Source organism: Mesorhizobium sp. ORM8.1 (genome assembly GCF_053005525.2).
This window is the reverse complement of sequence record NZ_CM132600.1, coordinates 3,665,773-3,721,999: the sequence shown is the minus strand read 5'-3', so window position 1 is coordinate 3,721,999 and position 56,227 is coordinate 3,665,773. Positions and strand designations below refer to the sequence as shown.

Annotated in this window: 55 protein-coding genes, 1 tRNA gene and 4 pseudogenes (2 of these 60 running past the window's edge); 33 read left to right on the top strand and 27 right to left on the bottom strand. The window is 63.5% G+C overall.

The window, feature by feature from the left end:
* The 3 genes in view from ACVDG8_RS18605 to ACVDG8_RS18595 are tightly spaced (at most 33 nt apart) and all read right to left on the bottom strand, a layout consistent with a single transcriptional unit that may run on beyond the window.
* Window positions 1-476: the start of an NAD(P)/FAD-dependent oxidoreductase gene (locus ACVDG8_RS18605; RefSeq protein WP_447255983.1), read on the bottom strand. The gene continues 760 nt to the left of window position 1, outside the view; 476 of the gene's 1,236 nt are visible here — the first part of the coding sequence; the start codon lies at window positions 474-476; its stop codon lies beyond the left edge, outside the window.
* Window positions 473-787, bottom strand: coding sequence for a MocE family 2Fe-2S type ferredoxin (locus tag ACVDG8_RS18600; protein WP_447255982.1), 315 nt, complete (start codon window positions 785-787; stop codon window positions 473-475). Before ACVDG8_RS18600 ends, ACVDG8_RS18605 begins: the two co-directional genes overlap by 4 nt.
* Before the next feature lie 33 nt (window positions 788-820).
* On the bottom strand, window positions 821-1,927 hold the full coding sequence (locus ACVDG8_RS18595) for a fatty acid desaturase family protein (protein WP_447255981.1): 1,107 nt from the start codon (window positions 1,925-1,927) through the stop codon (window positions 821-823).
* 162 nt (window positions 1,928-2,089) lie between these two features.
* Here ACVDG8_RS18595 and ACVDG8_RS18590 point away from each other — a divergent pair, with 162 nt between their 5' ends.
* The 9 genes from ACVDG8_RS18590 (at window position 2,090) to ACVDG8_RS18550 (ending at window position 10,704) form a co-directional block, all read left to right on the top strand.
* A complete protein-coding gene (locus ACVDG8_RS18590) occupies window positions 2,090-3,121 on the top strand; it encodes a LacI family DNA-binding transcriptional regulator (RefSeq protein ID WP_447255980.1) in 1,032 nt (343 codons plus the stop codon).
* A gap of 361 nt (window positions 3,122-3,482) precedes the next feature.
* A complete protein-coding gene (locus ACVDG8_RS18585) occupies window positions 3,483-4,424 on the top strand; it encodes a sugar ABC transporter substrate-binding protein (protein WP_447255979.1) in 942 nt (313 codons plus the stop codon).
* 172 nt (window positions 4,425-4,596) lie between these two features.
* Window positions 4,597-5,673: an ABC transporter permease gene (locus ACVDG8_RS18580; RefSeq protein ID WP_447255978.1), complete on the top strand. Its 1,077-nt coding sequence runs from the start codon at window positions 4,597-4,599 to the stop codon at window positions 5,671-5,673.
* Between the two features lie 2 nt (window positions 5,674-5,675).
* Entirely contained in the window at window positions 5,676-6,443 is a 768-nt protein-coding gene (locus ACVDG8_RS18575; RefSeq protein ID WP_447255977.1) for an ATP-binding cassette domain-containing protein, read from the top strand.
* Window positions 6,444-6,560: 117 nt separating this feature from the next.
* Window positions 6,561-7,556: an inositol 2-dehydrogenase gene (iolG, locus tag ACVDG8_RS18570; RefSeq protein ID WP_447255976.1), complete on the top strand. Its 996-nt coding sequence runs from the start codon at window positions 6,561-6,563 to the stop codon at window positions 7,554-7,556.
* 31 nt (window positions 7,557-7,587) lie between these two features.
* The gene (locus ACVDG8_RS18565) at window positions 7,588-8,382 is read left to right on the top strand and encodes an SDR family oxidoreductase (protein ID WP_447255975.1); all 795 of its coding nucleotides are present in this window, start codon (window positions 7,588-7,590) and stop codon (window positions 8,380-8,382) included.
* A gap of 34 nt (window positions 8,383-8,416) precedes the next feature.
* A complete protein-coding gene (locus tag ACVDG8_RS18560; protein WP_447257382.1) occupies window positions 8,417-8,719 on the top strand; it encodes a type II toxin-antitoxin system Phd/YefM family antitoxin in 303 nt (100 codons plus the stop codon).
* Complete coding sequence (locus ACVDG8_RS18555; protein ID WP_447255974.1) at window positions 8,716-9,138, top strand: PIN domain-containing protein; 423 nt, start codon at window positions 8,716-8,718, stop codon at window positions 9,136-9,138. Before ACVDG8_RS18560 ends, ACVDG8_RS18555 begins: the two co-directional genes overlap by 4 nt.
* 474 nt (window positions 9,139-9,612) lie before the next feature.
* Complete coding sequence (locus tag ACVDG8_RS18550) at window positions 9,613-10,704, top strand: 3-deoxy-7-phosphoheptulonate synthase (RefSeq protein ID WP_447255973.1); 1,092 nt, start codon at window positions 9,613-9,615, stop codon at window positions 10,702-10,704.
* A gap of 21 nt (window positions 10,705-10,725) precedes the next feature.
* On the opposite strand, the gene ACVDG8_RS18545 is transcribed toward ACVDG8_RS18550, so the two are convergent.
* Window positions 10,726-11,361, bottom strand: coding sequence for a LysE family translocator (locus ACVDG8_RS18545; protein ID WP_447255972.1), 636 nt, complete (start codon window positions 11,359-11,361; stop codon window positions 10,726-10,728).
* A 128-nt stretch (window positions 11,362-11,489) separates the two neighbouring features.
* Between ACVDG8_RS18545 and ACVDG8_RS18540 the strand changes: the two genes are divergently transcribed.
* Window positions 11,490-12,191: a helix-turn-helix transcriptional regulator gene (locus ACVDG8_RS18540; RefSeq protein ID WP_447255971.1), complete on the top strand. Its 702-nt coding sequence runs from the start codon at window positions 11,490-11,492 to the stop codon at window positions 12,189-12,191.
* A 21-nt stretch (window positions 12,192-12,212) separates the two neighbouring features.
* Here the strand turns inward: ACVDG8_RS18540 and ACVDG8_RS18535 are convergent, their stop codons facing one another.
* The gene (locus tag ACVDG8_RS18535) at window positions 12,213-13,322 is read right to left on the bottom strand and encodes a Gfo/Idh/MocA family protein (RefSeq protein ID WP_447255970.1); all 1,110 of its coding nucleotides are present in this window, start codon (window positions 13,320-13,322) and stop codon (window positions 12,213-12,215) included.
* A gap of 157 nt (window positions 13,323-13,479) precedes the next feature.
* On the opposite strand from ACVDG8_RS18535, the gene ACVDG8_RS18530 reads away from it, so the two are divergent.
* From ACVDG8_RS18530 to phnN, 9 genes are all read left to right on the top strand, one after another.
* A complete protein-coding gene (locus ACVDG8_RS18530) occupies window positions 13,480-14,325 on the top strand; it encodes a MurR/RpiR family transcriptional regulator (protein WP_447255969.1) in 846 nt (281 codons plus the stop codon).
* Window positions 14,326-14,479: 154 nt separating this feature from the next.
* Window positions 14,480-16,414 carry a bifunctional 5-dehydro-2-deoxygluconokinase/5-dehydro-2-deoxyphosphogluconate aldolase gene (locus tag ACVDG8_RS18525; RefSeq protein ID WP_447255968.1) on the top strand — a complete coding sequence of 645 codons (1,935 nt, stop codon included), beginning with the start codon at window positions 14,480-14,482 and terminating at the stop codon, window positions 16,412-16,414.
* Window positions 16,415-16,447: 33 nt separating this feature from the next.
* Window positions 16,448-18,298: a 3D-(3,5/4)-trihydroxycyclohexane-1,2-dione acylhydrolase (decyclizing) gene (gene iolD / locus ACVDG8_RS18520; RefSeq protein WP_447255967.1), complete on the top strand. Its 1,851-nt coding sequence runs from the start codon at window positions 16,448-16,450 to the stop codon at window positions 18,296-18,298.
* Window positions 18,299-18,578: 280 nt separating this feature from the next.
* Entirely contained in the window at window positions 18,579-19,496 is a 918-nt protein-coding gene (iolE, locus tag ACVDG8_RS18515) for a myo-inosose-2 dehydratase (protein ID WP_447255966.1), read from the top strand.
* 64 nt (window positions 19,497-19,560) lie between these two features.
* Window positions 19,561-19,770 (top strand): DUF3329 domain-containing protein, encoded by a 210-nt coding sequence (locus ACVDG8_RS18510; protein WP_447255965.1) that lies wholly within the window; start codon window positions 19,561-19,563, stop codon window positions 19,768-19,770.
* 60 nt (window positions 19,771-19,830) lie between these two features.
* Complete coding sequence (gene iolB / locus ACVDG8_RS18505; protein ID WP_447255964.1) at window positions 19,831-20,643, top strand: 5-deoxy-glucuronate isomerase; 813 nt, start codon at window positions 19,831-19,833, stop codon at window positions 20,641-20,643.
* A 245-nt stretch (window positions 20,644-20,888) separates the two neighbouring features.
* On the top strand, window positions 20,889-21,596 hold the full coding sequence (locus ACVDG8_RS18500; protein WP_447255963.1) for a DUF1045 domain-containing protein: 708 nt from the start codon (window positions 20,889-20,891) through the stop codon (window positions 21,594-21,596).
* Between the two features lie 54 nt (window positions 21,597-21,650).
* A complete protein-coding gene (locus tag ACVDG8_RS18495; protein WP_447255962.1) occupies window positions 21,651-22,790 on the top strand; it encodes an alpha-D-ribose 1-methylphosphonate 5-triphosphate diphosphatase in 1,140 nt (379 codons plus the stop codon).
* Entirely contained in the window at window positions 22,787-23,413 is a 627-nt protein-coding gene (gene phnN / locus ACVDG8_RS18490) for a phosphonate metabolism protein/1,5-bisphosphokinase (PRPP-forming) PhnN (RefSeq protein ID WP_447255961.1), read from the top strand. Before ACVDG8_RS18495 ends, phnN begins: the two co-directional genes overlap by 4 nt.
* A gap of 19 nt (window positions 23,414-23,432) precedes the next feature.
* On the opposite strand, the gene ACVDG8_RS18485 is transcribed toward phnN, so the two are convergent.
* The 7 genes from ACVDG8_RS18485 to ACVDG8_RS18455 all read right to left on the bottom strand — a co-directional run bounded on the left by ACVDG8_RS18485 (window position 23,433) and on the right by ACVDG8_RS18455 (window position 30,470).
* A complete protein-coding gene (locus ACVDG8_RS18485; RefSeq protein WP_447255960.1) occupies window positions 23,433-24,248 on the bottom strand; it encodes an ABC transporter ATP-binding protein in 816 nt (271 codons plus the stop codon).
* Complete coding sequence (locus ACVDG8_RS18480) at window positions 24,248-24,979, bottom strand: ABC transporter permease (protein WP_447255959.1); 732 nt, start codon at window positions 24,977-24,979, stop codon at window positions 24,248-24,250. The genes ACVDG8_RS18485 and ACVDG8_RS18480 overlap by 1 nt, the downstream gene beginning before the upstream one ends.
* A 9-nt stretch (window positions 24,980-24,988) precedes the next feature.
* Window positions 24,989-25,735 (bottom strand): ABC transporter permease, encoded by a 747-nt coding sequence (locus ACVDG8_RS18475; protein WP_447255958.1) that lies wholly within the window; start codon window positions 25,733-25,735, stop codon window positions 24,989-24,991.
* A gap of 91 nt (window positions 25,736-25,826) precedes the next feature.
* Window positions 25,827-26,669, bottom strand: a complete 843-nt coding sequence (locus tag ACVDG8_RS18470) for a transporter substrate-binding domain-containing protein (RefSeq protein ID WP_447255957.1) — start codon at window positions 26,667-26,669, stop codon at window positions 25,827-25,829.
* Between the two features lie 174 nt (window positions 26,670-26,843).
* On the bottom strand, window positions 26,844-27,839 hold the full coding sequence (locus ACVDG8_RS18465) for an ABC transporter permease (RefSeq protein WP_447255956.1): 996 nt from the start codon (window positions 27,837-27,839) through the stop codon (window positions 26,844-26,846).
* Window positions 27,836-29,401, bottom strand: a complete 1,566-nt coding sequence (locus tag ACVDG8_RS18460; RefSeq protein ID WP_447255955.1) for a sugar ABC transporter ATP-binding protein — start codon at window positions 29,399-29,401, stop codon at window positions 27,836-27,838. The genes ACVDG8_RS18465 and ACVDG8_RS18460 overlap by 4 nt, the downstream gene beginning before the upstream one ends.
* A gap of 106 nt (window positions 29,402-29,507) precedes the next feature.
* Entirely contained in the window at window positions 29,508-30,470 is a 963-nt protein-coding gene (locus ACVDG8_RS18455) for a sugar-binding protein (protein WP_447255954.1), read from the bottom strand.
* 694 nt (window positions 30,471-31,164) lie between these two features.
* Between ACVDG8_RS18455 and ACVDG8_RS18450 the strand changes: the two genes are divergently transcribed.
* Complete coding sequence (locus ACVDG8_RS18450) at window positions 31,165-32,190, top strand: LacI family DNA-binding transcriptional regulator (RefSeq protein WP_447255953.1); 1,026 nt, start codon at window positions 31,165-31,167, stop codon at window positions 32,188-32,190.
* A 16-nt stretch (window positions 32,191-32,206) separates the two neighbouring features.
* Here the strand turns inward: ACVDG8_RS18450 and ACVDG8_RS18445 are convergent.
* Window positions 32,207-33,084: pseudogene (locus ACVDG8_RS18445) on the bottom strand (LysR substrate-binding domain-containing protein).
* A gap of 93 nt (window positions 33,085-33,177) precedes the next feature.
* Here ACVDG8_RS18445 and ACVDG8_RS18440 point away from each other — a divergent pair.
* A complete protein-coding gene (locus ACVDG8_RS18440; RefSeq protein WP_447255951.1) occupies window positions 33,178-33,879 on the top strand; it encodes a haloacid dehalogenase type II in 702 nt (233 codons plus the stop codon).
* An 84-nt stretch (window positions 33,880-33,963) separates the two neighbouring features.
* A pseudogene (locus ACVDG8_RS18435) lies at window positions 33,964-34,760 on the top strand (class I SAM-dependent methyltransferase).
* A 45-nt stretch (window positions 34,761-34,805) separates the two neighbouring features.
* Here the strand turns inward: ACVDG8_RS18435 and ACVDG8_RS18430 are convergent.
* The 9 genes and pseudogenes from ACVDG8_RS18430 to iolE (ACVDG8_RS18390) all read right to left on the bottom strand — a co-directional run bounded on the left by ACVDG8_RS18430 (window position 34,806) and on the right by iolE (ACVDG8_RS18390) (window position 42,233).
* On the bottom strand, window positions 34,806-35,117 hold the full coding sequence (locus tag ACVDG8_RS18430) for a hypothetical protein (protein ID WP_447255949.1): 312 nt from the start codon (window positions 35,115-35,117) through the stop codon (window positions 34,806-34,808).
* 18 nt (window positions 35,118-35,135) lie between these two features.
* Window positions 35,136-35,582, bottom strand: coding sequence for a sugar phosphate isomerase/epimerase family protein (locus ACVDG8_RS18425; RefSeq protein WP_455707811.1), 447 nt, complete (start codon window positions 35,580-35,582; stop codon window positions 35,136-35,138).
* Between the two features lie 200 nt (window positions 35,583-35,782).
* Window positions 35,783-36,022: pseudogene (locus ACVDG8_RS18420) on the bottom strand (sugar phosphate isomerase/epimerase); the annotation flags it as partial.
* An 85-nt stretch (window positions 36,023-36,107) separates the two neighbouring features.
* Window positions 36,108-37,100, bottom strand: a complete 993-nt coding sequence (iolG, locus tag ACVDG8_RS18415; protein ID WP_447255947.1) for an inositol 2-dehydrogenase — start codon at window positions 37,098-37,100, stop codon at window positions 36,108-36,110.
* Window positions 37,101-37,166: 66 nt separating this feature from the next.
* Window positions 37,167-37,985, bottom strand: coding sequence for a carbohydrate ABC transporter permease (locus tag ACVDG8_RS18410; protein ID WP_447255946.1), 819 nt, complete (start codon window positions 37,983-37,985; stop codon window positions 37,167-37,169).
* On the bottom strand, window positions 37,982-38,875 hold the full coding sequence (locus ACVDG8_RS18405; protein WP_447255945.1) for a carbohydrate ABC transporter permease: 894 nt from the start codon (window positions 38,873-38,875) through the stop codon (window positions 37,982-37,984). Before ACVDG8_RS18405 ends, ACVDG8_RS18410 begins: the two co-directional genes overlap by 4 nt.
* Window positions 38,876-38,886: 11 nt before the next feature.
* Window positions 38,887-40,200: an extracellular solute-binding protein gene (locus ACVDG8_RS18400; protein WP_447255944.1), complete on the bottom strand. Its 1,314-nt coding sequence runs from the start codon at window positions 40,198-40,200 to the stop codon at window positions 38,887-38,889.
* Window positions 40,197-41,294, bottom strand: coding sequence for an ABC transporter ATP-binding protein (locus tag ACVDG8_RS18395; RefSeq protein ID WP_447255943.1), 1,098 nt, complete (start codon window positions 41,292-41,294; stop codon window positions 40,197-40,199). Before ACVDG8_RS18395 ends, ACVDG8_RS18400 begins: the two co-directional genes overlap by 4 nt.
* 27 nt (window positions 41,295-41,321) lie before the next feature.
* Window positions 41,322-42,233, bottom strand: coding sequence for a myo-inosose-2 dehydratase (iolE, locus tag ACVDG8_RS18390; protein WP_447255942.1), 912 nt, complete (start codon window positions 42,231-42,233; stop codon window positions 41,322-41,324).
* Between the two features lie 522 nt (window positions 42,234-42,755).
* On the opposite strand from iolE (ACVDG8_RS18390), the gene mocR reads away from it, so the two are divergent.
* From mocR to ACVDG8_RS18365, 5 genes and pseudogenes are all read left to right on the top strand, one after another.
* The gene (gene mocR / locus ACVDG8_RS18385) at window positions 42,756-44,228 is read left to right on the top strand and encodes a rhizopine catabolism transcriptional regulator MocR (protein WP_447255941.1); all 1,473 of its coding nucleotides are present in this window, start codon (window positions 42,756-42,758) and stop codon (window positions 44,226-44,228) included.
* A gap of 218 nt (window positions 44,229-44,446) precedes the next feature.
* Window positions 44,447-44,914 (top strand): hypothetical protein, encoded by a 468-nt coding sequence (locus ACVDG8_RS18380; RefSeq protein WP_447255940.1) that lies wholly within the window; start codon window positions 44,447-44,449, stop codon window positions 44,912-44,914.
* Window positions 44,915-45,138: 224 nt separating this feature from the next.
* Window positions 45,139-46,059, top strand: a complete 921-nt coding sequence (locus tag ACVDG8_RS18375; protein WP_447255939.1) for a DUF4238 domain-containing protein — start codon at window positions 45,139-45,141, stop codon at window positions 46,057-46,059.
* A gap of 59 nt (window positions 46,060-46,118) precedes the next feature.
* A pseudogene (locus tag ACVDG8_RS18370) lies at window positions 46,119-46,224 on the top strand (sunset domain-containing protein); the annotation flags it as partial.
* Between the two features lie 22 nt (window positions 46,225-46,246).
* A complete protein-coding gene (locus ACVDG8_RS18365) occupies window positions 46,247-47,764 on the top strand; it encodes an ApeA N-terminal domain 1-containing protein (RefSeq protein WP_447255938.1) in 1,518 nt (505 codons plus the stop codon).
* A 320-nt stretch (window positions 47,765-48,084) separates the two neighbouring features.
* Here the strand turns inward: ACVDG8_RS18365 and ACVDG8_RS18360 are convergent.
* Both ACVDG8_RS18360 and ACVDG8_RS18355 read right to left on the bottom strand, forming a co-directional pair.
* Window positions 48,085-48,161, bottom strand: a tRNA-Arg gene (locus ACVDG8_RS18360).
* 241 nt (window positions 48,162-48,402) lie between these two features.
* The gene (locus tag ACVDG8_RS18355; protein ID WP_447255937.1) at window positions 48,403-49,335 is read right to left on the bottom strand and encodes a DUF1003 domain-containing protein; all 933 of its coding nucleotides are present in this window, start codon (window positions 49,333-49,335) and stop codon (window positions 48,403-48,405) included.
* Window positions 49,336-49,891: 556 nt separating this feature from the next.
* Here ACVDG8_RS18355 and ACVDG8_RS18350 point away from each other — a divergent pair.
* Window positions 49,892-50,341, top strand: a complete 450-nt coding sequence (locus ACVDG8_RS18350; protein ID WP_447255936.1) for a universal stress protein — start codon at window positions 49,892-49,894, stop codon at window positions 50,339-50,341.
* 456 nt (window positions 50,342-50,797) lie between these two features.
* Here the strand turns inward: ACVDG8_RS18350 and ACVDG8_RS18345 are convergent, their stop codons facing one another.
* A complete protein-coding gene (locus ACVDG8_RS18345; RefSeq protein WP_455707810.1) occupies window positions 50,798-51,865 on the bottom strand; it encodes a D-alanyl-D-alanine carboxypeptidase family protein in 1,068 nt (355 codons plus the stop codon).
* A 186-nt stretch (window positions 51,866-52,051) separates the two neighbouring features.
* On the opposite strand from ACVDG8_RS18345, the gene ACVDG8_RS18340 reads away from it, so the two are divergent.
* From ACVDG8_RS18340 to ACVDG8_RS18320, 5 genes are all read left to right on the top strand, one after another.
* The gene (locus ACVDG8_RS18340) at window positions 52,052-52,282 is read left to right on the top strand and encodes a hypothetical protein (RefSeq protein ID WP_447255935.1); all 231 of its coding nucleotides are present in this window, start codon (window positions 52,052-52,054) and stop codon (window positions 52,280-52,282) included.
* Window positions 52,283-52,311: 29 nt separating this feature from the next.
* Window positions 52,312-52,461, top strand: a complete 150-nt coding sequence (locus ACVDG8_RS18335; RefSeq protein WP_447255934.1) for a hypothetical protein — start codon at window positions 52,312-52,314, stop codon at window positions 52,459-52,461.
* Window positions 52,462-52,735: 274 nt separating this feature from the next.
* A complete protein-coding gene (locus tag ACVDG8_RS18330; protein WP_447255933.1) occupies window positions 52,736-53,842 on the top strand; it encodes a hypothetical protein in 1,107 nt (368 codons plus the stop codon).
* A gap of 80 nt (window positions 53,843-53,922) precedes the next feature.
* Window positions 53,923-54,534: a nucleoside triphosphate hydrolase gene (locus tag ACVDG8_RS18325; protein ID WP_447255932.1), complete on the top strand. Its 612-nt coding sequence runs from the start codon at window positions 53,923-53,925 to the stop codon at window positions 54,532-54,534.
* 94 nt (window positions 54,535-54,628) lie between these two features.
* Window positions 54,629-54,937 carry a hypothetical protein gene (locus tag ACVDG8_RS18320; RefSeq protein WP_447255931.1) on the top strand — a complete coding sequence of 103 codons (309 nt, stop codon included), beginning with the start codon at window positions 54,629-54,631 and terminating at the stop codon, window positions 54,935-54,937.
* A gap of 18 nt (window positions 54,938-54,955) precedes the next feature.
* Here ACVDG8_RS18320 and ACVDG8_RS18315 read toward each other — a convergent pair whose 3' ends face one another.
* Together ACVDG8_RS18315 and ACVDG8_RS18310 are read right to left on the bottom strand one after the other, a co-directional pair.
* Entirely contained in the window at window positions 54,956-55,660 is a 705-nt protein-coding gene (locus ACVDG8_RS18315) for a glutathione S-transferase family protein (protein ID WP_447255930.1), read from the bottom strand.
* 226 nt (window positions 55,661-55,886) lie between these two features.
* Window positions 55,887-56,227: the 3' end of a beta-ketoacyl-[acyl-carrier-protein] synthase family protein gene (locus ACVDG8_RS18310; RefSeq protein ID WP_447255929.1), read on the bottom strand. 868 nt of this gene lie beyond the right edge of the window; the window shows 341 of its 1,209 coding nt (coding positions 869-1,209); its start codon lies beyond the right edge, outside the window; the stop codon is at window positions 55,887-55,889.

The following is a 56,227-nucleotide window of genomic DNA, read 5'->3' as shown; positions in this document are numbered from 1 at the left end:
AGCTCCAGGCCGATGAAGCCGCCGCCGATGACGGCAACACGGTTTCCCGCGTTGAGATGCGCACGAATGGCCAGCGCGTCGTTGAAGGTTCTGAGATAGACGCAGCGTGACCCGAGCCCCGGCATCGGCAATTTGCGCGGCACCGAGCCGGTGGCGATGAGCAGCTTGTCATAGGCAAGCGTTGAACCGTCCGACAGGTGCGCGAGATGCGCCGCGCGGTCGATCGCGGTGGCGCGCACGGAATGGATATGCCGGATGGAACGCTCCGCGAGCAACTCGTCGCTGGCGATCGCCTTGATGACGGGCGTCTTGTCCGCCATGGCTTCCTTCGACAGCGGCGGACGCTCATAGGGCAGATGCGGCTCGTCGCCGACCAGCGTCACTGGTCCCTCGAAGCCGAGATCGCGCAAGGCGAGGGCGGCCCGCCCGCCGCACTCGCCCGCGCCGATGATCACCATACCCGCCACGGTCATCATCCGATCTGAATGAGGACTTTGCCGGCGTCGACCTTGACCGGATAGGTCTTGAGGTTGACGCAGACCGGCGCACCACGAGCCGCGCCCGTCTTGTAGTTGAAGCGGCCATTGTGCTTCGGGCATTCGATGATGTCGTCCATCACCAGCCCGTCGGCCAAATGCACCTTTTCATGCGTGCACAGGCCGTCGGTCGCGAAATACTCATCGTCCGGACTGCGATAGATGGCGAAGGTGCGGCCGGCATGGTCGAACCGCATCACGTCTTCTTCGTCGATGTCTCCAGCCGCGCAGGCCTCGACCCAGTCGCTCATCTCGTCCTCCCGAAGTCCTGAATGTCTCGAATGTCACTCGGCTGCGGCCGCCATCGGCATGTCGCCGTGCAGTTCCTCGCGGTAAGGCCGCGCCGTCGGCGGCAGCGCGCGCTTGACGAAATAGTCCTCGTTGCGCAGCTGGCGCAGGAAAGCCGGGATCATCTCGCGATAGCCGGCCAGGATCGACGGCGTCGGCGCCGGCAAATCGTGTTTGATGAGTTCGTGCAGCTTCGGCAGCGCGTGATAGGGCACCATCGGGAACATGTGATGTTCGACGTGATAATTCATGTTCCAGTAGATGAAGCGGCTGATCGGATTCATGTAGACGGTGCGGCTGTTCAGCCGATGGTCGGTGACGTTTTCGGCAAGCCCGCCATGCTGCAGAAGGCCGACCATCACATGATGCCAGGCGCCGTAGAGCCGCGGCAGGCCGACCAGCATCAGCGGCAGGAACGAGCCGGAATAGAATGCCAGCGCGATGGTTGCGGCATAGATCGCCGCCCAGATACGGGCAATGCGGATCGCCTTCGGCTGCTCCTGTTGCGGGATGAAGGTCTTTTCCGCCTCGCTGACGATGCCGGCGGCATTGCGCAACATGTCGCTCATCGCATGCCGGGCGTCGACGATGCCAAAGAAGTTCAGCACCACACGCACAAGGTCCGGCGGTCGCATGACTGAGATTTCCGGGTCGCGGCCGACGATGATGGTGTCGGTATGGTGGCGCGTATGGCTCCAGCGCCAGGTCACCGGGTTGCGCATGATCATGAAGCAGGCGATCTGGTAGACGGCGTCGTTCATCCACTGTGTGCGGAACGCCGTGCCATGGCCGCATTCGTGCCAGCGCGAGTCGGTCGCCGAGCCGTAGAGCACGCCATAGACGAAGAAGAACGGCACGCACCACCATGTGCCCCAGAGCAGCGCGCCGGCCGCGCCGCTGAGAACCATGGCGCCGAGCCAGATGGCGGTGTCGCGGATGGCCGGCTGGTCGGAGCGCTGCATCAGCTCCTTCATCTGCTTGCGCGGGATATCGGTGTGGTACCATTCGGCCGCCGCCAGCCCGTTCTCGACCGCGCGTTTTGCGTCGCGCCCGATCAGGCTGTAGTCGCGCGGCGTCGCCGCAGAAGACAGGATCGCCGTCATTGGGGTTCCTCCATCAGCCGCTGGCGAAGGCGCATCGCTCGCGCAGGGCTTGCTTCGACTTCACCATAGCGCCAGCTCATGATAGTCTCAACATCACAAAGATAGTTTCTATCATTTCCTATCAGGATGAGCTATCCTGAATCGGACAAGGGTGGAGCGATCATGGCAAAGCGGCCGACCATTACCGATCTCGCGCGCGTCTCGGGCCTCAGCGTCGCGACGGTCGACAGGGTGCTCAACAACCGCTTGCCGGTGCGCGAGGACACGGCGCGCCGCGTCTACGAGGCCGCCACTGAGATTGGCTATCACGCGGCAGGGCTGATCAAGCAGCGCATGCGACAGGAACTGCCGGAATACCGCCTCGGCTTCCTGCTACTCAGGGGCAACGATGTCTTCTACGGCGATTTCGCCCGGGAACTCGACCTGGCGGTCTCCCAGTCGCAACGCTTCCGTGGTGTTGCGACGATCGACTTTGCCGCCTCGCTGGCGCCTGACGAGATCGCCGCGCAGATGCGCAGGCTGGCGGCCAAATCCAGGGCCATCGCAATTGTCGGTCCGGACCATCCGACACTGACGGCGACCGTCGAGGCGCTGAAGGCGAAGGGCCAGCCGGTCTTCTCGCTGCTGTCGGATTTCGCCGCCGGCATCCGCGAAGGCTATGTCGGGCTGGACAACCGCAAGGTCGGCCGCAGCGCGGCCTGGATGATCGCCAAGGCGGCCAGGAAACCCGGCAAGGTCGCGCTCTTTGTCGGCAGCCACCGCTTCCATGGCCATGAATTGCGCGAGATCGGCTTCCGCTCCTTCTTCCGCGAGCATGCGCCGGATTTCACCGTGATGGAGACGCTGGTCAACCTCGAGGCCAATGACGTGACCCACGATGCCATGCTCGATCTTCTGGCGCGGCATCCCGATCTCGCCGGCTGCTATGTCGCCGGCGGCGGCATGGAAGGCGCGGTCTCGGCGCTGAGGACGGCGAGCCCGGCGCAGATGCCGATCGTCATCTGCAATGAGATCAACGCCGTGTCGCGCGCCGCCCTTGCCGACAACATCCTCACCATGGTGATCTCGACCCCGCTGGCGGCGCTCTGCCGGGAACTCGTGGCGCTGATGGCGCACGCCATCGAGAGCGGCGCGGCCAATGCGCCCGGCCAGACGTTCCTGCCCTTCGACATCTTTCTTCCCGAAAACATCTGACATCTGAGACCGACGAAATGATGTGATCCATCAGATGATGGATTTCTGTCATGCTCGTGCTGTCGGCAAATCTTGGCCCGACGGGGCGCGTTTGCCCGACCGGTGTCGGACGCTGCGCCGGTCGGCCATGAAATTCCGGCATGTTCATTCCGAATCGCCCTTGACGTCTCCAGGCGAAATGGAATAAATATTTCACCAACTAGGCATTTTGGTTCTTTCGTTCCGGAACGTCTGTTTCAAACAGGGGCTTGGCGTTCCATCGCGCCTTCGGAGCGGAATGGCCGCAGGGAGAGATTCTCCGGGCAAACCGGGGATTCCGGTTCAATGGGTGCAGCCGGACACCAAGTGGAGGAGACATAAAATGAAGAAACTGCTTTTGGGCGTCGCGCTTTCGGCGCTGATGTGCTCATCGGCCTTCGCCGCCAAGATCGGCGTCTCGATGGCCAAGTTCGACGACAACTTCCTGACCGTGCTGCGCAACGGCATGATCGCCCAGGCCAAGGGCATGAGCGGCGTGGAGCTGCAGGTTGAGGACGCGCAGAACGACGTCGCCAAGCAGCTTGACCAGATCAAGAACTTCGCCGCTTCGGGCGTCGACGCCATCATCGTCAACCCGGTCGACACCTCGGCCACGCAGGCCATGTCGGACGCCGCCGCCGCCGCCAAGATCCCGCTGGTCTACGTCAACCGCGAGCCGGTCAACGTCAACACGCTGCCCGACAACCAGGCCTTCGTCGCCTCGAACGAAGCCGATTCCGGCACGCTCGAGACCAAGGAAGTCTGCCGCCTGTTCAAGGAAGCCGGCAAGAAGGAAGCCAATGTCTATGTCATCATGGGCGAGCTTTCCAACCAGGCCGCAGTGCAGCGCACCAAGGACATCGACAATGTCATTGCCACGCCGGATTGCAGCTTCATCAAGATCATCGACAAGCAGACCTCGAACTGGAATCGCGACGAAGCGCAGAACCTGATGACCAACTGGCTGTCGACCGGCAAGAAGTTCGACGGTGTCATCGCCAACAATGACGAGAGCGCCATCGGCGCCATCCAGGCGATGAAGGCCGCCAACATCGACATGAAGTCGGTCGTGGTTGGCGGCGTCGACGCCACCCAGGACGCGTTGGCCGCCATGCAGGCGGGCGACCTCGACGCAACGGTCTTCCAGGACGCGGCCGGCCAGGGCGCTGGCGCGCTCGACGCGGCGCTGAAGCTCGCCAAGGGCGAGAAGGTCGAGCACAAGGTCTATGTGCCCTTCCAGCTCGTCACGCCGGCCAACATCGACAAGTTCCTGAAGAAGAACTGAGGCCTGCGCTTCGCCGAGCAATTCCAGGAAAAACTTTGAAGCCGTTTTCCGTCCGGAATTGCGTCGAGATAAAGACCGAGCGGCGCTCAGCCGATAACACCAGCGCCGCTCCCTGCTTTCCCTCACCGCCCGTACGGGCGGCAGGGCAGGTGCGACCGACGGAGGATAAGACATGGCACAGACATCTCACGGCGTCGGCGGTCTCACCTACGATGCGAAGAAGCGTGCATGGCCGGCCGAGTTCAATGTGTTCCTGGCGCTGGTCATTCTCGTCGTCATCTTCGAACTGATCGGCCGCATCTTTCTCGGCGACAGCTTCCTGTTCAACACCCGCAGCGACGTCAGCGGCATCTTCAACGAGGCGCGCCTGCAGATCATCATCCTGCAGGTGTCGATCGTCGGCATCATCGCCATCGGCGTCACGCAGGTGATCATTTCCGGCGGCATCGACCTGTCATCGGGCTCGATCGTCGGCGCCACGGCGATGATCGCCATGAGCTTCGCCCAGGTGGCGACAGTCAACGGCAACCCCAACCCCAAGGCGATGTTCCTGGCGCAAGGCTGGACCGACCTGCCGGTAATCGTGCCGGTGCTGGTCGCGGTCGCCTGCGGCCTATTCGCCGGCCTGGTCAACGGCGCCTTGATCGCCTACACGCGCATTCCGCCCTTCATCGCCACGCTCGGCATGATGGTGACGGCGCGCGGCATTGCCAAATGGTGGTCCAAGGGCCAGCCGATCTCTTTCCCGACCGACAGCTTCGCGGCGATCGGCAAGGGCCTGATGCCGGTCATCATCTTCATCTCGCTGGCCATCCTGTTCCAGCTCATCCTGACCTACACGCGATACGGCAAGCACTGCTACGCCATCGGCTCCAACGAGGATGCCGCGCGCATGTCCGGCATCAAGATCGCCAACCACAAGATCCTCGTCTATGTCATTGCCGGCATTCTTGCCGCGCTTGCCGCCGTCGTGCTCTCCTCCAAGAACCTGACCGCCCAGTCCGGCATGGGCGTGATGTACGAGCTCGACGCCATTGCCATGGCGGTCATCGGCGGCGTCTCGCTGTCGGGCGGCCGCGGCTCGATCATCGGCACGGTGATCGGCTCGCTGATCTTCGGCGTCATCATTTCCGGCTTCACCTTCCTGCGCCTCGACGCCTACTATCAGGAGATGGTGAAGGGCGTGATCATCGTCGGCGCGGTCGTTCTCGACCAATGGCGTCAACGCGTGCGGGCATTGAGGGCTTGACCATGTCAGACATCGTCCTGAAGACCGAAAACCTCACCAAGCGCTATGGCGGCGTGCATGCGCTGGAAGGTGCGAATTTCGAGCTGCGCAAGGGTGAGCATGTCGCCATCATGGGTGACAACGGCGCCGGCAAATCGACCTTCGTGCGTCAGATCACAGCCGTCGAGCAACGCACCAGCGGCCAGGTCTGGTTCGACGGCAAGGAGGTCAACTTCGCCGGCCCGATCGAGGCCCGCACGGCGGGCATCGAGACCGTGTTCCAGAACCTCGCTCTGGCCGACGATCTCGACGTGCCGTCGAACCTCTTCCTCGGCCGCGAAAAGGTGCTGTTCAACCTCGGGCCGTTCTCGATCCTCGACCGCAAATATATGCGCAAGGCGACCGAGGCGGCACTGGTGCGTACGGCGGTGAAGATCCCGAACCTGTCGAGCACCATCCGCCACATGTCCGGCGGCCAGCGCCAATGCGTGGCGATCGCCAGGACCGCGACCTTCGCTTCCAAGCTGATCATCATGGACGAGCCGACGGCGGCCCTTGGCGTTCAGGAAACGGCGCAGGTCGAAAACATCATCCGCACGCTGAAGGCGAACGGCGAGCCGCTGATCCTGATCAGCCACAACATGCGCCAGGTGTTCGACCTTTGCGACCGCATCGTCGTCTTCCGGCGCGGCCGCATCGTCGCCAATCTGCGGAAGCAGGATACCGACGGCAACGACATCGTCTCCTACATCACCGGCGCCAAGACCGGGGAGGCGGAGCTGGCGGCCTAGGCCGGGCAGCACACGGCTGCGGGACGATCCGCCGCGCTCGGAAACAACCCTGCCCTCTCTCCGTCGTCGGACGGTGCAGACACTATTCTCTCGAACCATCCCTTAGAGGAAATTTCCATGACTGTTCGCTTCGCCCTCCTCGGTGCCGGCCGCATCGGCAAGGTCCACGCCCGCGCCGTCGGGTCAAACCCCGATGCAAAACTGGTGGCCGTGGCCGACGCCTTCGAGAAGGCCGCGACTGACCTGGCATCGGCCTATGGCGCTGAAGTGCGCACGATCGACGCCATCGAGAAGGCCGGGGATATCGACGCCGTCATCATCTGCACGCCGACCGACACCCATGCCGATCTCATTGAGCGCTTTGCCAGGGCCGGCAAGGCGATCTTCTGCGAGAAGCCGATCGACCTCAACGTCGAGCGCGTCGAGAAGTGCCTGGCGGTGGTCGACAAGGCCAAGGCCACGCTGATGGTCGGCTTCAACCGTCGCTTCGATCCGCATTTCGCCGCTGTCCGCAAGGCCATCGACGACGGCGTCATCGGCACCGTCGAGATGGTCACCATCACGTCGCGCGATCCCGGCGCCCCGCCGGTCGACTACATCAAGCGCTCGGGCGGCATCTTTCGCGACATGACCATCCATGATTTCGACATGGCGCGCTTCCTGCTCGGCGAGGAGCCGGTTGCGGTGAGCGCCCATGCCTCGGTGCTCGTGGACAAGAAAATCGGCGAAGCCGGCGATTTCGACTCGGTCAGCGTCATCCTCGAGACGGCGTCCGGCAAGCAGGCCATCATCTCCAACTCGCGCCGCGCCACCTATGGCTACGACCAGCGCATCGAGGTGCATGGCTCGAAGGGCATGGTCGCGGCCGAGAACCAGCGTCCAGTGTCGATCGAAGTGGCCAATGAGAAGGGCTATACCCGCCCGCCGCTGCACGACTTCTTCATGACCCGCTATCTCGACGCCTATGCCAACGAGATTGCCGCTTTCATCGCCGCCGCGACAAAGGGCAAGAAGGCGGCGCCAAGCGGCGCCGACGGGCTCGTCGCGCTGAAGCTCGCCGATGCGGCGCTGAAATCGGCGACGACAGGCAAGACCGTTCGCCTCGACAAGTAAGAACCGAAATCCAAGGCACAGGAGCACAGCGATGAGCGCATCAGCCGGTCGCAATTCAGAAACGCGCGCCGTCGTCACCGGCGGCGCGCAAGGCATAGGCTTCGCTGTTGCTGAGGCATTGGCCGACGAGGGCTGCGGCGCGCTGGCGCTCATCGGCCGCTCGCAGGAGAAGGGCGACAAGGCGGTCGCGCACTTCGCGAAAGTCGGCGTCGACGCGATCTTCATCAGCGCCGACGTCTCCAAAGTGGCGGACTGCAAGCGCGCGGTCGCGACCGCGATCTCGCATTTCGGCACCATCAACGCGCTGGTCAACGCCGCCGCCACCTCGGCACGCGGCTCGCTGGTCGAGACATCCGAAGAGGTGTTCGACCAGATTTTCCAGACCAACGTGCGCGGTCCCTTCTTCCTGATGCAGGGCCTTGTGACACATCTGCTGGAGCGCAAGGTGCCGGGCTCGATCGTCAACGTGCTGTCGATGTCGGCGCATTGCGGCCAGTCCTTCCTGGCGCCCTATTCATCGAGCAAGGGCGCGCTGGCGACGCTGACCAAGAACGTCGCCAACGCCTATCGCTTCAACCGCATCCGCTGCAACGCCGTGCTGCCGGGCTGGATGGACACGGAAGGTGAGGACATCGTGCAGAAGAAGTGGCACGGCGCGTCCGACGATTGGCTGGCAAAGGCCGAGGCCGGCCAGCCGATGGGCCAGCTGGTGAAACCGGATCAATTGGCGCGGCTGATCGGCTACATGGTCAGCCCGCAGTCGGGCGTCATGACGGGATCGCTCGTCGACTATGATCAGAATGTTGCGGGGACGTCGCCGGAGTAGTTTCAACCCCTGTTGCAGCAGCATCGCTATTCCCATATATAGTCACAATAGTCAAACTGGTCAGGAGGGATGCGATGCTAACGTCACCGAAAAAACCAGCTGGACGGTCGCCGGGGCAAAAGCCCGGCTCTCGGAGGTTATCGAGCGCGCGCAGGCCTCGCCGCAGACAATCACCAAGAACGGCAAACCAAGCGTGGTTGTCGTCTCGGCCGAGGAGTGGCTGCGCAAGACCGCGCGCAAGGGTACGCTCGCCGAGTTCCTGCTGGAGTCGCCGCTGCGCGGCTCCGATCTAAACCTTGAGCGTCAACGCGACGAACCGCGTGATCTGCCGCTGTGAGGCTGTTGCTCGACACGAATATCCTGTCCGAAGTGACAAGGCCGTCGCCTGACGTACGCGTTCTGCACTGGCTAGACGGGCTTGATGAGGACCGCTCCTTCATCAGCGTCGTATCGATCGCCGAAATCCGGCGCGGCGTCGCTCTCATGGATGAGGGCCGCAAACGCGAGGCGCTGGCCGAATGGCTCGCTCGGGACCTGCCGCAGCGCTTCGAGCAGAGGGTCTTGCCGGTCGACGAACCAGTTGCCTTGGCCTGGGGTGACCTGATGGGCCTCGCCAAGCGCAAAGGTCGTGGCCTGTCGTCGATGGATGGTCTGATTGCGGCCACGGCGATTGCCCAGGAACTCACCTTGGCAACGCGCAATACGAAGGATTTCGAAGGCTTTGGAATTGAACTCTTCGATCCCTGGACCGCATGAGCTGCTCGACGCTGGATGCTTTGGCGATTAGCCGAAACGCCCGTCACTTCGTCATCCACGGGCGGAGCAAGGAGCGTAGCGACGGGGCGCAGACCCGAGGATCCATGCCGCGACCTCGAAGCGTTGCAGCGGTGCAGAATTCTGCTCCGCTACGCCCTACGATTAGGGTCACGGAATGGATCCCAGGGTCTCCACGACGGAGCTTCGCTCCTGCTTCGCCCTGGGATGACGAAATCGCGAGGGTTCGGCCCATCCGAATTGTCTCCGACCACCCACGTGACAAACGCCACCGCATCGACTATATGACCGCTCATGATCAACCTGTCCGCCACGTATTGGTACTTTAGGAACTCGCTGGCGGCGGGAGGATTGCGCTCGATCTGAAGATTGCAGCAACAACATCCGACAAGCCGCCAGACCTGGCGGCTTTTTTGTTTCAGCCGGCAGGTCTCCTAAAATCAGGAGCAGAAAGCCGTGTTGACCACCACAGACGACCTTCGGGTCAGAGAACTCAAGATACTGAGCACGCCCGACGACGTGATGCGCGAGATACCGCGCTCGCTGACGGCGACGCGCACCGTTGCCGCCTCGCGCAACGCCATCCATTCGATCCTGACGGGGGCCGACGATCGACTGATTGTCATCGTCGGCCCTTGTTCCATCCATGATCCGGTCGCCGCCGTGGACTACGCCAGCCGTCTGGCGGCGCTGCGTGAAGCCCTGGCCGACCGGCTCGAGATCGTCATGCGGGTCTATTTTGAGAAGCCGCGCACCACGGTCGGCTGGAAGGGCCTCATCAACGATCCCGATCTCGACGGCAGCTTCAACATCGACAAGGGCTTGCGCATGGCGCGCAACGTGCTGTCGGCCGTCAACAATCTCGGCCTGCCGGCGGCGACCGAATTCCTCGACATGACCACGCCGCAATACATCGCCGACCTCGTCGCCTGGGGCGCCATCGGCGCGCGCACCACCGAAAGCCAGATCCATCGCGAGCTGGCGTCGGGCCTGTCCTGCCCGGTCGGCTTCAAGAACGGCACCGACGGCAATCTCAGGATCGCCGCCGAAGCGGTGAAGTCGGCCGCCCAGCCGCATCATTTCATGGCGGTGACCAAGGACGGCCGCAGCGCCATTGCCGCGACCACCGGCAATGAGGACTGCCACGTCATCCTGCGCGGCGGCGTTCAGCCCAACTATGACGCCGCAAGCGTCGATGCCGCTGCCGCCGAACTCGGCCGTATCGGTATCGCGCCACGGCTGATGATCGACGTCAGCCACGCCAACTCGGCCAAGAAGCCGGAGAACCAGCCTAAGGTCGCGCATGACGTGGCGGGCCAGGTAGCGGCGGGCGACGAGCGCATCATCGGCGTCATGATCGAGAGCAATCTTGTCGCCGGCCGCCAGGATGTCGTGCCCGGCAAGCCGCTGACCTATGGCCAGAGCATCACCGATGGCTGCATCGACTGGGCGACCACCGAGACGGTGCTGCATGGCCTTGCCGGCGCCGTCGAATGGCGCCGTTCCGTGAAGCGCGAAATGGATGCCAGCCGGCAGGGCGCGGCCTGAGCTAAGCGGAGAGGGCGGCGGTCACGCCGCCCTCAATCCTTCCCACGCGGTGAACACCGAGACCGCAAACAGCAGCAGCCCGGCCGCGCGCCCGGCGAGAACGGTCGCGCGCGGATTGGCGACCAGCATCCGCCGGCTGCGGCCGGCGGTGATGGCGAGCCCGCCATAGATCGCCGCTTGCGTGACCACCGTCAGCAATCCCATGATCGTCGCCTGCATCCAGATCGGACCGTAAGCCGGCTTCAGGAATTGCGGATAGACGGCGAGGATGAAGAGATAGGCCTTGGGATTGATCAGGCAGGTGACCATTCCTTGGCGAAAGGCTTTCCACGACGAGCGGCTGCCGGTAGGCCCGTCGTCGCCGACAGTGATGGAGCTGCGCATCAGCGCAATGCCGATATAGGCCATATAGGCAGCGCCGGCGATCAGCAGCGGCGTGAACAGGATCGGCACGAAATGCATGAGCAGGCCGACACCGACCGCGCCGTTCAGCGTATGCACCACGCCGCCCAGCATGATGCCGGCGGTGGCGGCGAGACCCCTGTCGCGCCCGCCAGTCAGCGCGTTGGCCAGCACGAACAGCATATCCATGCCCGGCACGGCGATGATGCCGAACAAAAGCACGAAGAAAAGCCAGAGGTTTTCGGTATAACTCATGTCAGTTGCCTGTCGCGGCGCCGGCGGTGGCGCAAAGGAATCGGTTGATTTTCAAGCGGCTGGGCGGCCCTATAGGCGATGCCAACTGACGGGGATGTGTCAGTAGCGTTTCAGTTCGGGTGAGCAAAATGCGCAAGGCCTCACGCCTGTTCGAGATCATCCAGATCCTGCGGCTGGCCAGGCAGCCGGTGACGGCTGCAATGATCGCCGAGCAGTTGGAGGTGACTGTCCGCTCGATCTACCGCGATATCGCGGCCTTGCAGGCGATGCGCGTGCCTATCGAGGGCGGGCGCGGCATCGGCTACATCCTGCGCCCGGGCTTCGACCTGCCGCCGCTGATGTTTTCGATCGAGGAGATGGAGGCGATCGTGTTGTCGCTGGCGCTCCTCGAAAGGACAGGTGACGATGAGCTGAAGCAGGCGGCAAAACGCGTCGGCGCCAAGATCGCCGGCGCCGTGCCGGCGCCCTTGCGGCAGACGCTCGACGCCAACGCGCTGCACGCCTGGGGGTTTGCCGCACCGTCAGCCTCGGCGGTTGACCTGTCGCTGGTGCGCCGCGCCATTCGCGACGAGGAGAAGCTTGATCTGTCCTATCGCGACGAAGCAGGCCGGGCCACGCAACGCATCATCCGGCCGATCGCGTTGATCTACTACGCCGAGACGGTGAACACCGTCGCCTGGTGCGAGCTGCGCCAGGCCATCCGCAATTTCCGCAGCGATCGCATCGCGGACTGCCAGCCGACCGGCCTTTGGTTCAAGGGCGAGGGCGACCGGCTGCGCCAGCTCTGGGTCGATGGTTGGGAAACCAACGCGCCGGACGCCAGCGTTTGAAGGCCGGCCGCCTGCCGCGAATTATCTCACATCGACCCAGCGCTGTTCCCGGAACGAGCGCGCCATCGCATGTACCGTGCGTTCGATCTCAAGCCCTTCGTCGAAATCGATGATGCGGGCCGGCTTGCCGGCGATCCGCATCAAAAGCTCGCGGCATTCGATCATCTTGAGGTCGTTGAAGCCGAGGCCATGGCCAGGCGCCGGCAGGAAGGAATCGTAGGGCTTGTGATGCGGCGCCACCAGCACGGTGCGATAACCCTGCTCGGTCGGCCGGTCGGCGGTGAGGTAGAGCTGGAATTCGTTCATCCGCTCCTGGTCGTAGAGGATCGAGCCTTTCGAACCGAATATCTGGATGGCGATGCGGCCCTTGCGGCCCCAGGCCGAACGGTTGACCAGCAACGTGCCGGCAACGCCGTTTTCGAGATGCATCAGGACGCTGGCAATGTCGTAGGTTTCGACCGCGCGGCGGCCGCCGGAAGCGACTTTCCGGTCGGCATAGGGTTTGACCATGTCGCACATGACGCGGGAAACGCGGCCGAACAGCGCCTTGATCAGCGACAAAGGATGCACCGCGAAATCATCGAGCGCGCCATAGCCGGAGGCCGCCTCGTGCTTCCAGAAAAACAACGCTTCCGGATCGGCCATGAAATCCTCGTCCATCTCGATGCGCACGAGATTGACGTCGCCGATGATCTTTTCGTCGAGCAGCGCGCCGATGTGACGGATGGCGGGGTTCTGGATATAGTTGTAGCCGAGCACCGCCACCTTGCCGGATTTCGTCGCCGCCTTTGCCATCGCCTCGGCCTCGGCGAAGCTCGGCGCCATCGGCTTCTCGCACCATAGATGCTTGCCGGCTTCGAGGATGGCGATCGCCATTTCCGGATGGAACTGGTTCGGCGTGGTCAGCGAGACGACATCGACATCCGGGTCGTTGACCACGGCGCGCCAGTCGCCGGAGCCTTTTGCGAAGCCGAACTCGCCGGCCTTGCGTTTGGCCAGATCGTCATTCACCTCGCCTAGATGCACCAGCCTTGGCTTTTCGACATCGGGAAAGACGGTGCCGACCGCATTCCAGGCAATGGCGTGGCACTTGCCCATGAAGCCCGTGCCGATGAGGCCTACTCCGACCATGTCGATGTCTCCGCGATAAGGGTACTGAAGGTATGGATGGGTTAATCCATTTTACTCAGGAATGGAACGTCCAAATCATTTTTTATGGTGTTCTTGCATGAACCGGTTATGATGAGGCAGGAGAGGGTCAATCAACATGGCCGCGGGCGGAGCGACGATGGACGAACTTGTGCCTCGCGATTTCGAGACGCTGCGCGCGACGATCCTCGACCGGCGTGCGAGCCTGCCCAAGCGCATCGCCCAGATCGCCGCCTATGCGCTCGACAATCCCGACGACATCGCTTTCGGCACGGCGGCCAGCATCGCCGCTTCGGCCGGTGTCCAGCCCTCGACGCTGATCCGTTTCGCCCAGCAACTGGGCTTCGACGGCTTCACCAGCCTGCAGCAGGTGTTTCGCGAGCGGTTGCGCGAGCGCAATTCCTCTTATGACGAGCGCCTCGCCGCGTTGCGCGCCAAGGCCGAGGAGGGCGGCGGCCACCGGGCGATCTTCGACGGCTTCGTCGCCGCCGCCAGCACCTCGCTGGGCGATATTTCGCGGGCGCTCAACGATGTGCATTTCGACGAGGCGGTCGCACTTTTGGCGAAGGCCGAGACCATCTATGTGCTGGCCAAGCGCCGCTCCTATCCGGTCGCGTCCTACATTGCCTATGCGCTGGGCAAGCTCAAGATCCGCAACCAGCTTGTGGAATCGGCCGCCGGCTTGAACGCCGAGATCATCGGCTTCGCCACACCGCGCGACGCCGTCATCGCCATCAGCTTTTCGCCCTACGCGCCCGCGACCATCGAGGAGACGCGCGCGATCTCGGAACAGGGTGTGCCGATCGTCGCCATCACCGACTCATCGTTCTCACCCTTGGCTCAGTTCGCCAAGGTCTGGTTCGAGGTCGCCGAGGCCGATTTCGGCGGCTTCCGCTCGATCTCGGCAACGATGGCGCTGGCCATGGCGCTGACCGTCGCCGTCGGCGAAAAGCGCCGCGAAGCCGGCCGCAAGCGCAAGGGCTGAAGCCTCACCGGCGAGCGCTTTTCAGTCCGGGAATGCTCATTCCATATTGACTGCGGATTGGAATTAATATTTCATATTGACGGCGCCATGCCGCCGTTTGCGCATGCCGCCCAAACGACGCTGCTCTGCACAACAAGGCCGATGGGAGGTTCGAATGGGCGAAGCCGTGGAAGGAAAATATCCGCCGCTCGACGTCATCACGATCGGCCGCGCCTCGGTCGATCTCTACGGCCAGCAGATCGGTTCGCGGCTGGAGGACATCACCTCTTTCGCCAAGTCGGTCGGTGGCTGCCCGGCCAACATTTCCGTCGGCACCGCCAGGCTTGGCCTGCGCTCGGCGCTGCTTACCCGCGTCGGCGATGAGCAGATGGGCCGCTTCATCCGCGAGCAGTTGCGACGCGAAGGCGTCTCGGTCGATGGCTTGAAGACCGATAAAGAACGGCTGACCGCCCTGGTGCTGCTTTCGGTGGAGAGCGAAGGCGTCTCGCCGATGATCTTCTATCGCACCGACTGCGCCGACATGGCGTTGGCCGAGGAAGATATCGACCAGGCCTTCATCGCCTCGGCGCGTTCGGTGGTCGTCACCGGCACGCATTTCTCCCGCCCAAATTCCGATGCCGCGCAGCGCAAGGCGATCCGCCTGATGAAAGCCCGGGGCGGCAAGGTGGTCTTCGACATCGACTACCGTCCGAACCTCTGGGGCCTTGCAGGCCATGCCGAGGGTTTCGAGCGCTACGTCAAGTCGGACCGCGTCTCGGCGCAGCTCAAGACCGTGCTGCCCGATTGCGATCTCATCGTCGGCACCGAGGAAGAGATCATGATCGCTTCCGGCGCCGACGATTGCCTGAGCGCGCTGAAGACGATCCGCTCGCTGTCGTCGGCCACCATCGTTCTGAAGCGTGGCGCCATGGGCTGCATCGTCTATGACGGAGCGATCAGCGACGACCTCGAGGACGGCATCGTCGGCAAGGGCTTTGCGATCGAGGTCTACAATGTGCTTGGCGCCGGCGATGCCTTCATGTCGGGATTCCTGCGCGGCTGGCTCGGCGGCGAAAGCTTCGCCACGGCCGCGACCTGGGCCAATGCCTGCGGCGCTTTCGCCGTGTCGCGCCTGCTCTGCGCGCCGGAATACCCGACCTTCGAGGAGCTGCAGTTCTTTTTGAAGCACGGCAGCAAGCATCTGGCGCTGCGCAAGGACGAAGCGATCAATCATATCCACTGGGCGACGACGCGCCGGCGCGACATCCCTTCGCTGATGGCGCTGGCCTGCGATCATCGCGTGCAACTGGAGGACATCGCGGCCAAGCTCGGCGTCGATGCCGCGCGCATTCCCGACTTCAAGGTGCTCACCGTTAAGGCAGCAGCCAAGGTCGCGGCCGGCCGCGACGGCTACGGCATGCTGATCGACGAGAAATACGGCCGCGACGCGATGTTTGAATTCGCCCGCCATCGTTTTGCCTGGCTCGGCCGTCCGGTCGAATTGCCTGGGTCGCGGCCGCTGCGCTTCGAATTCTCGCAGGATATCGGCTCGCAGCTTACCGAATGGCCGGTCGACCATTGCATCAAATGCCTGTGCTTCTACCATCCGGACGATCCCGAGGCGCTCAAGACCGAGCAGCAGCAGAAGCTGCGCGCGCTGTTCGAGGCCGCGCGGAAGGTCGGCAGGGAGCTTCTCATTGAGATCATCGCCGGCAAGCACGGCAAGCTCGACGACACCACCATTCCGCGTGCGCTGGAAGAGCTGTACGCGCTGGGCATCAAGCCCGACTGGTGGAAGCTCGAGCCGCAGGCCTCGGCGGCCGCGTGGGCCAGGATCGAACAGGTCATCGTCAAGAACGACCCATGGTGCCGTGGCGTCGTGCTGCTTGGGCTGGAGGCGCCGCAGGACGAACTCGTCGCGGCCTTCGCCGCCACGGCCAACGCGCCCATCGTCAAGGGCTTTGCTGTCGGTCGCACCATCTTCATCAACGCTGCCGAACAATGGCTGGCCGGCAAGATGTCGGACGACGAGGCCATCGCCGACATGGCGTCGCGCTTCGAGCAATTGACCGAGGCCTGGCTTGCCGCGCGCGGCCGCAAGGCAGCATAACGAGACGTCATCGAGACGCCGGAGGAAACGACAATGAGCAAGACCGTTCGCCTGACGATGGCGCAGGCGCTGACCCGCTTTCTGTCCCGCCAGATGACCGTGATCGATGGCAAGACCGTGCCGATCTTCGGCGGCGTCTGGGCGATCTTCGGCCACGGCAATGTCGCCGGCGTCGGTGAGGCGCTCTACCAGGTGCGCGACGAATTGCCGACCTTCCGCGCCCACAACGAGCAGGCGATGGCGCATGCGGCGATCGCCTATGCCAAGGCGAATTTCCGCCGCCGCTTCATGGCCGCGACGTCTTCAATCGGTCCCGGCGCGCTGAACATGGTGACGGCGGCTGCCCTTGCCCATGTCAACCGGCTGCCGGTGTTGCTGCTGCCCGGCGATGTCTTCGCCAACCGTTTGCCCGACCCGGTGCTGCAGCAGGCCGAAGACTTTTCCGACGGCACGGCGACGGTCAATGACTGCTTCCGTCCGGTGTCGCGCTATTTCGACCGCATCACGCGGCCCGAGCAGATCATCCCGGCGCTCAACCGCGCCATGCAGGTGCTGACCGATCCAGCCGAATGCGGCCCGGTCACGCTGTCGCTCTGCCAGGACGTGCAGGCCGAGGCCTATGATTATCCGGAGAGCTTCTTTGCCGAGCGCGTTTGGGCGCCGCGCCGGATTCGCCCCGATCGCAACGAACTGGCTGCCGCCGTCGCCGCGCTGAAGGGCGCCAAGAAACCGCTGGTCATCGCCGGCGGCGGCGTCCTCTATTCGCAGGCTTCCGGAGAGCTGGCGAAGCTGGTGCAAGGTGCCGGCATCCCCGTCTGCGAAACCCAGGGTGGAAAATCCTCGCTGCCCGACGATCATCCGCTCAACATGGCGGCGGTCGGCGTCACCGGCACCTCCGCCGCCAACCGCCTGGCGGAAGAGGCCGACGTGGTGCTTGCCGTCGGCACCAGGCTGCAGGACTTCACCACCGGCTCCTGGTCGCTGTTCAAGAATGCAGGCCGCACCATTATCGGCCTGAACACGCAGGCTTTCGATGCCGGCAAGCATTGGGCGCTGCCGCTGGTCGCCGATGCCGCCGAAGGCCTGGCGGAACTGTCCGCCGCGCTGAAGGACTGGAAGGCGCCGTCCACCTGGACCGACAATGCGCTGAAGGGCAAGACCGACTGGCAGGCGGCAGCCGCCAAGGTCACGGCCGCGACCAACGTCGCTTACCCGTCCGACGCGCAGGTCATCGGCGCCGTGCAGCGCGCCATGGGTTCGGGTGTCACCTTGCTGCATGCCGCAGGCGGGCTGCCCGGCGAATTGCACAAGCTCTGGCAGGCGGGGGAGCCCGGCTCTTACCACGCCGAATACGGTTTCTCGACCATGGGCTACGAGATCGCCGGCGGCCTCGGCGCCAAGATGGCCAAGCCCGACCAGGAGGTCGTCGTCATGATTGGCGACGGCTCCTACCTGATGCTCAATTCCGAGATCGCCACTTCGGTCATGCTCGGCCTCAAGCTCACCATCGTGCTGCTCGACAATCGCGGCTATGGCTGCATCAACCGGCTGCAGATGGCGACCGGCGGCGCCAACTTCAACAATCTCCTGAAGGACTCGCGCCACGAGGTGCTGCCCGATGTCGACTTCGCCGCGCATGCGGCAAGCCTCGGCGCGATAGCCGAAAAGGTGGCGTCGATCGCCGAGCTGGAGACGGCTTTGGCCAAGGCAAAGAACAACGACAAGACCACGGTGCTGGTCATCGACACCGACCCGCTTGTGTCGACAGAGGCCGGCGGCCATTGGTGGGACGTCGCCGTGCCGGAAGTCTCGGCGCGGCGCGAGGTCAACGCAGCGCGGAAGGCCTATGAGGAAAAGCGGCAGATGCAGAACATCGGAAATTGATGCCGGCACTGCCAAAACCCCACCTCCCCCTTGGGCAATCGCATATGAGTTTTTACGAAGAGGACCCCCACCCTAACCCTCCCCACAAAGGGGAGGGAACGCTGCCGCATGCCCTCCTTTTGGTGTCGAAACGTTGGCGGTTTGCGGAGATCAGCGCCTACCGGGTCTCCCTCCCCCTTGTGGGGGGGGTTAGGGGTGGGGGTCCTCTTCGTAAAAACTCATATGCGATTGCCCTCCCTCGTAGGGAGGGTGGAAACGAACCGACATTGGAGTTGACGACTTGAAAGCCAAACTGGGCATGTCCCCCATCGCGTGGTGGAACGACGATCTGGTGGAATTAAGCGATGATGTGTCGCTGGAGGAGTGCCTGCGGCAGTCGCGCTCGGCCGGCTTCACCGGCATGGAGAAGGGCCGCCGCTTCCCCGATGATCCCGACGTGATGCTGCCGATCCTGCGCCAGGTCGACGTGACGCTTTGCGGCGGCTGGTTCTCCGGCACGCTGGTCAACGAGGATATGGCGGCGAACAAGGATCGCATCCAGCCGATGATCAACCTGTTCAAGGCGGTCGCCGCGCCCTGCATCGTCTATGGCGAGGTCGGCCGCTCGATCCAGGGCGACCGCTCCAAGCCCTTGGTCACCAAGCCGAAACTCACCGGCGACGAGATGAAGGCCTATGGCCGGCGACTGACCGAATTCGGCGAATGGTGCGCCGAACAGGGCATGCCGCTCTCCTATCACCATCACATGGCGGCGGTGGTCGAGACCGAACCGGAGCTCGACGCCTTCATGCGCCATTCCGGCGAAGGCATTCCGCTTTTGCTCGACGCCGGTCATCTCGCTTTCGCCGGCGGCGACGTGCTGCGCGCCATCGACAACCATCACAAGCGCATCAACCACGTCCACGTGAAGGATGTGCGCATGGGCGTGATTGACGGTCTCGACCGCACCAAGCAGTCGTTCCTCGACGCCGTGGCGCTTGGCGCCTTCACCGTGCCGGGCGACGGCTCGCTCGATTTCGGCGCCATCGTGCAGCGCTTCGCCGATCACGGCTATGAGGGCTGGTTCGTCGTCGAGGCCGAGCAGGACCCGAAGAAGAACCCGCCGCTCAAGATGGCGCAAGTCGGCCACAAGGAGCTGATGCGGGTGATGACGGCCGCGGGTTACACGGTCGAGACGCAAGGGTTCCTCACCACGTGAGCGCTGGATTGGCTATGACGGGTGGCTTATCTGAGGACCGGTCAGGCAACTTCCGGATGGCGCGATGAAAGATTACGAGCACCCCTTCTTCAAGCCGTTATGGCGGCGCGTCGTCATCGTCGCCGTCTGCCTGATCTGGTCGGTGATCGAGTTCGCCACCGGCACGCCGTTCTGGGGCGTCATCGCGCTCGGTTTCACCGGCTATGCGGTGTGGCAGTTTTTCTATCTCTACAAGCCGTTCGATGAGAAGCCTCCGGTCGAGCCGAAGGAATAAGGTGGTCAATGGGTCGGAAGTTGGCGGCCGACCTCGAAGATTTGCGATAGGAGACGAAAAATGCCGAAACTGCTCGTCAAGGCCGACAAGGGCCACGGTCACGTCGCGCATGTCACGCCGCAAAGCGCCGGCTGGACCTATGTCGGTTTCGACCTGCATCGGCTGAAGCCGGGCGAGACGGCATCTGGCAAGACGGACGACCGCGAGGTCTGCCTGGTCTTCGTCACCGGCAAGGGCAAGACATCGGCCGGCGGCAAGGATCTCGGCCTGCTTGGCGGGCGGATGTCGCCTTTCGAAGGCAAGCCATGGTCGGTCTATGTGCCGCAAGGCTCCGACTGGTCGGTGACAGCCGATACGGAACTGGAGCTCGCCGTCTGTTCCGCGCCGGGTCTTGGCGGCGGCCTGCCGGTACGGGTAATCGGCCCGGACGATCTCGGCCAGGAAGTGCGCGGCAAGGGCACCAACACGCGCTACGTCACCAACATCCTGCCCGAGGGCAAGCCGGCGGATTCGCTGCTTGTAGTTGAGGTCATCACACCCGGCGGGCACACCTCCAGCTACCCGCCGCACAAGCACGACCAGGACAATCTCCCCGTGGAATCCTATCTCGAGGAAACCTACTACCACCGCCTCAACCCGCCGCAGGGCTTTGCCTTCCAGCGCGTCTACACCGATGCCGACCGCAATGGCGTGCGCGATCTCGACGAAGCGATGGCGATCGAGGATGGCGACGTCGTGCTGGTGCCCAAGGGCTATCACCCCTGCGCGGCCTGCCACGGCTACGATCTCTATTATTTGAACGTCATGGCCGGCCCGAAGCGGACGTGGAAATTCCACAACGCCGCCGAGCACGAATGGCTGATGAAGGCTTGAGCAGGCTTATCGCGTAACCATTGGTCCAGCGCGGAAAAATCGTCGGCTAAGCACCTCGAGGGTGGACTTGCCTTCGAAAACCCATGAAAGCTTCGTCAATCCGTCATGGAAATCACCTATGGCAGCGGGTCTGATGCACGTCGCCAAAGCGCCTCGGCGTTTTGGGACAACGGCTTGCCAAAAAACCAGGACTTGAAGCGCGTCGCATGATCCTTCGGGCGCAGCGCGCTTGACGAGGAACATTCATGCGCTACGCCATCTACTACACCCCGAGGCAGGATGAGCCGCTGGCGCGCATCGCCGCCAACTGGCTGGGCCGCGATCCGTTCGGCGCGGCGACGCGCCCGGTCGAAGCTGTCGGCGATCTGTCGGCGGCCGAAGTTGCCTTCCATACGGCCTCGGCCCGGCGATACGGGTTCCATGCGACGCTGAAAGCGCCGTTCCGGCTGGCGCCGAACGGGACGGAGGCTTCGCTGCGCGCCGCGCTCGACGCGTTCGCGCAGGCGACGCCACCCGTCGTCGTTCCGCGCCTCGTCATCGGCCAGATCGACGGCTTCTTCGCCCTGGTGCCTGAAGCTCCGTTTGCTCCGTTGAACAGTTTTGCCGGCGAGGTGGTGCGCAGCTTCGATCCTTTCCGCGCGCCGTTGACGGAGGTCGAGATCGAGCGCCGCAGTCCGGATGCGCTGAAGCCGGACGAGTTCCGCAACCTCTGCCAGTGGGGTTACCCCTATGTCTTCGACACGTTCCGCTTCCACATGACGCTTTCGGGGCGCGTCGGGCCACAGGAAAGCCCACGTCTTCGTGCAGCGATAGACGGCTTGTTCGCCGACGTGCTGCGGCAGCCGGTGCCGGTGAATGCGCTGACCTTGTTCGTCGAAAGCGAGCCCGGTGCTCCGTTCATGGTGCTTTCCCACCATGCGCTGGGACATCGCCCGGCCCGCAAGACCGCCTGAGATGACCGCCGATTTTTGCTGCCAATTCCGCTGCTTGAGACAGGACCGACCGAGATGACCGCCGAAACAATTCTCACCAATGCCCGCATCGTGCTGCCCGACGAAATCGTCGAGGGCTCGTTGCTGCTGCGCGATGGCCTGATTGCCGCTGTCGAGCCTGGCGCCACCCGCGCCGGCGAGGACATGGGCGGCGATTACATCATCCCCGGTCTCGTCGAGCTGCACACGGACCACCTCGAAGGCCACTACGCGCCGCGCCCCAAAGTGCGCTGGAACCCGATCGCCGCCGTGCTTGCCCATGACGCGCAGGTTGCGACAGCCGGCATCACCACCGTGCTCGACGCCTTGCGCGTCGGCATGGACGAGGACGCCGACTTGACCTCCGCCGATATCCGCAAGCTTGCCGACGCCATCGAGGACAGCGTGCGCGAAGACCGGCTCAGGGCCGACCACTTCATCCATCTGCGCTGCGAGGTCTCGGCGCCGGATTGCCTGAAGGCCTTCGCCAATTTCGAGACCGACGACAGGGTCAAGCTCGCCTCGCTGATGGATCACGCGCCTGGACAGCGCCAGTTCGTCAACCTTGAGACCTATGCCTATTACTACCAGCGCAAGCTCAAGTTGACCGATCGCGACTTCAAGAAATTCTGCGAGAAGCGCATGGCGGAATCGGACCGCAATTCAGCCCCGAACCGCGTCTTCATCTCAGCCGCCTGCCACGAACGCGGCATTGTGCTGGCCAGCCATGACGACGCGACCATCGGTCATGTCGACGAGGCGATCGAGCAAGGCGTGCGCGTCGCCGAGTTCCCGACGACAGAAGAGGCGGCCAAGGCCTCCAGGGCGGCGGGCCTCGGCGTGCTGATGGGGGCGCCCAATGTCATGCGCGGCGCCTCGCATTCCGGCAATGTCTCGGCGCGCACCTTGGCCGCCGACGGCCTGCTCGACATCCTGTCCTCCGACTACATCCCCTTCAGCCTCATCCAGTCGGCCTTTTTCCTTGGCGACGTCGTCGAAGGCATCTCGCTGCCGCAGGCTGTCGCCATGGTCTCGAAGAACCCGGCCGAAGCGGTTGGCCTGGCCGATCGCGGCGTCATCGAGCCCGGCCGCCGCGCCGACCTGGTGCGCGTGCGCGTCGACGACCATGTCCCGGTCGTGCGCACGGTGTGGCGCGAAGGGCGTCGGGTCGCATGATGGTCTCGGCCCTGATCGAACGCGAGCTTGCCGAAACCCTGCCGATCCGCAACGGCGTCTTCGTTGCGGTCGTCGGCCCGAGCGGCGCCGGCAAGGACACGGTGATCGGTTACGCCAGGGCATGCTTTGCCGGCGAGACGCGGCTGGAATTCGTGCGCCGCGTCATCACCAGGCCGAGCGATGCGACGAGCGAGGACCACGATACGCTGGCCGACGCCGCCTTCGCAGAAGCGGAAGCCGACGGCGCCTTCGCGCTCTGCTGGGACGCGCACGGCCTGCGCTACGGCCTGCCGGCCGATGTCGACTGGGCTGTCGCCAACGGCCATGTTGCCGTGGCCAATGTCTCGCGCGCCGTCATCCCGGCGCTGCGCGAGCGCTATGCCAACCTGGCCGTGGTCGAGATCACCGCGAGGCCCGAAATCCTTGCCGAACGGCTGGCGGCGCGCGGCCGCGAATCGCGCGGCGAAGTGCTCGCCCGCCTGGCGCGCAGCACCAGTGTGCAATTGTCGGGACCGGACGTCACTTCGATCGACAACAGCGGCGACAAGCAAATCGCCGGCGAGCGCTTTACCGAAATCCTGCGCAAGGCGATGGCCTTCTCGGACCTGTCGGACATGATCTGACGCTCGTGAAAGCGACCGTTCACTTGTTGAAGTTCGTGATGAACTGCTTGAACTGCTGCGTCGGCGGTCTGGCGAACATTTCCTTCGGGTCGCCCAGGCAATCCACTTCGCCCTTGTGCAGGAACATCACGTTGCTCGACACGTCGCGGGCAAAGCCCATTTCGTGCGTCACGACCAGCATGGTGCGGCCTTCTTCGGCGAGCGAACGCATGACACGCAGCACCTCGCCGACCAGTTCCGGATCGAGCGCCGATGTCGGCTCGTCGAACAGCATCACCTTGGGGTTCATCGCCAGCGCCCGGGCTATTGCCGCGCGCTGCTGCTGGCCGCCTGACATGTGCGGCGGGTAATAGTTGCGCCGTTCCCAGATACCTACGCGTTTCAGCAACGCCTCGGCCTGCTCCAGGCACTCCGCCCGCGGCCGCTTCAGCACATGCGTCGGCGCCGCGACCAGATTCTCAAGCACGGTCATGTGCGACCAGAGATTGAAGCTCTGGAAAACCATCGCAAGATTGGCGCGGATTCGCTCCACCTGACGGATATCGGCCGGCGCCTGATTGCCGTCCCGTCCCGGCTTCATCCGGATGAGTTCGCCGTCGACGCGCACTTCGCCGGAGTCCGGGGTTTCCAAGAGGTTGATGCAGCGCAGCAGCGTGCTTTTGCCCGAGCCCGACGAGCCAAGGATGGAAATAACGTCGCCCTTATGGGCCTCGAGCGAAATGCCCTTCAGCACCTCGTGATCGCCAAAGCACTTGCGCATATCCCTGACGCTGATGGCCGGCGTCTCGTCGGGGGACGATACCGCATTCGCGGCAGCGGCAAGACTTGCCGACATCACAACACCTCCGGGACGGGTTTGATCTGCTGGGACTGCTCAGGCGCGGGGCGCAGATGCGGGGAAAGCAGGTATTCGACCCAGGCAAACAGCCGGGCGATCGACAGGTTGAGCAGCAGATAGATCACACCGGCGCAGGTCAGCACCTCGATCGGCCGGAACGTGTCGTGCTGGATCTTCTGCGCCGTTCCCATCATCTCCATGATCGTGACCACGGAAGCGAGCGCGGTCGCCTTCGTCATCAGGATGATCTCGGTCGAATAGGCCGGCAAGGCCAGCCGCAAAGCAATGGGCAAGGTCACGATGCGAAACCGTGTAAATGGAGACATGCCGAACGCCTTGGCCGCTTCGATCTGTCCGACCGGCACGGCGCGCAGCGCGCCGCGGAAAATCTCGCTCTCATAGGCCGCGGTGTTCAAGGCCATGGCGACGATCGTGCAATACATCGGGTCGCGCAGGATCGGCCACAGGATCGGGCTGTGCCGCACGAAATCGAATTGCGAGAGCCCGAAATAGATCAGATAGAGCTGCACCAGCAGCGGCGATCCACGGAAGATGAAGACATAGGCCCGGGTAAAATACTCGCCCGACTTGTAGCCCGACGCCCGCAGCCAGGTCAGGCCGGTGGCGATGACCAGGCCGATGGCGACACCGAAGAACCAGATCTCAAGCGTCAGCGGCAGCGCTTTCAGCACGCTCCACATGGTCGAAAGGTAGAAGTTGTAATCCACCGCGACCTCTTATTTCGGACGCAGAAAGCTGCGTGAGGTGTAACGCTCGGCCTTGTCGAAGATCGGCGTCGAGACCGACGTCATCACGAGGTAAAGAATGCCGGCGACCGTATAGAAAAGCAGCGAATGGTGTGTTGACCGCGCGGCCTTGTTCGCCGTCAGCATCAGCTCGGCGACGCCGGTAACCGAGATCAAAGCCGAATCCTTGATGGTCAGCTGCCAGACATTGCCTAGCCCCGGCACCGCCAGGCGCAGGACCTGCGGCATGATCACGAGGCGAAACCGCAGCCAAGCCGACATGCCATAGGCGCGCGCCGCCTCCAGCTCGCCGCGATGGATCGCCAGAAACGATCCGCGGAAGACCTCGGCCTGATAGGCGCCCGAAATGATGCCGACCGCGAGCACGCCGCCGAGAAAGCTCGGCATGTTCAGGATGTCGGTCGAACCGATCGATCCGGAGGACCTTGCCACGCCGGTCAGGATCTGTGTGCCGCCATAGTAGAAAAGGTAGATGACCAGAAGCTCCGGTTCGCCGCGGAACACGGTCGTGTAGCTCTCGCCGATGAATCTCAGTCCGCCACGCTGCGAAAGCTTGGCAGCAGCCACGAGCGAGCCCAGCGCGGCGCCGATCAACATCGAGACAATTGTGACGGCGAGCGTCCAGCCAATGCCCCACAGCAGCTGCAAACCCCAGCCGGCGGCCAACAGCTCATAGGCCGTCGACAGCTGATCCTTCAGACCGTTGAGAAACTCCACCTACGCCTCCACAGGGCGCCGACATATGCATCGACTGGTTGGGTCACCTCAATGCAAAACGGGAGCAGCCTTGGCTGCTCCCGTTGCGACATTACTTGGTAATGTCGATTTTGAACCACTGCATCGAGTATTTCGACACCGAGCCGTCATCGAGAGCGGCCTTGAGAGCCTTGTTGTAGATATCCTGCAGGTCCTTGTCGGACTTGCGGAAGGCGGCACCGATGCCCGGTCCGAGGATCGGACCGCCCTTGAATTGCGGCCCGACGAACTCCAGGTCCTTGGCGTCGGGCTTGGCCAGCGTGCCGAGGAAGTAGGTGGTGTCGGCGAAGGCCACATCGAGGCGGCCGGCCATCAGGTCGAGGTCATGCTCGTCGGTGGTCTTGTACTCATGGACGTTGGCGACATCCTTGAGATATTTGTCGGCAAACGTCGCCTCGGTGGTCGAAACCTGCAGGCCGACATTCTTGCCGGTGAGTTCTTTGCGCAACGTATCGAGCGCCGCCTTGGATTCGGCGTCGTCCTTCGAAAGATCGATCATCTTGCCGCTGTTGGACAGCTGCGCCAGCGGTCCGTTCTTGTCGGCCAGGAACGCCACCGGCGACGTGGCATAGGGGATCGAGAAATCGATGGTCTTCATGCGCTCTTCGGTGATCGACATGCCGTCCATGACGATGTCGAACTTGCCTGCGGTGAGGCCAGGGATAACACCATCCCAATCCTGCGCCTGGATCTTGCATTCGAGCTTCGCGCGGGCGCAGACGTCGTTGAGGATGTCCACCTCGAAACCGACGATCTTGCCGCTGGCGTCGGTCTGGTTCCACGGGGCATAGGAGCCCTCCATGGCAACCGTCACCGTCTTCCAGTCCTTGGCCAGAGCCGGGGTCGAACAGGTCAGCGCCAGCGCGGCAAGCGCAATCCAACGTGATGATGTCACGGTACTTTCTCCCATATTTTGTTCTTTGGAACCCTCAGATACCAATTGCTTAGCCCAGCCCCTATTCTGCGACAAGGGCTGTTTCTGGTCTACACGCTTCGTTGAAGCCCGCTGATCGAGGCGGACTTTCTTCGGGCCGTCCTGAAATGAGGGGCCGCAGCCGGGAGACCGACGTTACTCCGCCGGTGCTCCCGCCACATTCTGGCGCGTCGCCTCGATCATCCGGCGCCGGGCGCGGAACACGCCCCATTGCTGGTCGACCAGCACGCCGATCAGGATCACGCCGCCCATCACCGCGAAGTTGAGCGAGGAGGGGATGCCGAGCAGATTGACGAGGTTCTGCAGCTCCTGCAGCAGCACCGTGCCGAGGATGACGCCGACCAGCGAGCCTTCGCCGCCACGCAGCGAGAAGCCGCCGAGCACCGCCGCCGCGATCGCGTAGAGCTCATAGAACTGACCGTGGCTCGCCGGCGAGATCGAGCGCGTGTACATGGCGAAATAGATCGCCGACAGCGCCGTCAGCACGCCGCAGATGACATAGGCCGACGTCACCACCCGTCCGGTGCGGATGCCCGAATATTTGGCGGCTTCCTCGTTCTTGCCGATGGCGTAGAGGTAGCGGCCGAACACCGAGCGATGCAGCACCACCCACATGACGATGGAAATGACGATCAACGCGATGAAGCTGTTCGGCACGCCATAGCTGCGGCCGGCGGTGAGGAATTCGAGCGTCGGGAAATTCTGGCCGAAGGCAAAGCCCGCGGTGCCGTCGGCGGTGTAGAAACGCGCCACGCCGCGGTAGATCAACAGGCCGCAGAGCGTGACCACGAAGGGTTGCAGCTTGAGCCGCGTGATCAGCCAGCCATGCGCCAAGCCGATGATGGCGCCGAGCAGGAGGATCAGCACGAAGGCGACAGGCCATTCCATGCCGCGCACGGCGATGAAGTCGATGAACAGCGTGCCGAGCAGCGCGATCAGCGAGCCGACCGACAGTTCGATGCCGCCGGTGATGATGACGAAAGCCTGGCCGATCGAAAGGATGCCGAACAGGCCGATCAGGTTCGACGTATTGGCGAGGTTGATCGGCAAAAGGAAGCGCGGGTTGATGGCCGTCACCACCGCGCCGACCACCAGGATCAGGATCAGCAGGCCGAGATCTTTCTTGCTCATAGCGTTTCTCCCGCGATCTCTGCCAGTTTCGGCATCTTGCCGACCGCCAGCAGCAGCACGTTTTCCTGGCTGAAATCCTGCTTGTCGAGAATGCCCGAGATCTGCCCCTCATGCATGACCGCGATGCGGTCGGAGACGCCGATCACCTCTTCCATGTCGCTGGAGATCATCAGCACCGCGACGCCGGCGTCGGCCAGCCCCCGCATCAGCTGGTAGATCTCGGCCTTGGCGCCGATGTCGATGCCACGCGTCGGCTCGTCGAGGATCATCACCTTCGGGTTCATCGCCAGCCATTTGGCCAGCACCACCTTCTGCTGGTTGCCGCCCGACAAGGTGCCGGTGCGGGTCAGCACCGACGGCGCCTTGATGCCGAGGTTCTTCTTCTGCTTTTCGGCAGTGGCGAGTTCGGCGCTGGTCGAGACCAGCGAGCGCCTGGCATGCGCCGGCAGATTGGGCAGCGAGATGTTCTCGGCGATCGACAGGTCGAGCAGGATGCCGTTGAGCTTGCGGTCTTCCGGCACCAGGAAGATGCCGTTGGCCACCGCGTCGGCGGCGGATGCTACGTTCAGCGGCTTGCCGTCCTGCGTGATGCTGCCGGCGAGCCGCTCGTCGATGCCGAACAGCACGCGTGCGAGTTCGGTACGGCCGGAGCCGACCAGGCCGGCAAGACCAAGGATTTCGCCGCGCCGAAGGTCCAGGCTGACCGGGCGGTCGGGATAGGTGCCGGTGCGGATCGCGTTTGCCGACAACGCGACCGCGCCTGGCGCCCGCGTGGCCTCTCCGGCCTTCTCGCGCGCCTTCAGCATGCGGCCGATCATCAGCCGGACCATCTCGTCGTGGTTGATCCGTTCCCTAGGCAGCGTTCCGGCCAGTGTGCCGTCGCGCAGCACCACGACGCGGTCGGCGACGCGCTCGACCTCGTGCAGGCGGTGCGAGATGAAGATGACGCTGATGCCTTCCGCCTTCAGGCCCTTGATGACGTCGAGCAGCTTTTCGGTCTCGGCGATCGGCAGGCTGGAGGTAGGTTCGTCGAGGATCACCAGTCGCGCCCTGATCGACAGCGCCTTGGCGATCTCAACCATCTGCTGTTGCGCCAGCGACAGCGACGCGACCGGCGTGTCGGCCGAGAAATTGGCGCCGACACGCTTCAACAGCGGCGCCACCATGTCGCGCAGTTTGGCGCGGTCGACCAGCCTCAGCGGCCCGGCGCGCAGCGGCTCGCGGCCGAAGAAGATGTTGGCGGCGACGTCGAGATTGTCGAACAGGTTGAGTTCCTGATGCACGAAGGCGATGCCGGAGCCGATGCTTTGTTCGACGGTCAGCCCGTCATGCGCGACGCCGTCGACGCTGACGGCGCCGCTGTCTGGACGCGTCACGCCGCCGAGGATCTTCATCAGAGTCGATTTGCCGGCGCCGTTCTCGCCGACCAGGCCGATGACCTCGCCGGGGCGGACTTCCATGGAAAACCTGTCCAGCGCGACAACGCCCGGATAAGTCTTGCGCACGGCGTCCAGGCTCAGAAATGGAGCGGTCATCGATTGAGTGGTGTCGGTAGAGGTCATTGCGCCTGATAGCAGCCGGTGGGCCACAGACTGACGGGCCACGGCGGGTCCGTCAATACGAACGCCGGCTCAAGGCGAACCTTGAGCCGGCGCGGTGCTTGGGAGGTCAATTGCCGGCCATCGCCTTGAGGTTGGCGGCATAGGCATCGACATCGTCCTTGCCGATGATTTTGGTCGGGATGATGATCAGGCCATTGGCCGGAAGGCCCGACTTGTCGCCTTTGGTATAGGCGGCCATCAGCTTCATGCCCTGGTAGGCCCATTCGAACGGCTGCTGCACGACCGTGGCTGCAATGGTGCCTTCCTTGACGCCGCCCAGCGTGATCGGATCGTCATCGAAGCCGACGACGGTGATCGAGCCAAGCTTGCCGGCATCGCGCAGCGCCTCATAGATGCGCGGCGTGTTGTAGGAATAGAAGCCGACCATGCAGGTGATGTCGGGGCTGGCGACCAGCGCGTCCTCGACATTCTTCTTGGCGCGCGCCTGATCGATATCGTCGCCACGCACGTCGACCAGCTCGATCTTGCTGCCGGCGAGCCCGTCCTTCATGCCCTGGATCCGCTCCTTGGCGTTGTCGGCGCCGAGCAGGCCAACGAAGCCCAGGCACTTGCCGCCGTTCGGCATCGCCTTCTTGGCGATCTCGGCCGCCTGCTTGCCGGCGTCGACATTCGACGAGCCGATATAGGCGACGCGCTTGGTCTGCGGGGCATCGCTGTCGGTGGTGAACAGCGCCGTTTCCGAGGCGATCTTGTTCAGGCCGTCGGTCGAGGTCTTGGGGTCGACGGCCGAGACCATGATGCCCTTGACGCCTGCCGTCACCAGATCATCCATCAGCCGCTGCTGGATGGCGACCGAGGACTGCTCCGGATATTTGAGCTCGAGAGTGTAGCCGGGCAGCTCGCCCTGCGCCTTCTTCACGCCGGCTTCCGCCGCCTTCCAGAAGTCTGACGCGCCATTGACGACGAAGGCCAGCGTCGGCTTGTCGTCCGCGCGGGCAATTGCTGTGGCCGCCAGCCCGACAACTAAGGCCGCCGCGGCGACCGATGCGTTACGAATTATGGATTTCATGGTTCAACCTCCCTTTGAAATTATCGCTGATGCTCGTCCGCGGCCTGGATACCCTCCTCCTCAAGGGTGTGGCCCAGGGGTCCGCCAACTCGAAGAACGGTGCCGATCCAGCCGCAGTCGAGACACTAGACACTGATCCGACGTTCGTAAATAGTCAGATTTGTCTGACATTTTCGTGAAAGGCACGACCTCTATCCGGTAGCTTCTCCGGCCAGCTGACAGTGCCCTTCACGCTTTTGCCGCGACTGCGCCAAAGCCCTGGCTAAGGTCGCGACGAGTTGACAGTAGAACGCTTACGGCTATTAGTAAAGAGTATTAGTTATGAGCTCTAATCGCGCATTGGCGGCGGAGGAGACGCTGAAGGCCAGGCGTGTCTGGGAGGAATGCCGCAGGTAGGTTTCGAGGCTGGTGTTGCGCGGAAATCTCCGACAACTGCTGGGGCCTTCTGTCTCTTCGATCGCTTTTTGTCGACAGGCGAGGCGATTGGCGAAGGCGTGCGGCTCGCGATTATAATTATAAGCAAGGTGCGTTTTCCGCTAATGCATCGGGCTGACCATCTTGCCGTTGATGCGGCCTTTGCTTAAGAGCCGGGCCGGGTTTGGGAAACGACGATGAGCGAACCGACGAAACTGCGCGACCCCCGGAGACCTCCAGGCGCCGCAAGCCATCTGCTAAACCCAAGGGTCGCGTCACCATGACCGACATCGCCAGAGCCGCGGGCTGTTCGCAGGCAACGGTCTCCTTCGTGCTCAACGATTCGCCAGGCATCCGGCTGTCGCAGCAGACCCGCGACCGCGTCATCGAGGCGGCCAGGGCGCTCGGCTATTCCGCGCCGGCCTTCTCGGCGCTTAGGCCGCCGGTGACGGCTTTCGAGGGGTTGGACGGCGTCATCGGCTTTGCCGTCGACCAGCTCGCCACCAGCCCGGAGGCGGTGGTCGCCATCGAGGGCGCGCGCCAGGCGTCATGGAACGCCGGCAACGTGCTGTTGGTGGCGCAGACCATGGGCGACGCGGTGATGGAGCCGCGCGCCCTGCAGGCGCTGACCAAGCGCGGCATCTCGGCGCTGATCTACATGACGATATTCACACGCGAGATCACCGCGCCCGATTTCCTCTACAGCCTCGACATCCCGGTGATCCTGCTCAACTGCTACACCGCCGACTATGCCTTCCCGGCGGTTGTCCCCTCGGAGATCGCCGGCGGCCAGAGCGCGACACGGCATTTGATCAGCCACGGTCATCGCCGCATCGCCACGATCACCGGCGAGCCATGGATGCAGGCCGCGCAGGACCGGCTGAAAGGCTATCGTCGCGCGCTTGCCACCGCCGACATTCCGTTCGACCCGGAGCTCGTCGTCGAGGGCGACTGGTCGGCCAGCGCCGGCTACGCCGCCACGGTCAAGCTGCTTGCGCTGAAGGACAAGCCCACTGCCATCTTCTGCCAGAACGACCGCACCGCCATCGGCTGCTACGAAGCGTTGAAGGAAGCGGGCCTGCATATCCCTCAGGACATCTCCGTCGTCGGCTATGACGACGAGGAGATCGCCCGCCACCTTTTCCCACCATTGACGACATCCATCCTGCCGCATCTGGCGATGGGCCAGTGGGCGATCGAGCAATTGGAAACCCCACCGACCCCAGGCCATGGCCGCTACCCGATCACCAAGCTGGAATGCCCGCTTGTTGAAAGGGAGAGCGTGGCCCAGCTCAAGGGCGCATAGGCCGCGCGGCGCTCACCTAAGGGACGGGCGAAGCGCGTTGCTGGATGCTGCCGATGTTGCGAATCAGAAAATCGGCGAGCACGCGGGCCGGCGCATCCAGCCGGGGCGACGGGGCGATCAGGGCGAGCTCTGACGGAGGCTGCTCGGGGAAGCCGTCGGCCGGTGCCAGCCGGCGATGCTCGGGCAGCACCGCGTCCATGGGCAGAAGGCTTATGCCCACGCCCGATGCGACGGCGGCTTGCACGCCGATCAGCCCCTGGCTGGTGTAGGCGATGCGCCACATCCGGCCCGTCGCCTCGATCGCGCGCGTGGCCCTTGCCGATAGATGCAGCCTTGCGGAAACATGGCGAGCGGCACAGGATCTGCGTCGAGTTCGCCTGATTTGCCGGCAACCCAGACCAGGGTTTCCTGCCAGCGCCCCAGGCAATGCGCATCGCTGGGCTCCCGCTTGATCAGCGCCAGATCGATGTCGCCATTGTCCAGCAGCCGTCGCAGCTCGAAGCTCCAACCGCTCACCGTGTCGAGGCGAAGCTGCGGCGAGGCCCTCGAGAAGCCCGACAGCAAATCGATCAGTCGCCGGCCGGCGAAATCTTCCGGCACGCCGAGACGCACCGTCTTCGGCGCCGAGGGATACCGCAGCGCCTGCTCGGCCTCCGCCGAGATCGCCAGCAGGCGCCGGGCGTAGCCGAGCAGCAATTCGCCCTCTTCGGTGACCTGCGCGCCGCCCAGGGAGCGGTCCCTGAGAAGCAGGCTGTGACCGACATTTTCTTCAAGCCGTTTGATCTGCTGGCTGATCGTCGACTGCGTCAGGTGGATGCGCTCCGCCGCCCGAGTGAAGCCGCCGGTGTCGACGACCGCCACGAAGGTGCGCAGAAGATCGAGCTCGAGGTCCATTCGAAATCCCAATCGTTCTCATCGGAACATTTAATTTTCCAATGATGGATTCCGCTGCCAGAGTCCAGCCGGGTTCCCCGAGGTCTTCCTGGAATGGCATTGAACGGACCGCGCCCGACCTGGCTGACATTCGATTGCTATGGAACGCTCATCCAGTGGGATGAGGGCCTGATGGCGGCGATGGAAGCGATCCTCGCGCGTAAGGGCCGCAGGATCGACGCCGAAAAGTTCATTCCCGTCTATGACCGGCATGAGCATGAGCTCGAGCATGCCAGGCCGCATCTCTCCTTCGCCGAGGTTACGGCAAAATCTTTGCAGTTGGCGATGCGTGACTTTTCACTCGAAGCAGCCGTGGACGACGCCACGCTGCTGACCTCCTCGATCGGCCGCATGCCGCCCTTCCCGGAGGTTGTTGGTACGCTACGCCGGCTGAAGCAAGCCGGCTTCCGCCTGGCGATCATCTCCAACACCGATGACGCCATCATCGCCGGCAATCTCGCGCAACTGGGCGGCTCCATCGACCGCGTCATCACCGCCGAACAGGCGCAGGCCTACAAGCCATCCCGGCAGATCTTCGAACATGCCTGGCAAACCCTGGATGTGGCGAAGGACGAACTGGTGCACATCTGCGCCAGCCCGCATCTGGACCTGGCCGCTGCCCGCGATCTGAAATTCCGCGCCGTATGGGTCGATCGCGGCACCGGCCGTCGCCCGCCGCCCGACTATCAACCGGATGCGATCGCCCATGGACTGGATGCCGTGCCCGGCTTCTTTGAAGCGGCTGGCTGGCTTTAGCGTTCGACGCAATTTCAGACGGAAAACCGCCTCACACTTTTCCTCGAATTGCTTTAGCCTGCAGTTCAAGCGGAGGAGAATGGGATGGCGTCGATTTTCACGGTGCGTGCCGCGTCGGGCTATGAGCAGCTCATGGGCCGCTGGAGCCGCAGGCTCGCTACAGGTTTTATCGACTTCGCGGGCTTGGCCCCGGGGAGCGCATTCTCGACGTTGGCTGTGGCACTGGAAGCCTGACCTTCGAATTGGCAAAATCAGCCGACCTGACCGAGATCCAGGCCATCGACTTCTCGCCGGTTTTTGTCGAGGCGGCGCGAGCGCGCAACACCGATCCGCGCATAAATTTCCAGCAGGCGGACGCAACCGCGCTGCCATTTGCTGACGAAACATTCGATCGCGCCCTTGCCTTGCTTGTGCTGCACTTCGTGCCGGATGCCGGCAAGGCGGTGGCCGAGATGCGCCGGGTGGTGCGGCCGGGCGGCGTGGTCGCGGCCGTGGTGTGGGACCACTACGGTGGCATGCCCGGCTTTCGCATGATGGTCGATACCGTGGCGGCGCTGAGTGAAAGCGGCCGTCAGATGCGCAGTCGCTTTTGCTTTCAGCCGATGATGCAACCGGGTGAGATGAAGCAGAGCTTCATCGACCAGGGCCTGGCCGATGTTACCGAGACCCAACTGACGATCCGCATGGATTACGAGAATTTCGACGACTATTGGGCGCCGATCGCCGCCGGGGAGGGCCCGCTCGGCAGATACATGACGCTCGACGCAGCCGAGCGGACACGCGTCGAAGCAGCCGTCCGTGACGCTTATCAGGCCGGTCACCCTGATGGTCCGCGATCATTCGCCAGTGTCGCCTGGGCCTGTCGAGGCATCGTAGCCTAGGCAACTCCGGGCTTCGGCCGGCAATCGCGGAAAATAACATCTCATCTACTGCGATCGGAGCTGATCACGCACCGCATCGCGAAAACTGCGGAAGCTGGGGTAGCCGAGCAGCGCCAGAAGCCTCACCAGCGTCGTGGTGGGCAGGCCGGTGGCCCCGGCCATGCCGGCCGCCGTCATGAAAGCTGCGTCGGCCCATCGCGTGCGCAGGAAATCGCCGAGCGCCGGATGCTTGGCGACAAGTTTTGGTTCGCTGGCAAGCGCTGCAACCAGTGTCGGTGGCGGCGCCGGCCTTGCGGGCCGCGCGGGCGACGGTCTGCGAGGAGCAGGCCTGGATGCGAGCAATTCGGCGTTTGCCATGGGCCGCCTCTGCCTGCGTCAAGCCAGATTGATGGCGACGTTGCGCAGCAGTGCCACGGATTTGCGCATGCCCTCCATAGGCGACAGCATCATGTCTTCGTGCTCGATGGACAGCACGTCGTCGTAGCCGGCCTGCTTCAGCGCCGTGCAAAACTGCCGCCACCATGTCTCGCCGTGGCCGTAGCCCAGCGTGATGTAATTCCAGGCTCTCTCCGCAAACAGCGTCGGCGGACGCGCATCGAGCGTGCCGTCGATGCCGGCCGGTACCGGTTCGACGCGGGTATCCTTGGCGTGGACATAATAGATCGCGGAGCCGAGCCTGCGCACGGCGGCGATCGGGTCGGCGCCCATCCACATCGGGTGGCTCGGGTCGTAATTCGCGCCGATCGTCTCGCCGACGGCCTCGCGCAGACGGAACAGTGTCTGGACGTTGTAGACGGCCTGATGGCCGTGCAACTCAAGCAAAGCTTCCTGATGCCGAGATTGTTCGAAAACGTCACCAGATCGCGCCAATAGGGAATGATGCAGTCGTCCCACTGGTAGCGCTGGATGTCGGCGCATTCGGGCGGCCAGTCGGTGACGATCCAGTTGGGGTTGGCGTCGCCCGGGCCGCCGGGCAGCCCGGACATCATCACCACGCGGTCGATGCCCATCAGGTTCGCCAGCCGGATCGTGTCCTCGGTCACCTGGCGGTGCTTCTTGCCCTGCGGCCCCGGGTGCAGCGGGTTGCCCGAGCAGTTGAGCGCCGCGATCGTCAGTCCATGGTCGCGAACCCTGGCGACGAATTCGGCGCGCGCGGCGGCGCTCTCCAGCATCGCCGGCAGATTGATATGCGGTGCCGACGACCAGTTGCCGCAGGCGAACTCCAGCGTTTCCAAGCCGAGTTCGGCGGAGGCGCGCAGCATCTCGTCGAAGGAAAGGTTGCCCAGGCTGTCGGTGATCATGCCAATCTTCATCTGCAGGCTCCTGGTTGACTTCATGCCTCGCGGGTCAGAGCTTCACGGGCTCGAACCTGCCTGACTTGGCTGAGGCGAGCGCCGCCTCGCAAAGGATCATCGCTTTGCGGCCGTCGCTCGCCGTGACGTCGGGTTTCTTTCCCGTCTCCACGCAGGAGATGAAGTGATCGATCTCGGCCGCGTAGGATTCTGCGTAGCGCTCGACGAAGAAATAATAGGGCTTGTCGCGTGATATGCCCTTGCCGCCATGCATCTCCACCGAGGTCGGCAGCCGGTTGCCCGCCTGCAGCATGCCGTCGGCGCCATGCACTTCGATGCGCTGGTCGTAGCCGTAGGCGGCCCTGACGCTGTTGTTGATGTGGCACTGCCGGCCAGACGCGGTGCGCAGGATGAACATCGCGGTGTCGAAATCGCCGAGCTTCCTGTATTGCGGCGCCACTAGGGACGACCCGGTCGCGAACAGTTCCACCGGCTCCTCGTCCAGAAGGTTGCGCGCCATGTCGAAGTCGTGGATGGTCATTTCGCGAAAGACGCCTCCACCCCCGGCCAGCGCCTCCTCGGTTTCCGGTTCGGGATCGCGGCTGGTGATGATGATCTGTTCGACGGTGCCGATCTCGCCGGCGACAAGGCGCTCCTTCAGCGCCCGGAAGCTCGGATCGAAGCGGCGATTGAAGCCGATCTGGAACGGCACGCCGGCTTTGGCGACAGCGGCCAGGCATTCGTCGGTGCGCTTGAGGTCGAGATCAATCGGCTTCTCGCAGAAGATCGCCTTGCCTTTCGCGGCCGCGGCCATGGCGAGTTCGGCGTGCGTGCGCGTCGCCGAGGCGATGAACACCATCTTCACCGAGGGATCGTTCATCACTGTCTCGGTGTCGGCAATCTCGGCGCCGGTGACGGCGGCGACCTTCTCCGCCGCCTCGCGATTGGGATCGACGATGTAGCGCAGCCTCACCTTTGGGTGACGCGCCAGATTACCCGCGTGCACGCGGCCGATCAGCCCCACTCCGAACAGACATCCATCCATCATGCGTTCGACTTCCCTATGGGGCCGTTCCCGTCGCGGAACGGCCGGTTTATGTTGCCAGGGCGGCGTTCACTTCACCGCGCCCATGGTGAGCCCGCGAACCAGGTGCCGCTGCACCAGGAGCGCGAAGAAGACGATCGGCAGCGCGCCGATGACGCCGGCTGCCGCCATCGAGGCCCAATCGGTGTCGATGCGGCCAATCAGCGTCGCGGTGCCGCGCGGCATGGTCATGGCCCGCGGCGTCGCGGTCAGCGCCAGCGCGAAGAGGAATTCGTTGAAGGTGACCAGCACCGCGAAGATGGCGGTAGCCGCCAGCCCGGGCGCCGCCAGCGGCAGCGTGATGCGGCGGAAGGCGCCGAAACGCGAATCGCCGTCGACCATCGCAGCCTCCTCGAGATCGACGGGGATCTCGCGAAAGAAGCTCTCCATCATCCAGACGCAGAAGGTGACGTTGAAGGCGGTGTAGGTGGCGATCAGGCCGAGCCAGCTGTCGAGCAGGCCGAGGCTGAGCATCAGCAGATAGACGGGGATCAGGATGACGACCGGCGGGATGATGCGCAGCGTCAACAGGAACAGGCCGACCTTTCGCTCCGCGGCGAAAGGCAGGCGGAATCTGGCGATGGCATAAGCGCCCATCGCGCCGACCGCCAGCGCGATGGCGACGGAGAAGAAGGTCACCACCAGCGAGTTCGTCAGGTAGGAACCAAACTGCTTTTCGGTGAAGAGCCTAACGTAATTGTCGAACGTCGGCACATGCGGGTAGAGCGTGCCTTCCTGGGTGATCTCGCGGTTGGACTTGAGCGAGGTCGAGACCAGCCAGTAGATTGGCAGCAGCACGACGGCCAGCACGAAGATGGTTGTGAGGATGCGCGCCAGACGGATACTCATGACGCGTCGATCCTGCGCAGGAGCCTGATGGCGCTGAAGGCGAGCGCGAGCACGACGAGGCCGATCGTCACGAACAGCGCCGCCGCGTATCCGGTCTGCTGGAACTTGAACGCGGTGTCGTAGCCGTAGATCGAGATCAGCCTCGTCGCCTCGCCCGGCCCGCCACGGGTCAAGACGAAAACTTGGTCAAAGGTGCCGAAGGCATCGATAGTGCGTAGAACGATCGCCACTGCCAGCACCGGCCGCATCATCGGGAAGGTGAGATCGGCAAAGACGCGCCAGGCGCCGGCGCCGTCGACACGCGCCGCCTCGAACGGCTCGTGCGGCAGCGATTGCAGCCCGGCGAGCAGGATCAGGAACATCAGCGGCGTCCATTCCCAGACGTCGAGAACGACGAGGCCGATGAAGGCCTTGAACGGACTGCCGAGGATCTGCACCGCGCCGCCGCCCATAGCCTCCGCCAGCGCCGTCAGCATGCCGGCGTCGCTGGCGTAGATCAGGCGGAAGACGATGGCGACGACGACCGGAGTGACCACCATCGGGATGATGAGCACCGTCCTGAGCAGGCGGATGCCGCGAAACTCGCGCAGGCAGAACAGCGCCAGCGCAAAGCCGAGCACCGCCTCGATCGACACCGACAGCGCGACGAACTTGACGGTGACCCAGAGCGAATTCAGGAACTGCGCGTCGCTCCACAGATGCACATAGTTCTGCAGGCCGACATAGGAGATCGGCGAGCCGTAGCGGTAGGCCCTGGTGCTGGCCCTGAGACCATCCCAGAGCGGATAGACAAGCACACCGAGCACGATCATCAGGCCCGGCGCCAGCATGAGATATGGGAGGGCGAGGTCGAGCCCCGCCCCCTGCAGGCGATATTTGCGTGCCTGCATGCCGCTTTGCATCAGTAGTAACCGGCCGTGGTCAAATAGTCCTTGACCTGCTTGGCGGCCGTATCGAGCGCCGCGCCGCCGCCTGAACCGGCCTGCAGCGCCTTGTTGAGCTCGATGCCGAGCAGTTCCTCGACCTTCGCCCAGTCCGGCGTGCGCGGCCTCGGCAACGCGCCGGCGTCGAGCTGCTGCAGGGCGACCGGGATCAGCCGGTTGCCGGGCTTGGCGATGCCGAAGGCGCTGCGCTTGACCGGGATCGAGCCCGCTTCCGACAGCTTGGCCTGGGCTTCAGCGCTGACATACCACTTCAGGAACGCAATCGAGTTCGCTTTGTTGGGCGCCGATTTCGGCACGCCGGCAATGAAGATACCCATCTGCGCGATCGCCTTTTCCTGCTTCGGCACAACGCCGAAATCGAGCTTGCCGGCGACCTTGGTCTGGGCGGGATCGTCGGCCTTGAGCGCATTGCCCGAATACTGGATGATGGCGCCCGCCTCGCCGCCGAGGATCGCGGCGCCTTCCTGGTCGGAGTCGAACTCGACCACGCCGCTCGGCGCGTTCTGCTTCATCGTGCCGACGAAGAACTCGGCCGATGCCTTGCCTTCGGCCGAGTTGAAGATCGGGTTCCACTTGTCGTCGAAGAAGGCGCCGCCGAACGACAGGAAGATCGGATACCAACTGGTGACGATCGGGTTGCCGGAGACGCCGCGGAAGACGACCGGGTATTTGATCTTGCCGGCCGCCACGCCTTCCTTGCCCTTGGCGATCACCTCGTCCCAGGTCTTCGGCGCGCCGCCGGTGAAGACGTCGTTGCGGTAGGTAAGCGTCTGCAAATCGCCGACGAAGGGCACGCAGATCAGCGTCGGCTTGGCGTTCTCGAAGCCCTTGACGCGCGGTCCCTGCTGCGGCGGCCAGTAGCCCATGTCGATCATCGAGCCGATCCAGTCCTTGTCGGAGCCGTCGATGCCGCCGGCGCCGAGATCCTCCAGCACGTTGGCTGCGCCGAACTGCGGCACCCATGGATCGTCGAGCAGATAAAGGTCGTACTGGCCCGCGCCGCTCTGGGCGTCGGCGAACCACTTCTCCAGCGTCACGCCATATTCGTCCTCGAGGAACTCGATGTCGAAGCCCTGCTCCTTCGCCAGCGGGATGATCTTCTGCTTGAACGGCGTCAGTCCGCCATCGGCGAAGGCGCCGATGATGACCTTCTTGCCGGCTGCCCTGGCCGGCATCGGCAGGCCGAGCGCGGTGAGGGCCGTGCTGGCCATAGCCAGGCCGAGCCCGCCCTTGATGACGGAGCGGCGAGTAAGTCTGCTTGAATGCATCATTTCACTCTCCCATTGTTGTTGACCCTGTGGACGGCGGTAAGGCCGGCCGTATTGAAGAAACAGGCGTTCGCCGGGTCGAAGGCGACGCCGATGCTTTCACCCACAGCACCCCGGAAATCACGCCCGGCCCGCACCGAGACGTTGCCGCCGTCGAGACGGACATTGACCAGTGTCTCGTTGCCCATCGGCTCGACGACATAGATCTCGCCGGGCAGCGCTTCCGGCGCATCGGGTTGGGCGACGCTGCAATCTTCCGGCCTGAGCCCGATCTCGACGATTTCGGCCAGGCGGCACGTGGTGAGCCGTGTCCGCTCCAGCGCAACGATCTTTCCGCTCGCCATCACGCCTTGCTCGGTAAGCGCCACCGGCAGGATGTTCATCGGCGGATTGCCGACGAAGGTGGCGACGAAACGGTTAGCCGGGCGGTCGTATATATCGATGGGCGGCGCCATCTGCTGCAGATCGCCGCCATGCATGACGGCGACGAAGTCGGCCATGGTCAGCGCCTCGACCTGGTCATGGGTGACGTAGATGGTGGTGGCGCTGAGCCGCTGGCAGAGCCGCTTGATCTCGCCGCGCATGGTGAGCCGCAGCCGGGCATCGAGATTGGACAGCGGCTCGTCCATCAGGAAGGCCGCGGGGTCGCGCACGATGGCGCGGGCCAGCGCCACGCGCTGGCGCTGGCCGCCGGAGAGCTGGCGCGGCCTGCGGTCGAGCAGGTGGCCGATCTCGAGGATAGCCGCGACCTCGCCGATCTTGGCCTTGCGCCCAGCGTCCGGCGTGCCGCGGATCCACAGCGGATAGCCGATATTTTCGGCGACCGTCATCTGCGGGTAGAGCGCGTAACTCTGGAAGACCATGGCGATGTCGCGGTCGCGCGGCTGCAGGCGAGTGACGTCGCGCTCGCCGATGAACACCTTGCCGGCGCTCGGCATGTCCAGCCCTGCAAGGATGCGCAGCGCCGTCGTCTTGCCGCAGCCCGACGGGCCGAGCAGGGCGAGGAATTTGTGGTCGGGCACGGCGAGGTCGAGAGACCGGAGCACGTTGAGGGCGCCGAAATTCTTGACCACGCTTTTGTACAGGACCGAACTCATCGCCCTCCCCGGAGCCCCATTATGCTCTCACTCCTGCCGTTCGTGCACATAAAAGCCGGCGCCTTCTGCCAACGCCTTCAGATTGCGATACCCCAGCGTGGCATAGGTCAGCGGGTGCGCCTTGGCCGGGTCCTGCTCGGCCTCCACCACCAGCCAGCCTGCATAGCCCTTGTCGGCGAGGATCTTCAGCAGCGTCGGATAATCGATCGCGCCGTCGCCCGGCACGGTGAAAATGCCTTCCATCACCGCGCCCATGAAGCTCATGTCGGTGGCGCGCGCCTTCTTCAGCATCGCCGGGCGCACATCCTTGCAATGGACATGCACGACGCGGCCGACATGCCGGCGCAGAAGCTGCTCCGGGTCGCCGCCGGAAAAGGCGCAATGCCCGGTATCGTAGAGCAGCCCGACCGCATCGCCGGTGGTCGCCATCAACCGGTCGATCTCCGCGTCGGTCTCGACGATGGTGCCCATGTGGTGATGGAAAGCCATGCCGACGCCGAAATCGGCAAACCGTTCGGCAAGCCGCGTGATCTTGGCGCCGTAAGGCTTCCATTCGTCGTCCGCGAGCTTCGGCCGCTGCGAGATCGGGTCATGGATGCCGCCATGGCGGCCGCGCGAGGTGTCGGCATAGACGACGCGCCGGGCGCCGAGGTCGCGCAACAAGGTCAGATGCGGCCGGATCGCCTCGAACTCTTCGTCGACATCCTTCTCGCAGATGCGGCCATCATACCAGCCGGAGACCAGCGCCAGCCCGTAATGGTCGAGGATCGGCCGCAGCGTGCGGCTGTCGCGCGGGAACTTGCCACCGAGCTCCGTGCCGGCATAACCGGCTTGAGCGGTTTCGGAGAGACACGTCTCCAGCGGCGTGTCGCCGCCGAGCTCCGGCACGTCGTCATTGCTCCAGGTGATCGGATTGATGCCAAGTCGTACAGTTGTCATTGCTCGCTTTCCGCCCGCGGCCAAACGGCCGCGGGGTCCGTGGGAGGTTGAAGTGAATCCGGGTTCTTGGCGCAGGATGTGAAGCCCTGCCTTGTTGGTCTGGCCGGACCCCTCCCAGCGCCTAGCCGAACTTCGCGTCGACGTCTTACCCCAACGTCATGAGGCGAAGTCTACCCCGCTCTGTCTCCATCGCGAGGTCCAGTTTTCGGGAAAATGAAGGAACCAGTTCAAGTTGGAGGGTGGGTGTGGCAGGATGGGGTGATGGACCATTTGGAAATCATCAATCGTTGGCGCGAGGCCCCCCTCTCTGCCCTGCCGGGCATCTCCCCCTCAAGGGGGAGATCAGGCGGCGTGACGGCCTCCGCCAATCACCAACATTGCAAAGAAAAGCGAGGCGCCGAAGCTGCCAATCTCCCCCCTTGAGGGGGAGATGCCCGGCAGGGCAGAGAGGGGGCCTCGTGCGGCCGTGCAAGGCAAGCGCGTCTCGGCACGCCATTCCACCTGCGGCGGCGGCTAGCATCCATGCGCCCCCACCCCAAACCCCAAGCCTTCCCCCTCGACATGCTCGCCGTCAACCGCGCCAGCCCCGAGCACCTGTCGCGCCAGCTCTACCATGGCCTCGTCGCCATCATCCGCAACCGCGCGCTGCCGCCGGGCTCGGAGCTGCCCTCCACCCGCGCGCTGGCCGCCGAGCTCGACCTTGGCCGCAACACCATCGTCACCGCCTACGACCAGCTCGTCACCGAAGGCTATCTCGCCAACCGCCAAGGCGCGCGGCCCGTGATCGTCGACCTGCCCGAAGGCCCGCGCGAAACATTGGCGGAAGCCCCGCCCGTGCCGTTGCGCTCGCCATCGCAGCGCGGGCAGCTGCTGCTCAGCCAGCCCTACCATCACGGCACGCCCGGCCATGTCGCCTTCCACCCCGGCATGCCGGATGCGCAGAGCTTTCCCTTCGGCGTCTGGGGCCGGCTGGTGGCGCGCCGCGCCAGCCATGGCGGCGAGACCTTGTTCGGCACTTATGACGTCACTGGACATCCGGCGCTGAAAACAGCGATCGCCGGCTATCTGTTTTCCGCGCGCGGCGTGCGCTGCAGGCCGGAGCAGATCGTCATCACCACCGGTGCGCAGGCCGCCTTCGATCTTCTCGCCCGCCTGCTGCTCGACCCCGGCGACACCGTCTGGATGGAGGAGCCCGGCTATTACGGCGCCAAGGCCGCCTTCACCGTGGCCGGCGCAAAGATCCTGCCCATCCCGGTCGACCAGGAGCGCGGCTGGCGCCTCGACATGCCTGATTTTTCGCCGCGGCTCATCTATGTGACGCCGGCCTGCCAGCATCCGCTCGGCATCACCATGCGCATGGAGGAGCGGCTGCGCCTGCTCGACATCGCCGAGACCGCCAATTCCTGGGTGATCGAGGACGATTTCGACGGCGAATACCGCTTTCAAGGCCGCCCCGTGCCAGCGATCCAGAGCATGGACCGCTCCGGCCGCGTCATCTATGTCGGCACCTTCGCCAAGCTGTTGTTTCCCGCACTTCGCCTCGGCTTCATGGTGCTGCCGCCGGAGCTCGCCGGCCGCATCGTCAACGCGCTCTCCACCACAGGCCAGTTCGCGCCGCTGCTCCTGCAGGCCGCGCTCGCCGATTTCATCACCGAAGGCCATATGAGCCGCCACCTGAAGCGCATGCGCCGCATCTACGCCCAGCGCCGCCAGCTTTTTCGCGACATTGTATCGGAGCGGCTCAGCGACGAAATCACCCTCTCCCCCGCCGAAGCCGGCATCCAGGTGGTGGGCTATCTGAGGGAAGGCATCGACGACATCAAGGTCAGCCAGGCGGCGGCAAAGCGGGCGATCAACGTCTCGCCGCTGTCGAAATATTTCCAGAACACGGCGGCGACCCAAGGGCTGGTGCTGGGGTATGCGGCGTGTGATGCCGCGCAGACAAGGGATGGGGTCGAGCGGTTGGCGGCAGCGATACGCGAGACGCTGGGGTGAGGGGCTAAATTTCTAGAAGATTTATCGAGCAGTTGATATCGACCTAAGATTTCAGATTGCCCGTCGCACCTCAATTGACGCGTCGAATTGCAGTAGCTCAGTGGATGGCTACCACCGGTTTCGCATTCGCGGTCTATATAACTGGAAGTAGCTTCTACCGCCTTCATTTTTATCAGCGACCGGGATATTACTTGGTCGGGGAAGAATGGGGGAATTTCATGAAGATCGTACTGGCACTTTGTATTGCGCTGGCCGTTTCGGGATGTGCAGGAACTAGTGTTGTTCAGACATCAGGCGACACTGCCATCGTGACGGCCAGAGCGGCCCCTGTTTGCGGTGGTGTCGGCGCCGAGAGAGTCGCGGTAAGAGAAGCCGCCATCGAGACAATCAAAGCTGGGTTCGACAAATACATTATTTACGACGCCGCAGCCCAGAATACCGTCACCGCGACCCAGATGCCGGGGACATATAACACTGTTGGCACCGTCAACGGCGGGCTGCTGAACGCGACAACGACTTACCAACCTGGACCCACGGTCTATTCCGGTCACCATTCGCAGGCCTTCGCGATTAAGATGTTCAAGGACAGTGATCCGGCAGGAGCCAATGCGGTTGATGCTAAAACCACGCTCGGTCCGGAGTGGGCGAAGATGATCAAGCAGGGCTCGCTCACTACTTGTACCTGACCGTTTTTGATATTGCGACGGAGAGCAGGTTAACAGCATTAAGGCGGCCGGCGGACATAACCTGCTGATGGTGTGGCTAATTAAACGTCGAGCCCTTGGGACCACGAGACTTCCCTGAGTACCAGAGTTGACTGTGGCAAAAAGTCGGGCGCTAATCGGGACTTCGGATCTCAATCGGAGGCCAAGCGATCTCTGCGAACTCGGAATGCGTAGGAAAATCTCCCGTGAAACATCATTTCAATCCTGCGTTCTCTCTCAAACCTTGGGCCGGAACGGACGATCTTGTTTGCCAGATGCGATTGATCAACGGCCGCGTTGTTCTCGGCCGGTTCCACCCCAACGCTACCGGCTACGAACGAGACCTCTACAAGACCGACGGTTTGACACCAGCGGAGGAGCATCACCTCGAGGAGAACTTCTTCAAGCCAGTAGATACCGCCGCCAACCTAGCGCTGCAGAAGATGCTGGCCTGGGACAGGGCACCGTGGACGTCGGAGATGCGTGGCGCATGGACGCGTTATCTACTTTCACTCCGCTTCCGGAATCCGGACACTGTCAAGGATCTTAAGACGCACATGCTCGAGATATGGTCGACAGCGCAGGAGAGCATTAAGAAGGACTTTGCCAAGTGGCGTCGGCCGGACGATCCGCTGACCTGGGAAGAGTTCGAAAAACTGCTCAATCCGGCCGCACCACATATCGGAGCGACAAACATGTTGATCCAAATTGTCGACAACGACAGGGTTGGGCCAACGATCTTCAATATGACATGGTCGGTCCACAAGCTCGTCGGATCGAAGGTGCCGCTGCTTACATCGGACCGCCCTCTCGATTGGCCCGTTGGCCTCGCGAACCCAAAGGCATACATCGCTCTGCCGATCTCGCCAGACACTGTGTTCGTAGCTTCGAACGACCCCAAAATGCAGCACTGGGCGAAGTCACAGCCGCACACGCAACTCGCCAAAGGCATGAACAAGGCCGTCGTCACGCAGGCGCGCGAATACGTCTGGGGTACAGATGATCGCCAGATCGAGTTCGTGCGAAAGCATTTTGGAACGGCGGCGATCTCTTCGGCGATCACCCCAGCCCAAAAGGCAGTATCCCTCCGTGCGGCCGCCGGAGAAAAGGTCGAACCGACGGTTTGAGCGAATGCGCTGTTCGGAAGAACCGATTACAGGGCTGGCCGAGAACTGTCGGCGGCGGCGGCCAGCGCATCTATCATGTGCCCGGCCAAGAATATTATAGCGTGACTCTGGTTCTGCAGTGAGGCCGAGGCCCGCGCGGCCGGTTGGCGCCGAGCACGACGATGATTAACTGGCGGGAGGAACTCAATTGGCCAACAAGTGGACCGACGGCTCCAGGGCGCTAGGGAAGTTCGATTTCCCTGCCCAGAAAGGGATTTACGGCGAGCTTTCACTCCAGGGCCACGATACCGAACTCGTGCTGCATGACGTCGACTATGAGCTTTATCCAGGAGAGCATGAACTAACGATCCACGGCGTTGTCGACCACACTATAAAAGTATCTCTGATCGACTGCATCCAAATGGCTAGTAGTCGAAAGACAGATGCTGAAGGAAACGCTTCCAAACACCGCCATACGATTTTCCCTCACCACATAGTCTTTGGCGACACGCACGTCACTGACGATCTGATGTTCACCTCGATCATGCTTCGCCTCACGGATTCTTGGCGAATCTTCTACGACTTCGATGCCTTTGGGATGATTCTCGATCCATCTGTCGTGAAGCCGGTTTTGGCAGAGAAAGCCAAGAGCCTTAATCGAGACATTCCGGTAGGAGTTCACCCGGCACTGGCCTATTTTTCAGGCAAACATTCGATCGTCAGTGTACCGACCGAAATAGGCACAATCTCAGCCAACAATTTGCCGGCCATGACGTGGGGCGGACCAACGGGTAGCGGCTTCACCAACTCAATCTGGGTTGAGATCGAATTTGCGTCCGTCCAGAGCTTCAACGGCGCCATTGAGGCGGCTTTCCTGCTTGAGCCATTCTTTTCGATGGTAGCGGGGCGACCTCAGCAATTCGAGGAGATCAGGTTGCTTTCTCACCCGATAATCAAGTCGGGTTCCGAGGTGCCTGCGATTTTCGAGGTTTATAGCAGCATGAAACAGCGCCTCGACTTTCCGGCCAGCAGCCGACCGCAACCTCCGGACTTGCCGACCAGTGCGGTCAGGCGGCCAGAAGAATTTGCACAGGTTTTGAAGGACTGGGTCAAGCGCGGTCCCGATTGGCGGGATGCACGCGCGCGCTACTCTGGATGTCTTCGCAAACTGGATCTGTTCGACATAGATCGGCTGGTCGGCTCGGCAAACATGTTCGACATCCTACCCGGTACCGCGGTCCCGGCAGATTCCAAGCTGTCCGAAGAGTTCAAAACTGCCCGTGACCAGACTCGAAAGCTCTTCCTCGATCTGCCCGATAGCCCTGAACGAGCCTCCATCCTGGTAGAGCTTAAGCGGGCGGGAAAGAGCAGCTTGAAAAACAAAGTCCGCCACCGGGCAGCTCCCATCGTGGCGGCTGTTGGAGATAGATTTCCTGAGTTGATTTGGGTGCTAGACCAGGCCGTCAATTGCAGGAACCATTATGTGCACGGGCCTCTCGGCAAAAACACCGTCGATTACGCGGCCAACTTCCAAGACTTAGGCGGCTTCTTCACAAGGTCGCTGGAGTTCGTTTTTGCAGCGTCTGATCTGCTTGAGGCTGGATGGGATATCAAGGGTTGGGCGTCGCGTAGCTCGACGCTTTCCCATCCCTTCTACAGCTACAAGGACAGCTATTGGCAGCACCTCGCCATTGCCAAAGCCCTGATCGAGAAGCCTCCCGCCTAGACAGGTCTGCCCCTGGCGCTTGCACGTCTGCGACTGTTTCGCGATCCTGCTTGCCCTTCGGGAAACGATATTTGGGGGAGTGAGGGAATGGACCATCCTTGATCCTGTCGGGTGACGTCATGGCCACCGACGTAAAGGGGGGGTCAGCCGAGTCCAAACCTTGGGCTTGCTTCTGTATCCGAAAGGCCGCGATAGAACGACCACAGCGGTCGCCAAGCTAGCCAAACAGCCGGAACCCCGAATGCGGCGCTTGTGTGGGATGAACCTGTGGGAAAATGTCCGCCGGGGCAGCCAAACCTACGCTAAGTAACTGACTTTGTTGGCGCACCCGACAGGATTCGAACCTGTGACCTCTGCCTTCGGAGGGCAGCGCTCTATCCAGCTGAGCTACGGGTGCCTCCCGGTGAACCGGAAAACGAACCGGCCGGTGAGCCGGCCAGTCACGGCTTCTTAGCGGAAGCCGCTTCGGGCTTCAACGGGCAATTGGGTTGGTGACGGCCGTGATGGGTTGATTGTCTGAGGCTGTCGGAGATGGCGCTCCCCTCTCCATCTCGGCTTCGCCGAGCCACCATACCGGGGCGAGCCACGGGTCTCGCCCGTCCTTCGGACCCCACTTCGTGGGGCGAGGAACCCAAGCCTCACCCCTCCGCCCCACCCTTCGCCACCCTGCGCCGCACGCGCCTTGCGGTGTGCTTCTGCTTCTTCGCACCCGCCAACTCGTTCATCGCGTCGAGCTGCATCTGCTGCATTTCGGCAAGCCGCGTCCATTGGCGCGAGATCAGATAGTCCAGCTTTTCGTGCAGATGGCGCACTTCGAGCTCGGCCTTGAGGTTGACGCGGTATTCGTTGAAGGAGCGCAGGCGGTCTTTCACCTCCTGGCGCTTCTGGCTCATCATGATCACCGGCGCCTGGATGGCGGCGATGCAGGAGAGCAGGAGGTTGAGCAGGATGAAGGGGTAGGGGTCGAAGGCGCCATTCAAACCCTCGAACAGGTTGATGCCGATCCAGACCAGGAGCACGGTGGCGAATGAGATCAGGAACCACCAGCTGCCGCCGAAGGCGGCCATGTTGTCGGAGACGCGGTCGGGAAACGTCCGGTGCTCCTCGAACTCTTCTTCCGAGTTTTCCGAAATCGTGTCCTGTTTGGCGATCGATTCCACCACCTGGCGGTCGAGCTCGGAGAATTCGCCGTGCTCCTGCTGCAGCAGCTCTTCCATGTAGCGCATGCGGTAGCGGCCAAGCTCCTCGCGGCTGACGCGGGCGCCGCGCGGCAGGTCGGGATGGTCGGAGCGGATGCGGTCGGCAAGGCTTGGCCTGAGATCGTCGATGCGCACCAGGTCGCGCTTGCGGAATTTGCGCCCCGATATCGCCGACGGCTTTTTCTTCGCCTTGATCCGCCCGGAGCCCGGAACATGCGGTTCGGAATCCGGCACTTCCGGCGCTTCGAGGATTTCGTCGGCGGCGTGCTCGTCGCCCTCCGACACGGTCTCCGCCTCGAGATATTCGCCGGCGATGTCGTCGTTCTCGTTGGCCGCTTTGACCTGTTCGGAAATCTTGGGGGCGGTGCTCATGATGCCGTCTCCTGCTGGCGCGTGTTTCACGATACGCTAAGGCGGTGAGGTATATCCACCGTGACGATGGCAATTGGTTGGTTTTGCAAGCGGTTGTGATGTCGGCTGTCAGCTCTCTGTCGCTAACTTTGCGGGGGCGCGGCTCGGCAAGCTGGCGAGGCTTGGCGAGCAACAGCCAATCTCCGGAGTTCGCGCCGCCCCTCATCCGCCTGCCGGCACCTTCTCCCCGTATAGTGACGGGGAGAAGAAGGCCGGCCGCACCCTCAGCGCTCTTCCTGCACCGCTGGCGATTGGCGAAGCCGGCGATGACAGCGCCCCTCTCCCCGTCACTATACGGGGAGAGGATGCCGGCAGGCAGGTGAGGGGCGGCGCAGTTCTTGAAAGTTAAATCCCTACCCCTGGCGCCATCGTCCCCGCCCTCTGGCCCCATCCAGCCCCTGTGGCCGGGCGGTTCGATAAACTACATCAAGGTTAAACCCAGCCGCGCTCGCACGCCCGGCCAGGCATCCGCCACCGGGGCGCCAGATCGCCCCGCGCAACAACAGGGATCGTCATCATGTACAAACACATCCTGATCGCCACGGACGGCTCGGAACTGGCCGGCAAGGGCGTCGCCCACGGCCTGGAGCTGGCCAGGGGCCTCGGCGCCGCTGTCACCTTCGTCAACGTGTCGGAGGCGTTCCCCGCTCTGGCCTGGGGTGGCGCCATGGCCGGCTATGTCGCGGCCGACGAGCTGGTCAATTACGAGGAAAGCGCGCGCAAATATGCCGCCGAGGTGCTGGAGAAGTGCAAGGCCGAGGCCGAGGCGCTCGGCGTGCGCGCCAAGACCTTGCATATCGAGAACCGGACGCCCGCCGAGGCGATCCTCGACGTCGCCCGCTCTGAAAGCAGCGACCTCATCGTCATGGCCTCGCACGGCCGCCGCGGACTGGGACGGCTGGTGCTCGGCAGCCAGACCGCGGAAGTCGTGTCGCTGACCGAGATCCCGGTGCTGGTGGTGCGGTAGAGGTCTGTTGGCGCAAGGCTAGATAGGCAGCGTTCCTTCGCGCCCCCTCTGTCCTGCCGGACATCTCCCCCACGAGAGACAGGGCGATCGCATATGAGTTTTTACGAAGAGGAACCCCCACCCCTAACCCCTCCGCACAAGGGGGAGGGAGACTTGGTAGGCGCTCATTTCCGCAAACAGCCGACGTTTCGGCACCAAAAGGATGGCATGCGGCAGCGTTCCCTCCCCTTGTGGGGAGGGTTAGGGTGGGGGTCCTCTTCGTAAAAACTCATATGCGATTGCCCTTCCCACGAGGGGGAGATTGGCGGTTTGGGCGCCCTGCTCAATCCTGCGACATTGGTGATTGACGAAAGCCGTGATGACAGCTGATCTCCCCCTCGTGGGGGAGATGTCCGGTAGGACAGAGGGGGGCGCTGTCCCGCCAGCGTCTCAGATCTGCTCCACCGCCGCAACGCTCTACTGCGTCGGCAAACTCAGCAGCTGCGCATTCGGCGACGCCAGATCCGGCGACGGTAAATCGGACGCCGGCGAATCGGAGGCTGGCAGGCCGGGCAGCCCCGATGCCGGCGCCGCCGATCCAGCAGCCACCGAGCCGGGCGGCGACAAACCCGGAAGCGGCGAAGCCGGTTGCTGGCCGGCATACATCAGCCTGGGCTGGGTGGCGTCGGCGGTTGTCGGCGCCACGCTCCTCTGGATCAGCGCCTCGACATGGTCGTTGCGCTGTCGCGCGCTGTCGGCGCCCATCACCACCACGATCAGGTGCCTGCCGTCGGCATTGTAGGAGGTGACGATGTTGTATCCGGAAGCTCTTATGTAGCCGGTCTTGATGCCGTCGACGCCGTGCACCCGTCCCAGCATATCGTTATGGCCGCGCACCAGCTTGCCGCGGAACATGAAGTCGCTTTCGGAGAAATAGTGGAAATGCTGCGGGAAGCGGTGTTCGAGCGCCAGCCCCAGCACCGCCATGTCGCGCGCGCTCGTCGTCTGGCCGTCATCAGGCAGGCCGCAGGCGTTGCGGAAGTTGGTGCGGCTCATGCCGAGCGAGCGCGCCTTGGCGGTCATCATCGCGGCAAACTGGTCCTCCGAGCCCCCGCCGAGATATTCGCCTACCGCGACCGCAACGTCGTTGGCCGACTTCACCACCATGGCGCGGATGGCGGAATCGACGTCGATCGTTTCGCCACGCCTGAAGCGCAGCTTGGTCGGCGGCTGCGAGGCGGCGTGATCGGAAACCGGAATCCGCGTTTCCTTGGTCACCCGGCCGCTCTCCATCGCCTCGAACAGCATGTAGAGCGTCATCATCTTGGTCAGCGACGCCGGATAGCGTGGCGAGGTCGAATTCACCTCGAACAGCGTCTTGCCGGTCGAGGCATCGATCACGATCGCGGCGTATTTCTGCGGCTGCGCCGGCACAGTGAGCACGCTTTCCGGCTGCGCGGCGGTGGTGCAGCCGGCGACCAGCACGAGCAGCGCCAGCGCGGCGATCAGTTTCTGAAGCAGGGGAAAGGGACGTGGATAGGGCAAGATTGTTCTAGGGCTGTTGCTGAGATGCAGGAAAGCTAACGTAACGCATACGCCCCGTCCAACTGGTTAACGGCGCCGTCTGGGCATTTGCCCAGCTTTCGCGCTCTTCGGGGCACGGTTTCTCAGCCCGCTTTGCCTTCAACATCGCCTTGCCGCTATGATGGCGCATCGGTTTGGGGGGTCGGCATGTCGGAAATCAGCTCAGGTGCGACGTCGCTGCTGCGGGCGTCGCTCAGCAGGACAGGCAAATGGGCGGCGAGCTTCGCCTTCGTCGCCGGCGCGGTTGGCGACGTGCTCAACCCGCTGGGACCGTTTGCCGCCTACATCGCGCTGGCCGCCGCCGTCGCGGCTATGATCATCGCCATCGCCATGGCGCTGCGCCTGGTGCTGGCCGCAAAAGCGTGCATTACAGCCTGAACGGCACGGCGCTCGACAAGGAGATAAAAATGCCGCCCTGTGACGCCAAGGATCCCTACGCCATTCCCGACAATTACCAGCCCTATTTCAAGGTCAAGGACGACGTGATGTCGATGGCCGTGCAGGTGACATACACGGATGGCACCAAGTCGCCGGTGCGGGAATATAAAAGGCAGTAGAGGCGCCCACCCTCCCCCTTGTGGGGTCCGAAGGACGGGCGAGACCCGTGGCTCGCCCCGGCACGTCGATCCGCGTAGTGGATCGGGGTGGGGGTCGAAGAGACTCTTTGCTCCGCCCCGTCGAGCGTTCTCCGCTTCGCTCCGACCGCTCGCCGACCCTCCCCCACAAGGGGGAGGGTGAAGTGCGCCTGATGCAAAATGCCGATTGCCGCCCTTGCGTGCTCGCCTCCGGACAGGCTTTGCTTGCGCCCGAAAGAGATTCGGGGAGGCATTCATGGACATGGTCACGCTCGGCGCAAAAGGCATCTCGGTTTCGCTTGACCTCGCGGTCGGCCACATCGCCGCCATGGAGGTCGAGGCCGATGGCCGCACCCTGAAGCCGCTGCATCGCGCACCGTGGGTCGGTTCGCCACGCGAAACGCTGCCGCAGGACATCCCCGAAGGCACGGTGCGCCTGTCCGGCGATTTCCTGTGCGCGCCGTTTTCCGTCAGCGACGTCGAGGCTGCACCCTTGCATGGCTGGCCGGCCAACAGCCAATGGGATGTCGTCGAAAACAATGCGATTCCAGGCGGCCGGCGCGCCGTCTTCCGGCTGCGCCGCAAGGTCATGGGCGCCGCCGTCGACAAGATCTTCACCCTGCGCGACGGCCACCCCTTCCTCTACCAGGAGCATATCTTTTCAGGCGGTTCCGGCGCCATCTCGGTCGCGCACCATCCGATGACGCAGATGCGCGACGGCGGCAGGCTCGCCTTCTCGCCCAAGCGCGTCGCGGTGACGCCGCCGACCCCGCTGGAGCCCGATCCGGCGCGCGGCCGCTTCCGGTTCGCCTATCCGGTCCGCGTCACCGATCTCACCCATCTGCCGCTTGCCGCTGGCGGCGCCACCGACCTCACCGATTATCGCATGGAGGACAAGCGCGAGGATTTCATCACCCTGGTCGAGGCCGACCACGATGGTCCGGGCTGGACGGCCATTGCGCGCCGCGCCGAGCAGGACCTTGTGCTGGTGCTGAAGAATCCCGCCGAATTGCCGGTGACCATGCTGTGGCTCAGCAATGGCGGACGCGACTATGCGCCCTGGAGCGGCCGCCATCTCGGCGTATTGGGCATCGAGGATGGCCGCGCCGCGATGGGCCACGCCGCCTCGCTTGGCGACAACTGGCTGAGGCACGAAGGCGTGGCGACGGCGTTTGCGCTTGCCGAGGGACGGTCGATCTCCTTCCGTCATGTCATCGGCGCGCTTCCGTCTGCGCATGCCGAAGCGCCGGCAGGCATCGAAACCGCGCGCGAAACCATGCGCGTCCTTGCCGCCGACGGCACCGCCAAGGACGTGCCGTTCGATGGCGAGTTCCTGCGCATCGGCCGTTCGGTCCCGGCCTGAGCGTCACAGCCAATCCGGGTTTGAAATTTCAGCCGACTGCCGCCAAGATGCGGTCTGAAATCGCTACCGGAAAGGCGCCGATGTCCGAGATCGCCCATATCACAGCCGCCATCTTCAAACGCGCCGGCAAGGCCAAGCGCTTCGTTGTCGCCATCGCTGGGCCGCCGGGTTCCGGCAAATCGACACTGTCGGCGAACCTGCATGAGCTTTTGCCGGAAGGCAGTTCGGAAGTCGTGCCGATGGACGGCTTCCACTATGACGATATCATCCTCAACCGGCGCGGCATGCGTGCGCGCAAGGGCGCGCCCGAAACCTTCGATTTCGCCGGCTTCGAGACGCTTCTGAAACGCATCCGCTCCGGTGAGCCCGACATCGCCATTCCGGTGTTCGACCGCGATATCGAACTGTCGCGCGCCGCGGCCGAGATCGTTTCCGCCGACACCAAGTTCATCCTGGTCGAAGGCAATTATCTTCTGCTTGACGAGGAGCCGTGGTCGCGGCTGGCGCCACTGTTCGATTTCACCATCTTCATCGATGTGCCGCGGGGCGAGCTCGAGCGTCGCCTGATGGAACGCTGGCGTGGCCATGGCAAGCCCGACGAGGACGCCCGCGCCTGGATTGCGTCCAACGACATGCCCAACATCGAGCGTGTTCTGGGGAGGCGCCGGCCAGCCGATCTGGTCATTGGTTAACCTCTTAAATTTTCAATATTTTCGGGCCGGAACCTTAAGCTTTTCGGGTCGTTATGCCGGTATCCTCAATTATCCGGCGTAAGGGAGCCGTCCAATGGCAACCAAGACCAGAAAACCCGCGCCTGCCAGGAGCAAAGCCAATCAGCCAAGGCGGCCGAAAGCCGCCGACGATGCGGCGCTTGCCAAGGATGGCAAGCCGACTTTCGGCAAGGCAGCCCCAAGGAAAGTCGTGGCCGGCGCCGCGCACAAGGTCGCGACCAAGGCGCACAAGCCACACAAACCGGCGGCGGGCAAGTCGGGCCCGATCCGCACCGCCGCCAGCGTTGCTACCGGCGCGGTGGTCGCCACCGCGCGGCTGGCGGCTTCTATGTTCGGCCGCCGCGCGAAAGCCAAGGCAAAATAGGGCCTTTCATCTCTGTTTTCAGCCTTTTGCCGGGATGGTGAGGCCTCGCTGCACCGCCGGCCGCCCCAGGCCGCGGTCCAGCCATGCCGCTACCGTTGGGAAATCGTCGAACCCTACCAATTCCCGCGCCTCGTAGAAGCCGATCAGGTTGCGCACCCAGCCGAGCATCGAGACGTCGGCGATGGTGTAGTCGTCGTCCATGATCCACTGCCGGCCCTTCAACCGTGTTTCCAGGACGCCGATCAGCCGTCGCGATTCGTCGCGGTAACGCTCCAGCGGTCGCTTGTCGGCGATTTCGCGTCCGGCGAATTTGTGGAAGAAACCGACCTGTCCGAAGATCGGACCGATCGCCGCCATCTGGAAGAACACCCACTGGATCGTCTCGTAGCGGCGCGCCGGATCGGCGGGGATGAGCTTGCCGGTCTTGTCCGCCAGATAGAGCAGGATGGCGCCGGATTCGAAGAGGCCGATCGGCTTGCCGCCGGGGCCGTCCGGATCGATGATGGCCGGTATCTTGCCGTTCGGGTTGAGCGACAGGAATTCCGGCGTCCAACTCTCGTTCTTGCCGATATCGACGTAATGCGGCTCGTAAGGCAGGCCGATCTCCTCCAGCGCGATCGAAGCCTTCACGCCATTCGGTGTCGTGGCCGAATAGAGCTGCAGGCGGTCGGGGTGCTTGGCCGGCCAGCGATTGTTGATCGGGAAGGCGGACAGGTCGGGCATCGAGGAGTCTCCGGAAACGGATTGGCGCCAGGGCGGCTCTAAATCTAGGAAATAGAGCATGATGTCATCCGAAAACCGCTTCGCACTTTTTTCGGCATCTGCTCCGGCGGGTCGCAACAACTACGACCGGGCTTCGCCGCGATCAATATGCCGGCAGGCGGCCTGCCGTGCACGCACAGTCAACCAAAGCTGCGCTTGATCAGCGGATCCGATCAGCCGCGCTTGGTCAGATCGCCTTGAAAGCCAGCACGGCGTTGGTGCCGCCAAAGGCAAAGCTGTTGCTGATTGCCGTGCGCACCTTGCGCTCGCGCGGAACATTCGGCGTCACGTCGAGGTCGCATTCGGGGTCGGGCTCGCGATAGTTGGCCGTCGGCGGCACGACGCTCTCGCGGATCGCCATCACGCAGGCGATCATTTCCAGCCCGCCGGAAGCGCCGAGGCAATGCGCATGCATCGACTTGGTCGAGGAAATCGAAAGCGCGCGCGCGTGCTCGCCGAAGACGCGTTTGATCGCGGCGGTCTCGATCTGGTCGTTGGCCTTGGTGCCGGTGCCGTGCGCGTTGAGAT

Coding starts and splice junctions, on each gene's coding strand:
- ACVDG8_RS18380 (WP_447255940.1), top strand. CDS start 44,447: ATGAAGATCGTACTGGCACTTTGTATTGCGCTGGCCGTTTCGGGATGT.
- ACVDG8_RS18440 (WP_447255951.1), top strand. CDS start 33,178: ATGGCATTGAACGGACCGCGCCCGACCTGGCTGACATTCGATTGCTAT.
- ACVDG8_RS18465 (WP_447255956.1), bottom strand. CDS start 27,839: ATGAGCAAGAAAGATCTCGGCCTGCTGATCCTGATCCTGGTGGTCGGC.
- ACVDG8_RS18320 (WP_447255931.1), top strand. CDS start 54,629: ATGGCAACCAAGACCAGAAAACCCGCGCCTGCCAGGAGCAAAGCCAAT.
- ACVDG8_RS18565 (WP_447255975.1), top strand. CDS start 7,588: ATGAGCGCATCAGCCGGTCGCAATTCAGAAACGCGCGCCGTCGTCACC.
- ACVDG8_RS18325 (WP_447255932.1), top strand. CDS start 53,923: ATGTCCGAGATCGCCCATATCACAGCCGCCATCTTCAAACGCGCCGGC.
- ACVDG8_RS18400 (WP_447255944.1), bottom strand. CDS start 40,200: ATGATGCATTCAAGCAGACTTACTCGCCGCTCCGTCATCAAGGGCGGG.
- iolB (WP_447255964.1), top strand. CDS start 19,831: ATGCCGAAACTGCTCGTCAAGGCCGACAAGGGCCACGGTCACGTCGCG.
- ACVDG8_RS18535 (WP_447255970.1), bottom strand. CDS start 13,322: ATGGTCGGAGTAGGCCTCATCGGCACGGGCTTCATGGGCAAGTGCCAC.
- ACVDG8_RS18355 (WP_447255937.1), bottom strand. CDS start 49,335: ATGAGCACCGCCCCCAAGATTTCCGAACAGGTCAAAGCGGCCAACGAG.
- iolG (WP_447255976.1), top strand. CDS start 6,561: ATGACTGTTCGCTTCGCCCTCCTCGGTGCCGGCCGCATCGGCAAGGTC.
- ACVDG8_RS18430 (WP_447255949.1), bottom strand. CDS start 35,117: ATGGCAAACGCCGAATTGCTCGCATCCAGGCCTGCTCCTCGCAGACCG.
- ACVDG8_RS18500 (WP_447255963.1), top strand. CDS start 20,889: ATGCGCTACGCCATCTACTACACCCCGAGGCAGGATGAGCCGCTGGCG.
- ACVDG8_RS18530 (WP_447255969.1), top strand. CDS start 13,480: ATGGACGAACTTGTGCCTCGCGATTTCGAGACGCTGCGCGCGACGATC.
- mocR (WP_447255941.1), top strand. CDS start 42,756: ATGCGCCCCCACCCCAAACCCCAAGCCTTCCCCCTCGACATGCTCGCC.
- ACVDG8_RS18340 (WP_447255935.1), top strand. CDS start 52,052: ATGTCGGAAATCAGCTCAGGTGCGACGTCGCTGCTGCGGGCGTCGCTC.
- ACVDG8_RS18410 (WP_447255946.1), bottom strand. CDS start 37,985: ATGAGTATCCGTCTGGCGCGCATCCTCACAACCATCTTCGTGCTGGCC.
- ACVDG8_RS18595 (WP_447255981.1), bottom strand. CDS start 1,927: ATGACGGCGATCCTGTCTTCTGCGGCGACGCCGCGCGACTACAGCCTG.
- ACVDG8_RS18590 (WP_447255980.1), top strand. CDS start 2,090: ATGGCAAAGCGGCCGACCATTACCGATCTCGCGCGCGTCTCGGGCCTC.
- ACVDG8_RS18525 (WP_447255968.1), top strand. CDS start 14,480: ATGGGCGAAGCCGTGGAAGGAAAATATCCGCCGCTCGACGTCATCACG.
- ACVDG8_RS18585 (WP_447255979.1), top strand. CDS start 3,483: ATGAAGAAACTGCTTTTGGGCGTCGCGCTTTCGGCGCTGATGTGCTCA.
- ACVDG8_RS18580 (WP_447255978.1), top strand. CDS start 4,597: ATGGCACAGACATCTCACGGCGTCGGCGGTCTCACCTACGATGCGAAG.
- ACVDG8_RS18575 (WP_447255977.1), top strand. CDS start 5,676: ATGTCAGACATCGTCCTGAAGACCGAAAACCTCACCAAGCGCTATGGC.
- ACVDG8_RS18450 (WP_447255953.1), top strand. CDS start 31,165: ATGACCGACATCGCCAGAGCCGCGGGCTGTTCGCAGGCAACGGTCTCC.
- ACVDG8_RS18460 (WP_447255955.1), bottom strand. CDS start 29,401: ATGACCTCTACCGACACCACTCAATCGATGACCGCTCCATTTCTGAGC.
- ACVDG8_RS18545 (WP_447255972.1), bottom strand. CDS start 11,361: ATGAGTTATACCGAAAACCTCTGGCTTTTCTTCGTGCTTTTGTTCGGC.
- ACVDG8_RS18405 (WP_447255945.1), bottom strand. CDS start 38,875: ATGCAGGCACGCAAATATCGCCTGCAGGGGGCGGGGCTCGACCTCGCC.
- ACVDG8_RS18350 (WP_447255936.1), top strand. CDS start 49,892: ATGTACAAACACATCCTGATCGCCACGGACGGCTCGGAACTGGCCGGC.
- ACVDG8_RS18315 (WP_447255930.1), bottom strand. CDS start 55,660: ATGCCCGACCTGTCCGCCTTCCCGATCAACAATCGCTGGCCGGCCAAG.
- ACVDG8_RS18495 (WP_447255962.1), top strand. CDS start 21,651: ATGACCGCCGAAACAATTCTCACCAATGCCCGCATCGTGCTGCCCGAC.
- ACVDG8_RS18510 (WP_447255965.1), top strand. CDS start 19,561: ATGAAAGATTACGAGCACCCCTTCTTCAAGCCGTTATGGCGGCGCGTC.
- ACVDG8_RS18600 (WP_447255982.1), bottom strand. CDS start 787: ATGAGCGACTGGGTCGAGGCCTGCGCGGCTGGAGACATCGACGAAGAA.
- iolE (WP_447255942.1), bottom strand. CDS start 42,233: ATGACAACTGTACGACTTGGCATCAATCCGATCACCTGGAGCAATGAC.
- ACVDG8_RS18455 (WP_447255954.1), bottom strand. CDS start 30,470: ATGAAATCCATAATTCGTAACGCATCGGTCGCCGCGGCGGCCTTAGTT.
- iolG (WP_447255947.1), bottom strand. CDS start 37,100: ATGATGGATGGATGTCTGTTCGGAGTGGGGCTGATCGGCCGCGTGCAC.
- ACVDG8_RS18540 (WP_447255971.1), top strand. CDS start 11,490: ATGCGCAAGGCCTCACGCCTGTTCGAGATCATCCAGATCCTGCGGCTG.
- ACVDG8_RS18395 (WP_447255943.1), bottom strand. CDS start 41,294: ATGAGTTCGGTCCTGTACAAAAGCGTGGTCAAGAATTTCGGCGCCCTC.
- ACVDG8_RS18335 (WP_447255934.1), top strand. CDS start 52,312: ATGCCGCCCTGTGACGCCAAGGATCCCTACGCCATTCCCGACAATTAC.
- iolD (WP_447255967.1), top strand. CDS start 16,448: ATGAGCAAGACCGTTCGCCTGACGATGGCGCAGGCGCTGACCCGCTTT.
- phnN (WP_447255961.1), top strand. CDS start 22,787: ATGATGGTCTCGGCCCTGATCGAACGCGAGCTTGCCGAAACCCTGCCG.
- ACVDG8_RS18330 (WP_447255933.1), top strand. CDS start 52,736: ATGGACATGGTCACGCTCGGCGCAAAAGGCATCTCGGTTTCGCTTGAC.
- ACVDG8_RS18485 (WP_447255960.1), bottom strand. CDS start 24,248: ATGTCGGCAAGTCTTGCCGCTGCCGCGAATGCGGTATCGTCCCCCGAC.